Source organism: Streptomyces sp. NPDC001858, from assembly GCF_053594615.1.
In genome coordinates this window covers 1-54,623 of the sequence record NZ_JBSFEV010000029.1, presented here as the reverse complement: position 1 = coordinate 54,623, position 54,623 = coordinate 1, and the positions used below count along the sequence as shown (strand labels likewise).

General features: G+C 72.6%; 56 protein-coding genes (1 of these 56 running past the window's edge). 26 read left to right on the top strand and 30 right to left on the bottom strand.

Features of this window, described 5'->3' with window-relative positions; translation table 11 throughout:
- Positions 1-107: the 5' end (the start) of a hypothetical protein gene (locus ACWCPF_RS31925; RefSeq protein ID WP_451048579.1), read on the bottom strand. The gene continues 337 nt to the left of window position 1, outside the view; the window shows 107 of its 444 coding nt (coding positions 1-107); it begins with the start codon at positions 105-107; the stop codon falls past the left edge of the window.
- A gap of 225 nt (positions 108-332) precedes the next feature.
- On the opposite strand from ACWCPF_RS31925, the gene ACWCPF_RS31920 reads away from it, so the two are divergent.
- The gene (locus ACWCPF_RS31920) at positions 333-1,490 is read left to right on the top strand and encodes an ROK family transcriptional regulator (RefSeq protein ID WP_451048578.1); all 1,158 of its coding nucleotides are present in this window, start codon (positions 333-335) and stop codon (positions 1,488-1,490) included.
- Positions 1,491-1,645: 155 nt separating this feature from the next.
- Here the strand turns inward: ACWCPF_RS31920 and ACWCPF_RS31915 are convergent, their stop codons facing one another.
- The gene (locus tag ACWCPF_RS31915) at positions 1,646-2,407 is read right to left on the bottom strand and encodes a GntR family transcriptional regulator (protein WP_451048577.1); all 762 of its coding nucleotides are present in this window, start codon (positions 2,405-2,407) and stop codon (positions 1,646-1,648) included.
- 284 nt (positions 2,408-2,691) lie between these two features.
- On the opposite strand from ACWCPF_RS31915, the gene ACWCPF_RS31910 reads away from it, so the two are divergent.
- The 4 genes from ACWCPF_RS31910 (at position 2,692) to ACWCPF_RS31895 (ending at position 7,720) form a co-directional block, all read left to right on the top strand.
- Positions 2,692-3,345 carry an NADPH-dependent F420 reductase gene (locus ACWCPF_RS31910; protein ID WP_451048576.1) on the top strand — a complete coding sequence of 218 codons (654 nt, stop codon included), beginning with the start codon at positions 2,692-2,694 and terminating at the stop codon, positions 3,343-3,345.
- Between the two features lie 161 nt (positions 3,346-3,506).
- Positions 3,507-4,337: an alpha/beta fold hydrolase gene (locus ACWCPF_RS31905; RefSeq protein ID WP_451048575.1), complete on the top strand. Its 831-nt coding sequence runs from the start codon at positions 3,507-3,509 to the stop codon at positions 4,335-4,337.
- Between the two features lie 181 nt (positions 4,338-4,518).
- A complete protein-coding gene (locus tag ACWCPF_RS31900) occupies positions 4,519-6,105 on the top strand; it encodes an alkaline phosphatase D family protein (protein WP_451048574.1) in 1,587 nt (528 codons plus the stop codon).
- A gap of 244 nt (positions 6,106-6,349) precedes the next feature.
- Positions 6,350-7,720 carry an N-acetyltransferase family protein gene (locus ACWCPF_RS31895; protein ID WP_451048647.1) on the top strand — a complete coding sequence of 457 codons (1,371 nt, stop codon included), beginning with the start codon at positions 6,350-6,352 and terminating at the stop codon, positions 7,718-7,720.
- A gap of 54 nt (positions 7,721-7,774) precedes the next feature.
- On the opposite strand, the gene ACWCPF_RS31890 is transcribed toward ACWCPF_RS31895, so the two are convergent.
- Entirely contained in the window at positions 7,775-8,986 is a 1,212-nt protein-coding gene (locus ACWCPF_RS31890) for a trans-sulfuration enzyme family protein (RefSeq protein WP_451048573.1), read from the bottom strand.
- 60 nt (positions 8,987-9,046) lie between these two features.
- On the opposite strand from ACWCPF_RS31890, the gene ACWCPF_RS31885 reads away from it, so the two are divergent.
- Both ACWCPF_RS31885 and ACWCPF_RS31880 read left to right on the top strand, forming a co-directional pair.
- The gene (locus ACWCPF_RS31885) at positions 9,047-9,538 is read left to right on the top strand and encodes an Lrp/AsnC family transcriptional regulator (RefSeq protein ID WP_451048572.1); all 492 of its coding nucleotides are present in this window, start codon (positions 9,047-9,049) and stop codon (positions 9,536-9,538) included.
- Positions 9,539-9,571: 33 nt separating this feature from the next.
- Positions 9,572-11,278, top strand: a complete 1,707-nt coding sequence (locus ACWCPF_RS31880) for a DUF885 domain-containing protein (RefSeq protein ID WP_451048571.1) — start codon at positions 9,572-9,574, stop codon at positions 11,276-11,278.
- A 25-nt stretch (positions 11,279-11,303) separates the two neighbouring features.
- Here ACWCPF_RS31880 and ACWCPF_RS31875 read toward each other — a convergent pair whose 3' ends face one another.
- Entirely contained in the window at positions 11,304-11,819 is a 516-nt protein-coding gene (locus ACWCPF_RS31875) for a rhodanese-like domain-containing protein (RefSeq protein WP_451048570.1), read from the bottom strand.
- 122 nt (positions 11,820-11,941) lie between these two features.
- Here ACWCPF_RS31875 and ACWCPF_RS31870 point away from each other — a divergent pair, with 122 nt between their 5' ends.
- Positions 11,942-12,388 carry an Lrp/AsnC family transcriptional regulator gene (locus ACWCPF_RS31870; RefSeq protein ID WP_328483234.1) on the top strand — a complete coding sequence of 149 codons (447 nt, stop codon included), beginning with the start codon at positions 11,942-11,944 and terminating at the stop codon, positions 12,386-12,388.
- Here the strand turns inward: ACWCPF_RS31870 and ACWCPF_RS31865 are convergent.
- The 5 genes from ACWCPF_RS31865 to ACWCPF_RS31845 form a co-directional block, all read right to left on the bottom strand.
- Entirely contained in the window at positions 12,349-15,378 is a 3,030-nt protein-coding gene (locus ACWCPF_RS31865) for an AAA family ATPase (RefSeq protein WP_451048569.1), read from the bottom strand. The genes ACWCPF_RS31870 and ACWCPF_RS31865 overlap by 40 nt on opposite strands.
- Positions 15,375-16,538 (bottom strand): exonuclease SbcCD subunit D, encoded by a 1,164-nt coding sequence (locus ACWCPF_RS31860; RefSeq protein WP_451048568.1) that lies wholly within the window; start codon positions 16,536-16,538, stop codon positions 15,375-15,377. The genes ACWCPF_RS31865 and ACWCPF_RS31860 overlap by 4 nt, the downstream gene beginning before the upstream one ends.
- Before the next feature lie 382 nt (positions 16,539-16,920).
- Positions 16,921-17,547 (bottom strand): YigZ family protein, encoded by a 627-nt coding sequence (locus ACWCPF_RS31855; RefSeq protein ID WP_451048567.1) that lies wholly within the window; start codon positions 17,545-17,547, stop codon positions 16,921-16,923.
- A 62-nt stretch (positions 17,548-17,609) separates the two neighbouring features.
- The gene (locus ACWCPF_RS31850) at positions 17,610-18,167 is read right to left on the bottom strand and encodes a SixA phosphatase family protein (protein ID WP_451048566.1); all 558 of its coding nucleotides are present in this window, start codon (positions 18,165-18,167) and stop codon (positions 17,610-17,612) included.
- The gene (locus ACWCPF_RS31845; RefSeq protein WP_451048565.1) at positions 18,164-18,913 is read right to left on the bottom strand and encodes a hypothetical protein; all 750 of its coding nucleotides are present in this window, start codon (positions 18,911-18,913) and stop codon (positions 18,164-18,166) included. Before ACWCPF_RS31845 ends, ACWCPF_RS31850 begins: the two co-directional genes overlap by 4 nt.
- Before the next feature lie 206 nt (positions 18,914-19,119).
- On the opposite strand from ACWCPF_RS31845, the gene ACWCPF_RS31840 reads away from it, so the two are divergent.
- Complete coding sequence (locus tag ACWCPF_RS31840; RefSeq protein WP_451048564.1) at positions 19,120-19,527, top strand: CoA-binding protein; 408 nt, start codon at positions 19,120-19,122, stop codon at positions 19,525-19,527.
- Positions 19,528-19,573: 46 nt separating this feature from the next.
- Positions 19,574-20,782, top strand: coding sequence for a 4-hydroxybenzoate 3-monooxygenase (locus ACWCPF_RS31835; RefSeq protein WP_451048563.1), 1,209 nt, complete (start codon positions 19,574-19,576; stop codon positions 20,780-20,782).
- Positions 20,783-20,826: 44 nt separating this feature from the next.
- Here the strand turns inward: ACWCPF_RS31835 and ACWCPF_RS31830 are convergent, their stop codons facing one another.
- Positions 20,827-21,186, bottom strand: coding sequence for an ArsR/SmtB family transcription factor (locus ACWCPF_RS31830; RefSeq protein ID WP_451048562.1), 360 nt, complete (start codon positions 21,184-21,186; stop codon positions 20,827-20,829).
- A gap of 80 nt (positions 21,187-21,266) precedes the next feature.
- On the opposite strand from ACWCPF_RS31830, the gene ACWCPF_RS31825 reads away from it, so the two are divergent.
- Positions 21,267-22,406, top strand: a complete 1,140-nt coding sequence (locus ACWCPF_RS31825) for a cation diffusion facilitator family transporter (RefSeq protein WP_451048561.1) — start codon at positions 21,267-21,269, stop codon at positions 22,404-22,406.
- 2 nt (positions 22,407-22,408) lie between these two features.
- Here the strand turns inward: ACWCPF_RS31825 and ACWCPF_RS31820 are convergent, their stop codons facing one another.
- The 3 genes from ACWCPF_RS31820 to ACWCPF_RS31810 form a co-directional block, all read right to left on the bottom strand.
- A complete protein-coding gene (locus ACWCPF_RS31820; protein WP_451048560.1) occupies positions 22,409-22,966 on the bottom strand; it encodes a YbaK/EbsC family protein in 558 nt (185 codons plus the stop codon).
- 45 nt (positions 22,967-23,011) lie between these two features.
- A complete protein-coding gene (locus ACWCPF_RS31815) occupies positions 23,012-23,584 on the bottom strand; it encodes an XRE family transcriptional regulator (RefSeq protein WP_451048559.1) in 573 nt (190 codons plus the stop codon).
- 63 nt (positions 23,585-23,647) lie between these two features.
- Positions 23,648-24,445 carry an acyltransferase gene (locus tag ACWCPF_RS31810; RefSeq protein ID WP_451048558.1) on the bottom strand — a complete coding sequence of 266 codons (798 nt, stop codon included), beginning with the start codon at positions 24,443-24,445 and terminating at the stop codon, positions 23,648-23,650.
- 120 nt (positions 24,446-24,565) lie between these two features.
- Here ACWCPF_RS31810 and ACWCPF_RS31805 point away from each other — a divergent pair, with 120 nt between their 5' ends.
- Positions 24,566-25,093, top strand: a complete 528-nt coding sequence (locus ACWCPF_RS31805) for a gamma carbonic anhydrase family protein (protein ID WP_451048557.1) — start codon at positions 24,566-24,568, stop codon at positions 25,091-25,093.
- Between the two features lie 102 nt (positions 25,094-25,195).
- Here ACWCPF_RS31805 and ACWCPF_RS31800 read toward each other — a convergent pair whose 3' ends face one another.
- Positions 25,196-25,864, bottom strand: coding sequence for a DedA family protein (locus tag ACWCPF_RS31800; protein ID WP_451048556.1), 669 nt, complete (start codon positions 25,862-25,864; stop codon positions 25,196-25,198).
- A gap of 202 nt (positions 25,865-26,066) precedes the next feature.
- Between ACWCPF_RS31800 and ACWCPF_RS31795 the strand changes: the two genes are divergently transcribed.
- Complete coding sequence (locus ACWCPF_RS31795; RefSeq protein WP_451048555.1) at positions 26,067-26,483, top strand: hypothetical protein; 417 nt, start codon at positions 26,067-26,069, stop codon at positions 26,481-26,483.
- A gap of 72 nt (positions 26,484-26,555) precedes the next feature.
- On the opposite strand, the gene ACWCPF_RS31790 is transcribed toward ACWCPF_RS31795, so the two are convergent.
- Positions 26,556-28,514 (bottom strand): ricin-type beta-trefoil lectin domain protein, encoded by a 1,959-nt coding sequence (locus tag ACWCPF_RS31790; RefSeq protein ID WP_451048554.1) that lies wholly within the window; start codon positions 28,512-28,514, stop codon positions 26,556-26,558.
- A 434-nt stretch (positions 28,515-28,948) separates the two neighbouring features.
- Here ACWCPF_RS31790 and galU point away from each other — a divergent pair, with 434 nt between their 5' ends.
- Positions 28,949-29,887 (top strand): UTP--glucose-1-phosphate uridylyltransferase GalU, encoded by a 939-nt coding sequence (gene galU / locus ACWCPF_RS31785; RefSeq protein ID WP_451048553.1) that lies wholly within the window; start codon positions 28,949-28,951, stop codon positions 29,885-29,887.
- Positions 29,888-30,151: 264 nt separating this feature from the next.
- On the opposite strand, the gene ACWCPF_RS31780 is transcribed toward galU, so the two are convergent.
- Positions 30,152-30,592, bottom strand: a complete 441-nt coding sequence (locus ACWCPF_RS31780) for a DUF4442 domain-containing protein (protein ID WP_451048646.1) — start codon at positions 30,590-30,592, stop codon at positions 30,152-30,154.
- Between the two features lie 145 nt (positions 30,593-30,737).
- On the opposite strand from ACWCPF_RS31780, the gene ACWCPF_RS31775 reads away from it, so the two are divergent.
- On the top strand, positions 30,738-31,790 hold the full coding sequence (locus ACWCPF_RS31775; RefSeq protein ID WP_451048552.1) for a hypothetical protein: 1,053 nt from the start codon (positions 30,738-30,740) through the stop codon (positions 31,788-31,790).
- Positions 31,791-31,941: 151 nt separating this feature from the next.
- On the opposite strand, the gene ACWCPF_RS31770 is transcribed toward ACWCPF_RS31775, so the two are convergent.
- The 3 genes from ACWCPF_RS31770 to ACWCPF_RS31760 form a co-directional block, all read right to left on the bottom strand.
- Positions 31,942-32,733 (bottom strand): spermidine synthase, encoded by a 792-nt coding sequence (locus ACWCPF_RS31770; RefSeq protein ID WP_451048645.1) that lies wholly within the window; start codon positions 32,731-32,733, stop codon positions 31,942-31,944.
- A 128-nt stretch (positions 32,734-32,861) separates the two neighbouring features.
- Positions 32,862-34,031 carry an elongation factor Tu gene (gene tuf, locus ACWCPF_RS31765; RefSeq protein WP_451048551.1) on the bottom strand — a complete coding sequence of 390 codons (1,170 nt, stop codon included), beginning with the start codon at positions 34,029-34,031 and terminating at the stop codon, positions 32,862-32,864.
- A gap of 378 nt (positions 34,032-34,409) precedes the next feature.
- A complete protein-coding gene (locus ACWCPF_RS31760; protein ID WP_451048550.1) occupies positions 34,410-35,135 on the bottom strand; it encodes a DNA alkylation repair protein in 726 nt (241 codons plus the stop codon).
- 50 nt (positions 35,136-35,185) lie between these two features.
- Here ACWCPF_RS31760 and ACWCPF_RS31755 point away from each other — a divergent pair, with 50 nt between their 5' ends.
- Positions 35,186-35,971, top strand: a complete 786-nt coding sequence (locus tag ACWCPF_RS31755; protein WP_451048549.1) for a TVP38/TMEM64 family protein — start codon at positions 35,186-35,188, stop codon at positions 35,969-35,971.
- Positions 35,972-36,026: 55 nt separating this feature from the next.
- On the opposite strand, the gene ACWCPF_RS31750 is transcribed toward ACWCPF_RS31755, so the two are convergent.
- From ACWCPF_RS31750 to ACWCPF_RS31740, 3 genes are read right to left on the bottom strand one after another with little or no spacing between them, the layout of a single operon-like run.
- Positions 36,027-36,746, bottom strand: a complete 720-nt coding sequence (locus ACWCPF_RS31750; protein WP_451048644.1) for a cupin — start codon at positions 36,744-36,746, stop codon at positions 36,027-36,029.
- Positions 36,740-37,669, bottom strand: a complete 930-nt coding sequence (locus ACWCPF_RS31745; protein ID WP_451048548.1) for a DUF6807 domain-containing protein — start codon at positions 37,667-37,669, stop codon at positions 36,740-36,742. The genes ACWCPF_RS31750 and ACWCPF_RS31745 overlap by 7 nt, the downstream gene beginning before the upstream one ends.
- Positions 37,666-38,847, bottom strand: coding sequence for a Gfo/Idh/MocA family protein (locus tag ACWCPF_RS31740; protein ID WP_451048547.1), 1,182 nt, complete (start codon positions 38,845-38,847; stop codon positions 37,666-37,668). The genes ACWCPF_RS31745 and ACWCPF_RS31740 overlap by 4 nt, the downstream gene beginning before the upstream one ends.
- Before the next feature lie 350 nt (positions 38,848-39,197).
- Here ACWCPF_RS31740 and ACWCPF_RS31735 point away from each other — a divergent pair, with 350 nt between their 5' ends.
- Positions 39,198-40,073, top strand: a complete 876-nt coding sequence (locus ACWCPF_RS31735) for an undecaprenyl-diphosphate phosphatase (protein WP_358808117.1) — start codon at positions 39,198-39,200, stop codon at positions 40,071-40,073.
- A gap of 520 nt (positions 40,074-40,593) precedes the next feature.
- On the opposite strand, the gene ACWCPF_RS31730 is transcribed toward ACWCPF_RS31735, so the two are convergent.
- Complete coding sequence (locus tag ACWCPF_RS31730) at positions 40,594-40,917, bottom strand: hypothetical protein (RefSeq protein WP_451048546.1); 324 nt, start codon at positions 40,915-40,917, stop codon at positions 40,594-40,596.
- Between the two features lie 124 nt (positions 40,918-41,041).
- On the opposite strand from ACWCPF_RS31730, the gene ACWCPF_RS31725 reads away from it, so the two are divergent.
- From ACWCPF_RS31725 to ACWCPF_RS31705, 5 genes are all read left to right on the top strand, one after another.
- Entirely contained in the window at positions 41,042-42,256 is a 1,215-nt protein-coding gene (locus tag ACWCPF_RS31725) for a helix-turn-helix domain-containing protein (RefSeq protein ID WP_451048545.1), read from the top strand.
- Positions 42,253-42,795, top strand: coding sequence for a flavoprotein (locus ACWCPF_RS31720; RefSeq protein WP_451048544.1), 543 nt, complete (start codon positions 42,253-42,255; stop codon positions 42,793-42,795). Before ACWCPF_RS31725 ends, ACWCPF_RS31720 begins: the two co-directional genes overlap by 4 nt.
- Positions 42,796-42,968: 173 nt before the next feature.
- Positions 42,969-43,172 (top strand): hypothetical protein, encoded by a 204-nt coding sequence (locus tag ACWCPF_RS31715; protein ID WP_451048543.1) that lies wholly within the window; start codon positions 42,969-42,971, stop codon positions 43,170-43,172.
- Positions 43,173-43,265: 93 nt separating this feature from the next.
- Positions 43,266-43,658, top strand: coding sequence for a hypothetical protein (locus tag ACWCPF_RS31710; protein WP_451048542.1), 393 nt, complete (start codon positions 43,266-43,268; stop codon positions 43,656-43,658).
- Entirely contained in the window at positions 43,655-44,668 is a 1,014-nt protein-coding gene (locus ACWCPF_RS31705; RefSeq protein WP_451048541.1) for an LLM class flavin-dependent oxidoreductase, read from the top strand. The genes ACWCPF_RS31710 and ACWCPF_RS31705 overlap by 4 nt, the downstream gene beginning before the upstream one ends.
- 23 nt (positions 44,669-44,691) lie before the next feature.
- Here ACWCPF_RS31705 and ACWCPF_RS31700 read toward each other — a convergent pair whose 3' ends face one another.
- Both ACWCPF_RS31700 and ACWCPF_RS31695 read right to left on the bottom strand, forming a co-directional pair.
- The gene (locus ACWCPF_RS31700; protein WP_451048540.1) at positions 44,692-45,390 is read right to left on the bottom strand and encodes a DUF4389 domain-containing protein; all 699 of its coding nucleotides are present in this window, start codon (positions 45,388-45,390) and stop codon (positions 44,692-44,694) included.
- A 144-nt stretch (positions 45,391-45,534) separates the two neighbouring features.
- The gene (locus ACWCPF_RS31695; protein ID WP_451048539.1) at positions 45,535-46,110 is read right to left on the bottom strand and encodes an AMIN-like domain-containing (lipo)protein; all 576 of its coding nucleotides are present in this window, start codon (positions 46,108-46,110) and stop codon (positions 45,535-45,537) included.
- Positions 46,111-46,322: 212 nt separating this feature from the next.
- On the opposite strand from ACWCPF_RS31695, the gene ACWCPF_RS31690 reads away from it, so the two are divergent.
- Positions 46,323-46,793 (top strand): nuclear transport factor 2 family protein, encoded by a 471-nt coding sequence (locus tag ACWCPF_RS31690; protein WP_451048538.1) that lies wholly within the window; start codon positions 46,323-46,325, stop codon positions 46,791-46,793.
- Between the two features lie 70 nt (positions 46,794-46,863).
- Positions 46,864-48,447: an apolipoprotein N-acyltransferase gene (gene lnt, locus ACWCPF_RS31685; RefSeq protein WP_451048537.1), complete on the top strand. Its 1,584-nt coding sequence runs from the start codon at positions 46,864-46,866 to the stop codon at positions 48,445-48,447.
- Here lnt and ACWCPF_RS31680 read toward each other — a convergent pair.
- Positions 48,365-49,276, bottom strand: a complete 912-nt coding sequence (locus tag ACWCPF_RS31680) for a Gfo/Idh/MocA family protein (protein WP_451048536.1) — start codon at positions 49,274-49,276, stop codon at positions 48,365-48,367. The two genes, lnt and ACWCPF_RS31680, sit on opposite strands and share 83 nt — an antisense overlap.
- 96 nt (positions 49,277-49,372) lie before the next feature.
- Between ACWCPF_RS31680 and ACWCPF_RS31675 the strand changes: the two genes are divergently transcribed.
- A complete protein-coding gene (locus ACWCPF_RS31675; RefSeq protein ID WP_451048535.1) occupies positions 49,373-49,888 on the top strand; it encodes a DinB family protein in 516 nt (171 codons plus the stop codon).
- 120 nt (positions 49,889-50,008) lie between these two features.
- Positions 50,009-50,485, top strand: coding sequence for a hypothetical protein (locus ACWCPF_RS31670; protein WP_451048534.1), 477 nt, complete (start codon positions 50,009-50,011; stop codon positions 50,483-50,485).
- Between the two features lie 75 nt (positions 50,486-50,560).
- Here the strand turns inward: ACWCPF_RS31670 and ACWCPF_RS31665 are convergent, their stop codons facing one another.
- The 4 genes from ACWCPF_RS31665 to ACWCPF_RS31650 all read right to left on the bottom strand — a co-directional run bounded on the left by ACWCPF_RS31665 (position 50,561) and on the right by ACWCPF_RS31650 (position 54,495).
- On the bottom strand, positions 50,561-51,031 hold the full coding sequence (locus ACWCPF_RS31665; protein WP_451048533.1) for a hypothetical protein: 471 nt from the start codon (positions 51,029-51,031) through the stop codon (positions 50,561-50,563).
- Between the two features lie 91 nt (positions 51,032-51,122).
- Entirely contained in the window at positions 51,123-51,806 is a 684-nt protein-coding gene (gene ung / locus ACWCPF_RS31660) for a uracil-DNA glycosylase (protein ID WP_451048532.1), read from the bottom strand.
- A gap of 152 nt (positions 51,807-51,958) precedes the next feature.
- Positions 51,959-53,539, bottom strand: a complete 1,581-nt coding sequence (locus ACWCPF_RS31655) for an ABC transporter substrate-binding protein (RefSeq protein ID WP_451048531.1) — start codon at positions 53,537-53,539, stop codon at positions 51,959-51,961.
- Between the two features lie 194 nt (positions 53,540-53,733).
- Positions 53,734-54,495, bottom strand: coding sequence for an SDR family oxidoreductase (locus ACWCPF_RS31650; RefSeq protein WP_451048530.1), 762 nt, complete (start codon positions 54,493-54,495; stop codon positions 53,734-53,736).
- Positions 54,496-54,623 lie beyond the last annotated feature (128 nt).

Genomic DNA, 54,623 nt, shown 5'->3' with positions numbered 1-54,623 from the left:
ACGAGATATCCCGGGCCTCCCGGGCCCAGGTCCGTCCTGCCGTGCTCCTCGGGGAACTCCCGGGTGCACAGCAGGTCGACCGTGGCGAGGCAGCGCGCGATGTCCATGTGATCCAGTAAACCCGCCGCCACTGACAATTGGCGGTGAGTCAGTCGGCTGCCTCGCTCAGGCCCAACCGCCGCGTCGGCTTCGTCTCGCCCGGCTGAGCCGGCGGGCTGCGGGCTGCGGGCCTCGGGCGTCGGTCTGGATTCCGGTACGGATCTGTGCTCGCCCGGGTCCGTCCCGCCGAGTACGATCCGCCCAAACACGCGCACGAGCTGGGAGGACGGACGTTGGGTCGGCTGACCGGCGGGGATCCCTCGCTGCTGCGAAGGATCAACTCCGCGGTGGTGCTGCACGCGCTGCGTGCCGCGGACTGCGCGACGCTCACGGAGATCACCCGTCTGACGGGGCTGTCCCGGCCGACCGTCGAGGGGGTCGTCGAGGATCTGATCCAGGCGGGGCTCGTCGTCGAGCAGGCGGCCGACGACAGTGTCGCCCGGCGGCAGGGGCGGCCCGCGCGGCGGTTCCGGTTCCGGGCGGAGGCCGGGCATCTGCTGGGTCTTGAGATCGGCTCGCACCGGGTGGCCGCGCTGCTGGCCGACCTGGACGGGCGGGTGCTGGGCGCGCAGGCCAAGGACGTCGACGAGACGGCCCCGGCGGACGAGCGGCTGGACCGGCTGCGCACCGCGGTCGCCGAGCTGCTGCGCCGGGCCGGTGTCCCGCGCAGCTCGCTGCGGGCCGTGGGCGTCGGCACGCCGGGGATCGTCGAGGCGGACGGCACGATACGGCTGGGCACCGCGCTGCCCGAGTGGACGGGGCTGCGGCTCGGCGAGCGGCTGAGCCGGTCCTTCAAGTGCCCGGTACTGGTGGAGAACGACGCCAACGCGGCGGCCGTGGCCGAGCACTGGAAGGGCTCCGCGACCGAGTCCGACGACGTCGTGTTCGTGATGGCCGGGCTGAGTCCGGGCGCCGGCTCGCTGATCGGGGGGCGGCTGCACCGGGGGTACGGCGGTGCGGCCGGGGAGATCGGCGCGCTGCATCTGCTGGGCCGGGAGGTGACCCCGGAGACGCTGCTGTCCACGACGGACGAGCCGCTGCACCCGCTGGACGAGCATGCCGTCGCGAAGGTGTTCGCGCAGGCCCAAGGCGGTGACCAGCGGGCCCGGGCGGCGGTGGACCGGTTCCTCCAGCGGCTCGTCCACGACGTGGCCGCGCTGGTCCTGGCCCTCGATCCGGAACTGGTCGTGGTCGGCGGCTGGGCGGCCGGGCTCGACGGCGTGCTGGAGCCGTTGCGACAGGAGCTGGAGCGCTACTGTCTGCGGCCGCCGAAGGTGGTCCAGTCGCTGCTCGGCGAGGCGGCGGTGGCCACGGGGGCGCTGCGGCTCGCCCTCGATCATGTGGAGGAGCAGTTGTTCGCGGTGGAGGGCACGGTGACGGCCCGGCGGTGAGCCGCACGGCGCCCCGCGGCCGACATCGGCCGTTGTCCCGGATGAACGCGCCGCGCCCCGGAGAAGTTCCGGGGCGCGGTGGGCGGGTCCGCTCGGGCGGCCGGTGCAGGCCGTTCAGGGAGCCTGCCGGCGGCGGCCCGAGGCGGACGGGGCGTTCAGGAGGCCTGCTGCTCCGGACCGTGGTGTATCTCCACGCCGCCGGACGCGCCGAACGTCAGCCGGCAGGTGTCCGCGCGGTACGTCGCGACGGAGAGCGCCGCGGTGCGGCCCTCCGCGAAGAAGCGCGTGGTGACGACGAGGACGGGCGCGCCGGGGAGCCGGTCGAGCTCCTTGGCGTCGTCCGCGCGGGCCGAGCCCAGTTCCACGGCGCGGTCCTGGCCCTGCAGTTCCAGGCGCTGCAGCTCGCGCAGCACCGCACGCGCGCGTGCCGCCTCGGCCGGGGCGTCGATGGCACTCAGGTCGGGCACCGACGTCCGGGGGACGTAGAGCAGTTCCGCGGCGACGGGCTGACCGTGGGAGACCCGCGAGCGGCGCACGACGTGGACGGCCTGGCCGCGTGCCGTCTCCAGGGCCGTGGCGACGGCCGCGGGCGGAGCCGCGAGGGTGCAGTCGACGGCCTGCCAGGCGTCGTCGCCCGTGCCCGGCCAGACCTGCTGCTCGGTGCCGACGGCGACGCCCAGCCGCGGCGGCGCCACGGTGGTGCCGACGCCCCTGCGGCGCTGCAGCCGGCCTTCCAGTTCGAGCTGTTCGAGGGCCTGCCGGAGCGTCGCGCGGGCGACGCCGAAGCGGGCCGCGAGGTCGCGCTCGTTGGGCAGGATCTCGCCCACGGTGAATTCGGAGTCGAGTGCCTCGCTCAGCACGGTCTTGAGATGCCAGTACTTCGGTTCCGGTACCGATTCCAGTTGCGTGGTCCCCACCCTGTCCTCCGCAATCGCCGTGGTCCGGCGGCGTTTTTTCGCGCCCTTGTTTATTAAAGGTTGTTGTACTTCTCTGCGACCATAGGGCGGCCCCCACCCTTGGTCAAGACCAATCCTCGATCCCTCTGCAGGGCGACGGACGTCGGACGCGAGAACGTTCACGGGGCGTTCGTACAGGCGCGTTCCGGTGACACTCCGGCAAATCCCCGTTCGTGAAAGGCGGGCTGCGACGCCGGGGGGAATTACCGTGACGAAGGTCCGGTCCGGGGAAACGGGAGGTCGCTGTGCGGTACGCGGTGCTGGGTACGGGCGACGTCGGTCGCACGCTGGGCCGAAAGCTCGTGGAGCTGGGGCACACGGTGGTCCTGGGTTCACGCTCGAAGGACAATCCGGCGGCCCTGGAATGGGCGCGGGAAGCGGGCGAAAGGGCGAGCACCGGTACGTTCGCGGAGGCGGCGGCCGTCGGCGAGGTGGTGGTGAACGCGGTGGCCGGGCGGGCGTCGCTCGCCGCACTGGAGGCGGCCAGGGCGGCCAACCTCGACGGGAAGATCGTGGTGGACGTCTCCAACCCGCTGGCCTTCGAGGACGGCGAGATGCGGCTGTCCCCCGTGGAGTCGGACAGCGTCGGCGAGCAGATCCAGCGGGCGTTCCCGCACGCGCGCGTGGTGAAGTCCCTCAACACCGTCAACTGTCAGGTCATGGTGGATCCCGCGCGCGTGCCGGGCGAGCACCAGGTCTTCGTGTGCGGGGCGGACGCGGAGGCGAAGGAACAGGTCACCGCGCTGCTCGGGGAGTTCGGCTGGCCGGCGGACCGGGTGCTCGACCTGGGCGGCATCCGGGCGGCGCGCAGTGTGGAGATGTGGTTGCCGCTGTGGCTGGACCTGATGCGCGGCTTCGGTCACGCGGACTTCAACCTGGAGCTGCGCAGGGCGCGTTGAGCCGACCGGGTTCACCCTTCAGGAGCTACGGGATACCCGCCAGTAGCAATTGCTGACAAGCTGTCTACACAGTCCGTCGGCCGGCCATCCGCCGACGAGTCGTCCGTCGGCCAACCGTCCGCCGCCAGTCGTCCGCCGCCAGTTCAGACGAGGAGCTCCCCATGTCCGCCACCGTCTCCTTCACGGTTCCCTCCCCCAGTGGCCCGCTGCCCGTGACCGTGTCCTACGCGCGCGTGGGCAAGGGCGAGCCGCTGCTCCTGCTGCACGGCATCGGCCACCATCGGCAGGCCTGGGACCCGGTGGTGGACATCCTGGCCGCCGAGCGCGATGTGATCGCCGTGGATCTGCCGGGCTTCGGCGTGTCCCCCGCGCTGCCGGACGGCCTCGCCTACGACCTCCCCACGACGGCCGGTGTGTTCGGCGCGTTCTGCGACGCGCTGGAGCTGGACCGCCCTCATGTGGCGGGCAACTCGCTCGGCGGGCTGCTCGCGCTGGAGCTGGGCCGCGAGAAGCTCGTGCGGACCGTCACCGCGCTGTCCCCGGCCGGGTTCTGGTCGGAGGCCGAGCGGCGCTACGCCTTCGGCGTCCTGCTCACGATGCGGCAGATCTCGCGCCGGATGCCGCTGCCCCTCGTCGAGCGGCTGGCGAGCACGGCGGCCGGCCGGACCGCCCTGACCAGCACCATCTACGCCCGGCCGAGCCGTCGCTCGCCCGAGGCCGTGGTCGCCGAGACGCTGGCCCTGGCGCAGGCGACCGGGTTCGACCAGACCCTGCGGGCCGGCGCGACGGTCCGGTTCACCGACGCCCTGGCCGGCGTCCCGGTGACCGTCGGCTGGGGCACCCGTGACTGGCTGCTCGTGCGCCGTCAGGGCGTCCGCGTGAAGAAGATCATCCCGGCCGCGCGTCTGGTGCGGCTGCCGGGCTGCGGCCACTGCCCGATGAACGACGACCCGGCGCTCGTCGCGCGCGTGATCCTCGACGGCAGCCGCTGAGACGGACCCGAGACCCTCAAGACCCTGGGCGGAGCCGAAGGAGCCGGTTCGGACGGCCAGTTGTTCACTTGCGGTTTCCGTGAGCGCTGCGGCGCACCAGTAGTTGTGGCTGTGCACACCGGTGGCTCTGTACACCGGTGGCTGTGCACACCGGCTGGTTCCCGTCCCAGGAGGCCCTTCCATGTCACACCGTCCGTTCCCCGGGCGCCGCAGCGTCCTGCGCGGTTCGCTCGCCGCGTCCGCGGCCCTGACCCTGCCCGCCGCCGTCGGCGCGGCGCCCGCGTTCGCGCTGTCCGGGCGGCCCAAGGCGGGCTGGGGCGTGCAGACCGGGGACGTGACGTCCGACTCCGGGCTGGTGTGGGTGCGCTCCGACCGTCCGGCGCGGATGGTCGTCGAGACGGCGGCCACCGAGTCGTTCCGCGGCGCCCGCCGCTGGCACGGTCCGCTGCTGGGCGCGGGCAGCGACTTCACCGGCACGACCCGGCTGCACGGACTGCCGGCCGGCGAGCAGATCCACTACCGGGTGCTGCTCGCCGACCCGGACGACCCACGGCGCACCGGCGAGCCGGTGACCGGCACGTTCCGCACGGCGCCCGGCGGGCGTCGGCGCGGGGTGCGCTTCCTGTGGTCCGGGGACCTCGCGGGCCAGGGCTGGGGCATCAACCCGGAGCTCGGCGGCTACCGCATCTACGACGCGATGGCCAGGCTCGACCCCGACTTCTTCCTGTGCAGCGGGGACAACATCTACGCCGACGGCCCGATCTCGGCGACCCAGGCGCTGCCCGACGGCAGCCTCTGGCGCAACGTCACCACCGAGGAGAAGTCGAAGGTCGCCGAGACGCTCGCGGAGTTCCGCGGCAACTTCCGCTACAACCTGCTCGACGACAACCTGCGCCGGTTCAACGCCCAGGTGCCGTCGATCATCCAGTGGGACGACCACGAGGTCCGCAACAACTGGTACCCGGGCCAGGTGATCACCGACTCCGACCCCCGGTACACCGAGAAGAGCGTCGACGTGCTCGCGGCCCGCGCCCGGCGGGCGTTCGGCGAGTACTACCCGATCTCGACCCTGCGTCCGGGCGCGAAGGACGGCCGTGTCCACCGGGTCGTGCGCCACGGGCCGCTGCTCGACGTGTTCGTGCTGGACATGCGGACCTACCGCAATGCCAACTCGCCCGACGACCAGACCGTGGACCCGCAGGGCATCCTCGGCGCCGAGCAGCTGGAGTGGCTCAAGCGGGAGCTGTCGCGCTCGCGCGCCGTGTGGAAGGTGATAGCCGCCGACATGCCGCTCGGACTGGTCGTGCCGGACGCCACCGAGGGCAAGGCCGACATCGAGGCCGTGGCGCAGGGCGACCCGGGTGCGCCGCTGGGCCGTGAGCTGCAGTTCGCCGAGCTGCTGCGATACATCAAGCACCGGCGGATCACCGGCACGGTGTGGCTGACGGCCGATGTGCACCACACCTCGGCGCAGCACTACCAGCCGTCGCGGGCCGCGTTCACCGACTTCGAGCCGTTCTGGGAGTTCGTCTCCGGTCCGCTCAACGCGGGCGCCTTCCCGGCCAGTGCGCTGGACGGCACCTTCGGTCCGGAGCGGGTCTTCGTGAAGGCGCCGACCGCGTCGAACGTGTCGCCCGCCGGCGGCTACCAGTTCTTCGGCGAGGTCGACATCGACGGCGGCAGCGGCGAGTTGACGGTGCGTCTGCGCGAGCAGGACGGGACCGTGCTGTTCACGAAGGTGCTGCAGCCCGGACGCGTCGGGCAGTAGTCCGGCGTCCCGGTACCCTCGAACGCATGTGCCGCGCACCGGCGTCATCCCCCGGTGCGCGGTGCTGTCGTGACTCCTGGCATGGAGAGTGATCGTAGAAGAAGTGGAAGACTTAACAAAACGGGCATTAGTAGCCTTAACCCGTCAGTCACAAGGCGTTCGTGATCACGCAACACCGTTCGTCCACAGTGACCGCATGACTCGAGACATGTCTGATGTGACGCGCGCGAAGCGCGGACGCCCGGTGCACCACTGGCGGCGGGACGTGGTGGAACTCGCCGCGCTCTTCACGGCGGTGGCGGTGGCCGACGGCGTGGCGAACCTGGTGGGGCACGGACCCGACGGCCCGGCGCTGCTGTCGGTGTCCGCGGCCGTGCTCGTCGCCACGGCCGGGTTCCACACCTGGTGGGCACGCCGCCACGGGCACGCGCCGCCCACGGGCGATACCGACGCCCGACCGGGCTCCGAGGAGCCGCAGGCCGGGCCGTCGGAGCTGCCCACCGGGGAGGCCGTCGAGAGCGCCCTGTGGCGGATGCGGACGACCGTGAAGGACGCCCCGGGGTCGCTGGCGGCGCTGTGCGCGGCGCTGGCCGGCCACCGGGTGGACATCCTGAGCCTGCAGACGCATCCGCTCGGCGAGGAGACCGTGGACGAGTTCCTGCTGCGCGCCCCGGGCACGCTCGCGGCGGCCGAGATCACCCGGGCGGTGGCGCTGGCGGGCGGCCACAGCACCTGGATCGAGCGCGCCGACGCCCATGATCTGGTGGACGCGCCGACCCGGGTCCTGGGGCTGGCCGCCCGGACCGCCCTGGACGCGGCGGAACTGCCGCTGGCGCTGCGGCAGTTGCTGGGCCGGTGCACGATCCGCTCGCTGCCCGCCGCGGCGGGCAGGAGCGGCCGGGGCGCGCAGTCCGTGCCCGTGGAGGGCGTCCTGGAGGACACCGTGATGCGCCTGCGGGCGCCGGAAGGCGGAGTGATCACCGTGGAGCGGCCGTATCTGCCGTTCACCCCGACCGAGTTCGCACGCGCGCGTGCCCTGGTGGAGCTGGACGCCCGGCTGGGCCCGCGGGTCCCGGGCGGCCAGGACGTGCTGACGCTGCCCGAGGGCGACGACATCACCGTCCGCCGGGCCGACACCGGTGATCTGGAGGCGGCGAAGGCGATGCACGAGCGGTGCTCGACGCGCACCCTCGGGATGCGCTACCACGGGCCGGTCGGCGACGCGGACCGCTATCTCAACCACCTGCTCAGCCCGCGGTTCGGCCGCACCCTCGCGGTGCAGACGGCGTCGGGCCGCATCGTCGGCCTCGGCCATCTGCTGTGGGACGGCGACGAGACGGAGGTCGCGCTGCTCGTCGAGGACCAGTGGCAGCGGCGCGGCATCGGCGCCGAACTGCTCGGCCGGCTGGTGGCGATGGCCGAGGAGGCGCGCTGCGAGAGCGTGTACGCCGTGACGCAGTCCTCCAACACGGGCATGGTCGCCGCCATGCGCGGACTCGGGCTGCCCCTCGACTACCAGATCGAGGAGGGGACGCTCGTGATCACCGCGCGCCTGGAGAAGAGCGCGGCGCAGGAGGCGTCCCGGCGGCACGGGGAGCGCGTCCGGCGCGACTGACCCGGAACGCCTGATGCGAGAGGGCCCGGCGGTCGGTGCACCGCCGGGCCTTCTTCACGCGGTGGCGGAGGCCTTCGACGCCCCCAGAGCTCCCGAAGCCCCCAACGCCCCTGCGAGATCCCGCCACAGATCGTCGACGTCCTCCAGCCCGACCGACAGTCTCAGCAGCCGGTCGCTGACGCCCGCGCTGCGGCGCTCCGCCTCGCCCACGATGCGGTGGCTGATGGAGGCCGGGTGCTGGATGAGCGTATCCACGCTGCCGAGGCTCACCGCCGGAGTGATGAGGCGGACGCCCGCGATCACCTCGTGCGGGTCGCCGTGGACCTCGAAGGCGATCATCGCGCCGCCGATGCGCGGATAGCGGACGCGGGCCACGCGCGGGTCCGCGGCCAGCCGCCGGGCCAGTTCGGCGGCGGTCGCGGAGGCTGCCCGCACCCGCACCGGAAGGGTCGAGAGGCCGCGGAGCAGCAGATAGCCGGCCAGCGGATGCAGCACGCCACCGGTGGCGAACCGTATCTGCCGCAGCCGCCCGGCGAACTCCTCGTCACAGGCGACCACGCCCGCCAGCACGTCCCCGTGGCCGCCCAGGTACTTGGTGGCGCTGTGCAGGACGAGCCGTGCGCCCTGCTCGACGGGGCGCTGGAGCACGGGTGTGGCGAAGGTGTTGTCGGCGAGCAGCGGGACCGAGCCGCAGGCGTGGGCGACGGCCCGCAGGTCGACCTCGGAGAGAGTCGGGTTGGCCGGTGACTCGACCATGACCAGCCCGGTGTCGGGGCGCAGCGCGTCCGCGATCCCGGCGGGGTCGGTCCAGGTGACCTCCGAGCCGAGCAGTCCCGCCGTCAGCAGGTGGTCGCTGCAGCCGTAGAGGGGGCGGACGGCGACGACGTGCCGCAGGCCCGTCGCGGCGCGCGCGAGCAGCACCGCGGTGAGCGCCGCCATCCCGCTGGCGAAGGCGACCGCGCTCTCGGCGCCTTCGAGGCGGGCCAGGGCGGTCTCGAAGCGGGCGACCGTCGGGTTGCCGAGTCTGCCGTAGACGGGCGGGCCGTCCGGCTCCGCGCCGGTCGCGGCGAACGCGTCGATGCGGGCGGCCTCGGCGCGGCTGTCGTAGGACGGGTAGGTGGTGGACAGGTCGATGGGCGGGGCGTGCAGGCCCTGCCGGGCCAGGTCGTCCCGTCCGGCGTGCACGGCCTCGGTGGCCAGTGCGCGGGGCGCTCCAGACGTGCGTACGCCGGCGTACGCGTGCGTGCTCGCAGCGGTTGAGTCCATGCATCGCAGGGTGAACACCGGACGGGTGTAGCGAACAGATGTCCGTGCTACGTTCGATCGATGGCCGAATCCGTCGTACTGGACGCGGTCGATCTGCAGCTGTTGCGGCTGCTGCAGAACGACGCCCGGACCACCTACCGTGATCTCGCCGCGCAGGTCGGCGTCGCGCCGTCGACGTGCCTGGACCGGGTGACGCGGCTGCGCCGCTCGGGCGTGATCCTCGGGCATCAGCTGCGGCTGGATCCGGCCAAGCTCGGGCGCGGGCTGCAGGCGCTGCTGTCCGTGCAGGTCAGGCCGCACCGGCGGGAGTTGGTGGGGCCGTTCGTGGAGCGGATCCGGGCGCTGCCCGAGGCCCTGACCGTCTTCCACCTGACGGGGCCCGACGACTATCTCGTCCATGTCGCCGTCGCGGACATGGCGGATCTGCAGCGGCTCGTCCTCGACGAGTTCACCGCCCGGCGGGAGGTCGCCCGCGTCGAGACCCGGCTGATCTTCCAGCAGTGGGCGTGCGGACCGCTGCTGCCACCGACGACATCGGGACAAACGCCGTGACGTGAGGCTCCGCCGCGTACCAGGATGGGGCCCATGTCACAGACCACCAACAGCCCGCTGCCCCGCGAGGTCGCCGACGCCTACGTCGACGACCTCATCGCCCTCGACCCGGTGACCGGCACCTACCTCGGTGTGCAGGACAGTTCGAGCCGTCTGCCCGACTACTCGCCCACGGGCCAGGAGGCACTCGCGCGGCTCGCGCGGGACACCCTGGCGAAACTCGACGAGGCGGAGCGCAGGCCCGGCGCGGACAGTGACATCGAGCGCCGGTGCGCACGCCTGCTGCGTGAGCGCCTGACCGCGGAACTCGCGGTGCACGAGGCCGACGAAGGCCTGCGCGCCCTCGGCAACATGGCCACGCCGGCGCACCATGTGCGCGAGGTGTTCGCTTTGACGCCCAACCGGACCGAGGAGGACTGGACCGCGATCGCCGAGCGGCTGCGCGCGGTGCCGACGGCGCTCGCCGGGTACCGGGAGTCCCTGGCGCTCGGTCTGGAACGCAAGCTGTACGCGGCTCCGCGGCCGACCGCCACGTTCGTCGAGCAGCTCACCGAGTGGTCGGACACGGACGGCGCGGGCCGCGGCTGGTTCGAGGACTTCGTGGCCACCGGCTCGGAGGCGCTGCCGGAGGCGCTGCGCGCCGAACTGGACGAGGCGGCCCGGTCCGCGACGGCGGCGGTCGTGGAGCTGCGGGACTGGGTGCGCGAGGTGTACGCGCCGACGGCCGAGGACGCGCCGAACACCGTCGGCCGGGAGCGGTACGCCCGCTGGTCCCGCTACTACAACGGCACCGACCTCGACCTGGACGAGGCGTACGCGTACGGCTGGGCGGAGTACCACCGGCTGCTCGGCGAGATGAAGAAGGAGGCCGAGAAGATCCTGCCGGGCGCGGCCACGCCCTGGGCAGCGCTGGCCCACCTCGACGAGCACGGCCGGCACATCGAGGGCGTCGACGAGATCCGCGACTGGCTGCAGGGTCTGATGGACCAGGCGATCGACGCGCTGGACGGCACCCACTTCGCACTCGCCGAGCGGGTACGGAAGGTGGAGTCGCGGATCGCGCCGCCCGGCAGCGCGGCCGCCCCCTACTACACGGCCCCGTCGGAGGACTTCTCGCGGCCGGGCCGCACCTGGCTGCCGACCATGGGAGCGACCCGCTTCCCGGTCTACGACCTCGTCTCGACCTGGTACCACGAGGGCGTCCCCGGCCACCATCTCCAGCTCGCGCAGTGGGCGCACGTCGCCGGGGACCTCTCCCGCTACCAGGCCTCGGTCGGCCAGGTCAGCGCCAACGCCGAGGGCTGGGCGCTGTACGCGGAGCGGCTGATGGACGAACTGGGGTTCCTCACCGACGCGGAGGAGCGGCTCGGCTATCTGGACGCGCAGATGATGCGGGCGGTGCGGGTCATCGTCGACATCGGCATGCACCTGGAGCTGGAGATCCCGGCGGACTCCCCGTTCCACCCGGGTGAGCGCTGGACGCCCGAGCTGGCGCAGGAGTTCTTCGGCGCGCACAGCAGCCGCCCGGCGGAGTTCGTCGAGAGCGAGCTGACCCGCTATCTGACGATCCCCGGCCAGGCGATCGGCTACAAGCTCGGCGAACGGGCCTGGCTGCTGGGCCGGGAGAAGGCCCGCGAACGCCATGGCGACGCGTTCGACCTCAAGTCCTGGCACATGGCGGCCCTTTCGCAGGGTTCGCTGGGGCTGGACGACCTGGTGGACGAGCTGGCCGGGCTCTGAGCCGTGCCATAAGGGCGGAGGGCTGTCAGCAGCCGCAGTCCTCCGCGTCCACGGGGGCCGATGGGGGTGCCCCCGCGCGAGTCCTGTTCGAGCGTGGGGGAGGGTCGGCGTCGCGCCGCTCGCGGCCCTCCCAGGTCTCGAACTCGAAGCCCTCGCGGGCCCAGTACTCGAAGCCGCCGAGCATCTCCTTGACCTGGTAGCCGAGTTCGGCGAGCGCGAGCGCCGCGCGGGTCGCGCCGTTGCAGCCGGGACCCCAGCAGTACGTCACGACCGGCACGCTGCGGTCGAGGAGCTGTGCGGCCTGCTCGGGGATGAGCGCGGTGGGCAGATGGACGGCGCCCGGGATGTGGCCCTGGTCCCAGGATTCCGTGGAACGGGAGTCCAGGACGACGAAGCCGGGGCCGCCGTCGGCGGCGAGGGCAGCGGCCACATCGGAGACGTCGGCGTGGAAGACGAGACTGGCCCGGAAGTAGGCGGCGGCCTCGGCCGGGGCCGCGGGGGCGACGCGCAGAACGGGGTCGAGGGGGGTCGTGGCGGTCATCGGGGGCCTTTCTCCGGTGGTGTCCGACACCCAGAAATCTACGGCCGATGATCATCTCCCTGAAGGGGCGATCCACGGTGTGGACCTTGCTCCGCCGGGGATTCCCCTGCTATCTGTCGTCCATGACCGCGTATTCCCCGGACGCCACGGACTGGCGCATCCTCGAGGTCCTCCAGCGCGAGGGCCGGGCCAGCTTCGCCGACCTGGCGCGTGCCGTGGCGATGTCGCCGAGCGCCGTCACCGAGCGGGTGCGGCGGCTGGAGGAGGCGGGCGTGATCCAGGGGTACGCCGCCGTCGTGGACCCCGAGCGGCTCGGGCTGCCGATCCTGGCCTTCGTCCGGCTGCGCTACCCCAACGGCAACTACAAGCCGTTCCACGACCTGGTGGCCGTCACGCCCGAGATCCTGGAGGCGCACCATGTGACGGGCGACGACTGCTTCGTCATCAAGGTCACCGCGCGTTCCATGCGGCACCTGGAGGAGGTGTCGGGCAAGATCGGCGCGCTGGGATCGGTCACGACCAGCGTCGTCTACTCCTCACCGCTCCCCCGCCGCCCGCTCGGCCGGTAGCCGCGCTGGCGCACGGCCGAGCCCGATCTGCCCTTGACGATCTCCAGCTGTGCGTGGATCCGCCGTCGCAGGTCGGCGACATGGCTGACGATGCCGACGCTGCGGTCGCGTTCGCGCAGGGAGTCGAGGACGTCGAGGACCTCGTCGAGAGTCTGGTCGTCGAGGCTGCCGAACCCCTCGTCGATGAAGAGGGTGTCGAGCCGGACCCCGCCCGCCTCGTCGGTGACGACGTCGGCGAGGCCGAGGGCCAGGGCCAGCGAGGCGAAGAACGTCTCGCCGCCCGACAGCGTGGCCGTGTCCCGCTCGCGCCCGGTCCAGGCGTCGACGACATGCAGCCCGAGCCCGCTGCGCCCGCGGCCGGCCCGGTCGTCGGAGTGGACGAGGGTGTAGCGCCCTGAGGACATGCGCTGGAGCCGTACGGTCGCGGCGGCGGCCACCTGTTCGAGACGGGCCGCCAGGACGTACGCCTCCAGCCGCATCTTGCGCTCGTTGTCGGCGGAGGTGCCGGCGGTCAGCCCGGCCAGGCGGGCCACGCGGTCGTACTCGTCGCGCAGCGGCGCGAGCCGGCGGACACCGCTCTCCGCGCGCGCGGAGAGCTGGTCGAGTTCGGTGCAGCGGCGGGCGGCGGCGTCCTGCGCGGAGGCGGCCGCGCGCAGACGTTCGGCCGCGGCGGCCGCCGACCGTTCGGCCGCCGTGACGTCGGCGGGCGGCCGCTGGGCCGCCGCCACGGTGTCCGGTTCGGCGAGGACGGCGCGTACTGCGGTCTCCTCGGACTGCCAGGCGTCCAGCCGCCGTTGCAGTTCGCGGTGGGCGGTGTCGTCGAGCAGCGCGTCGGCCGCGGCCTGCGGGGTGTCGAAGCCGGCCCGGAACGCGGCCTCGTCGAGGCGTCCGTCGGCGGCCTTGAGGCGACCGGCGCTCTCGTCGGCGACGCGGGCGGTGTCGGCCGCGTCGGTGAGCCGTGCGGCGCGCTGCTCCAGCTGGGCCGCGCGCGCGGCGACGCTCTCCGCCTCGCCCCGGGCCCGTGTCAACTCCTCCTCCAGCGTGGCGCGTTCGACCTCCAGGCGCTCCCGGTGCCCCACCCGGGACGCGGCCCGCACCTCGGCTTCGCGCTGTGCGGCGGTGCGGCGTTCGTGCTCCTGCTCGGCCTGGCGCAGCTCCTCGCGCGCGGGGTGCAGCGCGGAGGCGGCCCGGCGGGCCTGCGCGTAGGCCTGCTCCAGCTCCTGGGCCTCGGCGGCGAGCCGGTCCGTCGGGGTGTCGCCCGCCTCGGCGGTGGCCGCCGCCAGCTCTTCGCGCACCGCGCCGAGGGCGCGTTCGTCCTGCGCGTGCCGCTCGTCGGCCTGCCGGGAGGCGGCGAGGGCCTGTTCCTCGGTCTCGCGGTCGATGTGCCCGGCGTCCTTGCGGGCCGGGGCCGGATGCTCGACGGCTCCGCAGACGGCGCAGGCCTCGCCGTCCCGCAGCGTCGCGGCCAGCTCGGCGGCGATGCCGTTCAGACGCTGTTCCTTGAGGTCGAGCCAGTGCGCGCGGGCGGTCTGCGCCTGCTCGCCGGAGGTGAGGGCGGTGTCCCGGGACGCCTCCAGGTCCCGGGTCAGCGCGTCGCGCCGCCGGGCGGCCGCGAGCCGCTTCTGTGCGGGCTCGCGCCGGCCGTCGAGCTGTTCGGCGTGGGCGGCGGCCTCCTGGGCGGACTCGATCCGGGCCCGCAGCGCGGCGCGGGTCGCGTCCCAGTCGGCGAGCCAGCCCGCGCTGTCCGCGAGGACCTGCTCGTCGTCGCGTTCCTGCCGGTCGAGCCCGGTGCGCTCGGCGGCCAGCTCGGTCAGGCGCCGCTCGCCCCGGCGGGCCGACTCCAGCCCGCCGAGCTCCTCCGCGGCCCGGCGCGCGGCGGTGGCGAGCCCGGCGGCCGAGGAGTCCGCGAACCGCTCCGGGAGCAGGGCACGCGCGTGTGCCGCGCGTGCGGACGCCCTGGTGTGCTCGGCGTCGGCGGCCTCGCGCAGTTCCAGCGCCGGCGCCACCGCCTCCGCCTTGCGCCCCCGCTCCATCCGCGCCTGCGCGTCCCGATGCGCGTCGGCCTGCTCCTGGAGCAGCCGGGCCCGCTCCTGCGCCTGCCCGAACCTCCCCTGCAACCGGTCGAGTTCGCGGACGTCGGTCAGGGCGCGCTCCGCCGCTGCCTGCGCGGACTCGGCGGCGAGCCGGCCGCAGTGGGCGTGCGTCAGCAGCTCGCGGGTGGTGCTGCGGGCTACGGCGGCCGCGGCCAGCACCGCTTCGGCCAGGCCCGGTTCGCCCGGGGCGAGTTCGGGCAGCTCCATGGCGTCCCCGGCCACCTGCTGCATCCGGTGCGCGTCGGCGAGCAGCGCGGAGTCGCCCTCGCGCACGCGTGCCTCGGTGGTGCGGCGGCGTTCGGCGAGCCGCTTCTCGACGTCGGCGAACCGCTGGGTGTCGAACAGCCGGCCCAGGAGCCGGCCGCGCGCCTCGGCGTCGGCGCGCAGGAAACGCGCGAAGTCGCCCTGCGGCAGCAGCACGACCTGGCAGAACTGCTCGCGGCTCATGCCGAGCAGCTGGGTGATCTCCTCGCCGATCTCCTGGTGCGAGCGGCTGAGGTCCTTCCAGGCGCCGGCGACCGCGTCGTACTCGCGCAGTCCGCTCGTGGCCTTCTCGACCATCGTTCCGATGCGGCCGCGCTTCTTGGGGCGCTCGTAGGGCGGCTGCCGGGTGATCTCCAACCGGCGTTCCGCGACGGTGAGTTCGAGGACGACCTCGGTGCGGGCGCCGGTCGCGGCGTGGTCGCTGCGCAGGTTGATGCCCTGGCCGGCGCTCTGCCGGGCGCCGGGCACGGAGCCGTACAGCGCGTAGCACACGGCGTCCAGGACCGAGGTCTTTCCGGCGCCCGTCGGCCCGTGCAGCAGGAAGAGCCCGGCGGCGGAGAGCTCGTCGAAGTCGACGCTCTGGGAGCCGCCGAAGGGGCCGAAGGCCGTCAGATCGAGCCGGTGCAGCCTCATCGCGCCACCTCCCGTACCGCGTCGTCCGTGCGGACCGCGTCGAAGGCGTCCCGCAGCACGCCCTGCTCGCGGGCGTCGGGTCCGGCGCCGCGCACATGGGCCACGAAGTCCTCGGCGATCTGCTGGTCGCTGCGGTCGGCGAGGCGGCGGGCGTAGGAGACGTCCGGGTCGTCGGGGGCGCGTTCGGGGGCGAAGACGAGGCTGAGCGTGTGCGGGAAGCGCTCGGTGAGGCGGGCCATGGGGTCGGCCGGGCGGACGGCGTCGGTGAGCGTCGCCTCGACCCACGCCTGCTCGTGGCGCGCGAGCGCGGGGTCGGCGAGCAGTTCCTCCAGGGTCCCCCGGACGCGGGCCAGCGCGCGCGGGACCGGGCAGTCGACGCGCTCGGCGGCGATCTCCCCGGCGGCCCCGAGGTCGACCAGCCACATGGTCTTGCGGTGGGCGCTCTCCGAGAAGGAGTACGGCAGCGGGGAGCCGGAGTAGCGCACCCGCTCGGTGAGGGCCTGGCAGCCGTGCAGATGCCCGAGCGCCGTGTAGTCGGCGCCGTCGAAGACCCCGGCGGGCACGGAGGCGACCCCGCCGACGGTGATGTCGCGCTCGCTGTCGCTGGGCTCGCCGCCGGTGACGAAGGCGTGGGCGAGGACGACCGAGCGGGTGCCGGGCGCGCGGGCGGCGAGGTCGGCGCGGACGCGTTCCATGGCGGCGGCGAGCACGGCCTCGTGGCCGGCCTTCTCCACGCCGAACTCGTCCTTCACCAGGGCGGGTTCGAGATAGGGCAGGCCGTAGAAGGCGACGTCGCCGTGCGCGTCGGCGAGGACCACGGGGGTTCCGGCCGCGCTCGGGTCCGTCCGCAGATGGATGCCCGCGCGGTCGATGAGCCCGGCGCCGACGCCGAGCCGGCGGGCCGAGTCGTGGTTGCCGGAGATCATCACGGTGGGCACGCCGAGGTCGGCGAGGCGGTGCAGGGCGTCGTCGAAGAGTTCGACCGCGGCGAGCGGGGGCACCGCGCGGTCGTACACGTCTCCCGACACGACCACCGCGTCCACCTCGCGTTCGCGCACGGTCGTGACGAGGTGGGTGATGAAGTCGGCCTGGGCGCCGAGCATGCTCACCCGGTGGAACGCCCGGCCCAGATGCCAGTCTGAAGTGTGCAGTATTCTCATGAATTCCCCCTGAACTGCACGTTTTGCCCCTACTCCGTCTCTGGAACCGGCACGAACCCGTACGGCTCGTCGTCAACACCCACCACGCTAGCTCCTCCCGACACCGGCGAAGGCCCGACCGGAGCGTCACCGACGTCCGATGGGGCCTTCGCGGGTGGCGGTCCCGGCTCCATGAACGGGAACTCCGCCAGGCGGCGACCGCCCGGAGGACCTGGCCGAGGTCGTCGGTCGCTTCGGACTCCCAGGTGACCCCGGACTCGTGGATGTCCTCGGACATATCGAGGTCGGGGTAGTGCACCGAGGCCGTGCCGACGTCAGCCTCCATGGATACCGCGAGGCCGCCGACGGGTTCCGCCAAAGGGGTCTGCCCTACCGGCACGCGTCACGCGTCGCCGTACGCCTCTCCGCCGAGCTCGAACACCGCGGTCCCCGCCGTCGCGTCCGCGAGCCAGGCCCGGAAGGCGTCCACGTCGGCGTCCGGGAGGCCGATCTCGAGGGTGACTGCCTCGCCGTAGCGCACGTCCCGCACCTCGCGGCCGGTCGAGCGCAGGTCGTTGTGGAGCTTGCCGGCCCGCTGGTGGTCGACGGTCACCGTGGCGAGCCGGAAGCGGCGGCGCGTGAGGGTGCCGAGAGCGTCGACGGCCTCGCCGACCGCGCCGCCGTAGGCCCGGATGAGCCCTCCCGCGCCGAGCTTGACGCCGCCGTAGTAGCGGGTGACGACGGCGACGACGTACCGCATGTCCCGGCGCAGCAGCATCTGGAGCATCGGGACGCCCGCGGTGCCGCCGGGCTCGCCGTCGTCACTGGCCTTCTGCACGGAGGCGTCGGCGCCGATGACGTACGCCCAGCAGTTGTGGGTGGCGTCGGCGTGCTCCTTGCGGACGGACGCGATGAAGTCCTGGGCCTCCTGCTCGGTGGCCGCCGGGGCGAGGGCGCACAGGAAGCGCGAGCGGTTGACCTCGGTCTCGTGCACGCCCGCGTGGGCGACGGTGCGGTACTCGTCCTGCATCCGGCCAGCGTATGCGGTGCTCGCCGGTACGCCGATTCGCCTGCCAGCCGGTACGCCGTCGGTCAGCCCTCGTGCCGGTGCGGCTTCTCGCCTCTCGGCACGGTGATCGACGTCAGCAGGGCCGTGCCGGGGGTCAGGGCGCGCCAGTCGGGCCCGTACCAGGCCAGGACCGCGACGGCCGAGGTCGGGAACTTCAGCCGTACCTCGTCCAGGGCGTCGTCCAGGCCGCCCCCGGCCAGGTCGAGGACCAGTTCCTCCAGGCCGGGGTTGTGCCCGACCAGCAGCAGCGTCCCGACGTCGGCCGGCGTCTCGTGGACGACGTCCAGGATCTCGGGCACGTCGGCCCCGTAGAGCCGCGGGTCGAAGCGCACCGGGGGCGGGGCGTCCCACTCGGCGGCGGCCAGCTCCCAGGTCCGGCGGGCGCGGACGGCGGTGGAGCACAGGGCCAGGTCCGGGACGCAGCCGGTCTCGGCGAGCACCCGGCCCGCGACGGGCGCGTCCCGGCGACCGCGCGGGGCCAGCGGCCGCTCGTGGTCGGGGACGTCGTCCGGCCAGGCCGACTTGGCGTGCCGCAGCACCACCAGCCGACGCGGCGGTGTCCCGCCGCCGGGCCCCGTCACGCCGGGGCTCCCACTTCGCGGGTGAGTTCGAGGCCGAGCAGCCGGTCGGCGTAGGCGTACGTCTCGAAGCGGGCGCCGTCCGGCAGTTCGGGTCCGGCGTCCTCCACCCAGCGCAGTACGCGCAGTACCTCGGGCACGTCCAGATCGTCCTCCCATGCGGTGCGCAGCCGCCCGCGCAGGTCGTCGGGAACCGGCCGCGACGGCCGTCGCGCCCAGTCGGCGACGGCCCTCCTCCAGCGTACGAGGGTGTCGCGGGCCTCGCCCAGGGCGACGGCGTCGAGCCGGAGGGGCTCCGTGCGCGGCCTGGTGAGGAGGGCGAGGCGCAGGGCGGCGGGGTCGGCGTCCGGCGCCGCGCCCGTCACGGGTCCCGCGGGCAGGGTCCCCGCCACCGGGGCGACGGCGACGCTCACCTCGTCCGGGGCCCGGCCCTCCTCGCCCACCACGTGCAGCACCTGTGCCTCGCCGAAGCCCGCTCCGGCGCCGAGGTCGCGGCCGCCCTCGAAGGGATGCATGCCGAGGGCGGTGGCCCCCGCCCGGAGCTCCGCCTGGTCCCGCTCTCCGGTCAGCAGGGACCGAACGGGCGTACCGCCGAGTTCCAGCGCGCGGACGAGCAGGTCGGCGACGAGCAGGACCCGGAGCGATCCGGCCCCGTACCCCGAGGCATGCGCCTCCACACGGGTCAGGCCCCGCCGGACGGGGGTGGCGACGACGGCTTCGCCCGTTCGGGCGTCGATGATGCGCAGCACAGGGCGAGCCTATGGCCTGTGGGGCCGGTCAAGTCGCAGAACAGCGACCGTGCCCCATAGGTGCCGGGGAGCGGGCACGGGTTCGCGGGCGGGAGCCGGAATCGGGGGCCGGAATCAGGGCCGGAATCGAGGGGGCCGGAATCGGGGGCCGCCGCAGACTGTTCAGAGGGAGGGAACCGTTCCTGCCCGAACGCAAGGAGGCCGCCGTGTACGGCGACGAGGCAACGATCCGCAGGATTCTGACCGGACTCGGCGACACCTGGGCCGTGGTGGGCCTGTCGACGAACCGTGGGCGTGCGGCCTACGGCGTCGCCGAGGTGCTGCGGCGCTTCGGCAAGCGGGTCGTGCCCGTCCACCCGAAGGCGGAGACGGTCCACGGGGAACAGGGGTACGCCTCTCTCGCGGACATCCCCTTCGAGGTGGACGTCGTCGACGTCTTCGTCAACAGCGACCTCGCGGGCGCCGTCGCCGACGAGGCGGTGGCCAAGGGGGCGAAGGCGGTCTGGTTCCAGCTCGACGTCGTCGACGAGGCGGCCTACGAGCGCACCCGGGCCGCGGGGCTGGAGATGGTCATGGACCGCTGCCCGGCGATCGAGATCCCCCGGCTGGGCTGACCCGCCGACCGGCTTCCCGCGCCTCCCCCGCGCCCATAATGTGCGGGTGACCACCAACTCCCCTTCCCCCCACCGCACCCCGGTCGTCATCGTGGGCGCGGGGCCCGCGGGTCTCACCGTCGGCAACATCCTGCGGGCCGCGTCCGTCGACTGTGTCGTACTGGAGACGGAGAGCCGTGCGTTCATCGAGCGCCGGCCGCGCGCCGGCGTCATCGAGGAGTGGGCCGTCCGCGGGCTCCAGCAACGAGGCCTGGCCGGGCACCTGTTGGAGCGCGCCCAGCGGCACTCGGCCTGCGAGTTCCGCTTCGGCGGCGAGCGGTACCGCTTCTCCTACACCGATCTGACGGGACATCACCACTGGGTGTATCCGCAGCCGTTGCTGGTGACGGACCTCGTCCAGGAGTACGTGGACGTGCGCGGCGGCGACGCCCGCTTCTCGGTGGCCGACGTCGAGCTGCACGATCTCGACACGGCCCGGCCCTCGGTGTCGTACACCTGCCCGGACACGGGTGAACGGCGGCTGCTGAGCTGCGACTTCGTCGTCGGCGCGGATGGTGCGCGCGGGGTGAGCCGGGCCGCGCTGCCGGCCCGGCACGCGCGGGTCGCGCGGCACGACTACGGCATCGGCTGGCTGGCGCTGCTCGCGCAGGCGCCCGCGTCCTCCGACTGCGTCCTGTTCGGCGTCCACCGCAACGGGTTCGCCGGGCACATGGCCCGCAGCCCCGAGGTGACCCGGTACTACCTCCAGTGCCCGCCCGGCGACGACCCGGAGAACTGGTCCCACGACCGCGTCTGGTCCGAACTGCACCAGCGGCTCGCCGGCGCGGACGCCCCGCCGCTCACCGAGGGGCCGCTGATCGAGAAGCGCGTCCTGGACATGCACGACTACGTGGTCGAGCCGATGACGTACGGGCGGCTCTTCCTGGCCGGGGACTCGGCCCACCTCGTCGCGCCCATCGCCGCCAAGGGCATGAACCTCGCGCTGCACGACGCTTTCCTGCTGGGCGACGCGCTGGTCGCGCACCTGGACGGCGGCGACGACGCCGGGCTGGACGGCTACTCGCAGGCGTGTCTGCGCCGGGTGTGGGACTACCAGGAGTTCTCCCACTGGCTGTCCGAGGTCTACCACGGGCCCGCGGCCGGCGACTCGTTCCGCGCGGGCACCACCTTCGCCCGGTTGCGCCGCCTGTTCACGTCGCCCGCCGCCGCGGCCGCCTTCGCGGAGCAGTACCTCGGGACGGCCGAGCGCTACTGAGTCGCACGCCCGGTCAGTCGCGCGCCCGCTCAGTCGTGCACCGGTCAGTCGTGCACCGGCTGGTCGCCGAGCCGGTGGTCGGCAACGTTCAGCGCCTCGTCCAGCAGCCGGCGCAGATGGCCGTCGGAGAGGGTGTAGATCACCCGTCTGCCCTCCTTTCGGGTGTTCACCAGCCCGGCCAGCCGCAGCCGCGCCAGATGCTGGCTGACGGCCGGCCGGGCCGCCCCGCACCCTTCCGTCAACGTCGTCACGTCGGCCTCGCCCGAGGTCAGCGCGTGCAGCAGGGTGAGGCGGGTGCGGTCGCCGAGCAGGGCGAGCAGCTCGGCGGCGAGGGCGAACTGCTCCTCGCCGGGGGTGCGCGGATGCGCATGGTGTGCAGGTGACAGGTGCATGCGTGCGCTCATACGCACATAATGGCCTCGTGGGCACACGCGCGTCCACCTCGGCGTACGACCGGAGCCGCCGGAACCGGAAGGGGATCGACGTGAGCGAGCCGCACGACCACGAACACGACCACGAACACGGGCACGGCCACGACCGCGAGCACGGCCACGGGCATGACCACGAGCACGGGCAGGACCGCGAGCACGGTCACGGTCACGGGCAGGGCTCCGCAGACGAGCACCCGCGTCACCGCCCCTCCCTCGGCCACCGCCTCGCGCACCTCCTCACCCCCCACTCCCACGAGAGCGCCGACAAGCTGGACTCGGCGCTGGAGTCCTCGGCCCGGGGCCTGCGCGCGCTCTGGATCTCGCTCGCCGTGCTGGGCGTGACGGCCGTCGCGCAGGCCGTGGTGGTCGTGCTGTCCGGGTCGGTGGCGCTGCTCGGCGACACCGTGCACAACGCGGCGGACGCGCTGACGGCCGTGCCGCTGGGCATCGCCTTCGTCCTGGGCCGGCGGGCGGCCACCCGCCGCTTCACCTACGGCTACGGCCGGGCGGAGGACCTGGCGGGCATCGCGATCGTGCTGACGATCGCCGCGAGCGCGGCCTTCGCGGGGTGGGCGGCGATCGACCGGCTGCTGGATCCGCGGCCCGTCACGCACGTCCCGGCGGTCGCGGTGGCCGCGCTCGTCGGCTTCGCGGGCAACGAGTGGGTGGCCCGCTACCGGATCCGGGTGGGCAGGGACATCGGTTCGGCCGCGCTGGTCGCGGACGGCCTGCACGCCCGCACCGACGGATTCACCTCGCTGGCCGTGCTGTTGGGCGCGGGCGGCTCGGCCCTCGGCTGGCAACTCGCCGACCCGATCGTGGGGTTGGCGATCACCGCGGCGATCGCCCTGGTGCTGCGGGACGCGGCGCGCGAGGTGTTCCGGCGGGTGCTGGACGCCGTCGATCCGGCCCTGGTGGACCGGGCCGAGCGGGCCCTGCGGGAGGTCGAAGGGGTGCGTGCGGTGGGCGAGTTGAGGCTGCGCTGGATCGGGCACCGGCTGCGCGCGGAGGTGGCGGTAGTCGTGGACGGCGAGGTGACGGTACGTCAGGCGCATGCGATCGCCGTGGACGCCGAACACGCCCTGCTGCACGCCGTGCCGCGGCTCACGGCGGCCCTGGTGCACGCGGATCCGGCGCCGGTGCCGGGCGAGGCGGACCCGCACGACCCCCTCGCCCACCACATGGCGGCCTGAGGTCAGGCGACGCCGAGCCCCTCCAGGACCACCGCGCCGGGCAGTTCGGCGAACGCCTTGCCCGGCACCAGCAGCTTCCCGCGCCGACGCCCGCTGCCCACCAGCACGTACGGCAGGTCGACGACGGCGGAGTCGACCAACAGCGGCCAGGCGGCGGGCAGTCCGATCGGGGTGATGCCGCCGTACTCCATGCCGGTCTCCCCCACCGCCGTGTCCATCGCGGCGAACGAGGCCTTGCGGGCGCCGAGTTGGCGGCGGACCACGCCGTTGACGTCGACCCGGGTGGTGGACAGCACGAGGCAGGCGGCGAGGGTCGTCTCGCCGCCCCGCTTGCCGGCCACCACCACACAGTTCGCGGACTGCTCCAGCAGCTCGCGACCGTAGTGCTCCACGAAGACGGCCGTGTCGGCCCACTGCGGATCGGTGTCGACGTAGACGAGCTGATCGGCGGGCACGGAGCCGCTCCAGTCGCGTACGGCGTCGGCGACCGGGGCCGGCAGCTCGTCCAGGGCGTCTGGGGCGGGGAGGGCGGTGTCGAAATGACCGATGGGTGCGCGCATGACCGCACGCTAACAGCCGCGCCCTCGGCCCCCCGTACGGGTGTCTCAGGGCACGGGCGGGACCGAGACGGCCATCATCATCTCCATCGGCGCCTCGCCCTGATTGCCGTAGATGTGCGGGGCGTTGGCCTCGAAGGAGACGCTCGAACCGGCCGGGACGCGATACTCGACGCCGTCCACGGTGAGCGTCAGCTCACCCGCCGTGACATGCAGGAGCTCGACCGTGCCGAGGGGATGCGGATCGGACGGGCTGTTCTCGCCGGGCATCAGCCGCCAGTCCCACATCTCCAGCGGGCCCGGCGCCTCGGTGCCGGCCAGCAGCCGGTTGTAGCTGCCGCCGTCCGTGTGCCACAGCCGCACGGCCTGATCGGCCGGGACGATCCGGACCTTGGGGCCCTGACCGTAGTCGAGCAGGGTGGTGATGCTGATGCCGAGCGCGTCGCCGATCTTGACGACGGTCCCGATGCTGGGGTTGGTGCGGGCCTGCTCGATCTGGATCAGCATGCCGCGGCTGACGCCCGCGCGGGCGGCGAGCACATCGAGGGTGAAGCCCCGCACCGCGCGCCAGTGCTTGACGTTGCGCGCCAAGGACTGGGTCAGCAGGTCGAGGTCCGACACGTTTCACTTCCCTGGAATACGGTGTGGTGCACCCGATCGTGCACCGAACTGTACTGCGTGGTGTCAGCTCTCCGGTTTCAGCCGGGCGAGGTGGGCCGCGGTCGCGTCGTCGAGTTCCGCCAGGCGCGCCGCCGTCTCCTCGTCCAGCTCCGAGAGGGCGACCAGTTGGTCCGAGGTGACGCCGTCCGGTATCGGGACCGGGGGCGGGGTGCGCAGCGGGGGCTGCCAGCCCTCGGCGGGGGTCCAGCGTCGGACGACCTTCGCGGGCGCGCCCGCCACCACCGAGTGGTCGGGGACCGTGCCGCGCACCACCGCCCCGGCCGCGACGACGACGTTCCGGCCGATCCGCGCACCCGGCAGGATCACCGCCCCCGTGCCGATCCAGCACCCCGGGCCGATCTCCACGGGCTCCATGCGGGGCCACTGCTTGCCGATGGGCTCGTGCGGGTCGTCGTAGGAGTGGTTCGTGGACGTGACGTACACATACGGGCCGAAGTAGCAGTCGCTGCCGATGGTGACCGTCGTGTCGGCGATGACATGGCTGCCCCGGCCGAGGACCACGCCGTCGCCGAGGCGCAGGATCGGATCGGGACCGAGGTCGAGGTCGGGCATCAGACCCGCGGTCAGGGTGACCTGCTCGCCGACGATGCAGTGCGCGCCGACGTGGATCCACGGCTCCCCGAACACCGTGCCGAGGGGGAAGGCGAGCCGGGTGCCCTCGCCCATCGACCCGAAGCGGAAGCGTCCGGGGTGCTCGGCGGTGACGGAGCCCGTGCGCTGCACCCAGGCCCAGCCCGCGTGGACGGCCCGCTGCCCCAGGCGACGCGGCCATGATGAGAACGTGTTCCTGCGCTTCGGCACCCGCTCACCGTACTCAGCACGCGCTGCCGCCAAGGGACAGGAGCCCTGTGATCTTCGCCCTACGCGGTGGCGTACGGTGCCGGGAGACCACCGGCACGAGGTGACGTGAAGGAGACGGTGATGACGCACAAGGCGCTGATCGTGGGCATCGGCGGCAGGGAACCCGAGGTCGACGCGGAGGCGTTCGTGGCGCCGACCGCCTCGGTCATCGGGGACGTGACGCTGGAGGCGGGGGCGAGCGTCTGGTACGGGGCCGTCGTACGGGGTGACGTGGAGCGGATCACCGTCCGCCGGGACGCCAACATCCAGGACAACGTGACGCTGCACGCCGACCCGGGTTTCCCGGTGACCATCGGCGAGCGGGTCTCCGTCGGCCACAACGCCGTGGTGCACGGGGCGACGGTCGGGGACGACTCCCTGATCGGCATGGGGGCGACCGTACTCAACGGGGCGGTGATCGGGGCGGGTTCGCTGGTCGCCGCGCAGGCGCTCGTGCCCCAGGGGATGGAGGTCCCGCCGGGGTCACTGGTGGCGGGCGTGCCGGCCAAGGTCAAGCGGGAGCTGACGGAGGAGGAGCGTCAGGGGGTCACGCTGAACGGGACCCTGTACGCGGACCTGGCCAAGGCCCACAGGAAGATCCACGAGTAGTCACGCTGATCACGAGAGCGACGCGGGCCACGCGCACGGGCATTCGCACGACTGCTCGCGGGGGCTGCTCGCACGACGGCTCGCACGGGCTGCTCGTGCGGGCTACTCGGCAGCCGCGACGGGCGCCGCCTCCGCCTCGCGCGAGGCGCCGGGCGCATGCGCCTCCGTCTGCGCCTTCTTGGCCTTGCGCTTGACGACCAGGAACGAGGCCACGCCGATCAGCACCGCCAGGACCAGCCCCAGCCACGAGAACCTCTTCAGCCAGGCCTCGGCCACGACGCCCACGTAGTAGATGACGGCCGTCGTGCCGCCCGCCCACACGATGCCGCCGAGCACGTTGGCGATGAGGAACTTCCAGTAGGGCATGTGCAGGACGCCCGCGAGCGGGCCGGCGAAGATGCGGAGCAGGGCGATGAACCGGCCGAAGAAGACGGCCCACATGCCCCACTTCTCGAAGGACCGCTCGGCGGTGGCGATATGCCCCTCGCTGAAGTGCTTGGGGAACTTCTGGCCGAGCCAGGCCAGCAGTGGGCGTCCGCCCCTGCGGCCGATGGCGTAGCCGATGGAGTCGCCGATCACCGCGCCCGCGGTGGCGCACGCGCCGAGGACGACGGGGTCGATCCCGGTGTGCCGGGAGGACAGCAGCGCGGCCGAGACCAGGATGATCTCCCCGGGCAGCGGGATGCCGAGGCTCTCGAAGCCGATGACCAGGCCGACCACGGCATAGACGGCGACCGCGGGCACTGTGTCGAGCCATTCCTGCACGTGCACCGCGGGTTCCTCCCGTTTGACGTCCCTGGGCAGCCTTGCGTTGCGGGAAGCCTACCGGGTCGGCCGGGGCCCGTAAGTCCCGTGGTGTAGCGCGCTACACCACGGATCCGGGGGTGCGGTCCCTCGTGACGGCGGCTCGGCCACGTGATCGTGGAGGACGAAGAAGCCACCCTCTGCGCACCGTCCCGAAAGGACACCTCCCATGGCCGTGAACCGCCGACGCGGACGCCGTACTGCCGTCATCGCCACCGCCGCGGCAGCCCTCGCGCTGACCGCCGGCCTCCTCACCGGCTGCGAGTTCGACGACTCGATCGACTGCCTCTCGAACGCCGACGACATCACGGACAGCATCACGGCGATCAACAGGGCCGGTGCGGACGCGATCGAGGATCCGACGAAGACCGATGACTCCATAGACACCATCGAGAAGAACCTGGACAAGATCAACGACAAGAACGACGAGTCGGACGACAGCGACGGCAGCAAGGTCGACAAGGCCGTCGACGACCTCCGGCAGGCGATCGAGGACTACAACCAGGACATCCTCAACGGCGAGCGGCCGGACTCCGGCGACATCGACAAGGCGGCGGCCGAGCTGAAGGACGTCTGCACGTCGTAGCACCCGGCCGGCCGCCGGCAGGAAGAAGGAGGAGCCGCTCCCCTCGTGCGGCCCCTCCTTCGGTCTCGTGGTTCAGCGGCCGAGGGACTTGATCACGGTCCCCACGACTTCGCTCAGCACATCGGACACCCGGGGTAGCTGGGGTAGCTGGGGTAGCTGGGGTAGCTGGGGCACGGCGGGTATCCCGGCCGGGTCGGGGGGCGTGTCGTGGGACGTGCCGGGCGAGGTGTCGCAGCAGCCCACCTGGACGGCCCTCGTCCCGAACTCCGGTGTGGACGGGGCGGGTTGGGCGGGTCCGGGGGCGGTGCCGGGCGCGAGCGGCGGGGCGCTGCGCGGGATCGGTCCCGGTATCGGCGGCGTTTTCCCCTCCGGGGCGCCCGGGACGTCGGGGGCGTCCGGACCCGGCGGCTCCGCCGGCTTCCGTGCCTCCGGGCCGGGTTCGCCCGCCGCCGCGACGGCCGCGTCGAACACCCACCGCTGACCGGCGGAGCCGTCCCGCTCGGTGACCACGACGGCCTTCCCCGGGCCGCCGGCGCCGCGGGCGACGACCAGATTCCCGTCCCGGCGCAGCAGCAGTTCGCCGCGGACGGTCAGGTCGAAGAAGGTCTCGCCGGAGTGCACGAGGCACCACCCCAGGGCGGTCGTGCGGCGGTCGGGGTCGGCGGCCAGACAGAGCGTCGGGTCGGCGGCGCTGCGCAGCAGACCGTCGTCCTGGTAGGACCACTGCTGGGACGCCGCCCGCGAGCACGGCGCCGAGATGATCGCCGCACCGGCTTCGACCCGTCCGCGGGGCACGTCGAGGCAGAGCCCCGTGTCCGGGCCGCGCAGCCTTCCGTGCGCGGCCTCGGCCTCCCGGGAGGCCAGGGCGGCCGACGGGGATCCGGCGGACGACGGATCGTCGGAGCCGCCGGGGACGCCCCGCCCGCCGACGGTCGGGGCGTTGGGCCCGCCGACGGGCGCGCCCCAGGTGGCCCCGGGAACCGGGACGCCGTTGTCGTCGGACCAGCCCTTGGCCACGAAGACGGTCGCGACCAGCGCGAGGGAGGTCAGCCCCACGCCCACGAGCACGGCATTGGGCCGTCTGGCCGGCAGGTCGAGCAGACCGGCCGAGGTGGTGCGATGACGGCCGCCCCCGGCCGGCGGACGCGCTCCGGCGAGCGGACGCACCCCCGCGGGCCGGGTCGGCGCGTCGGCGGCGGCCGCCCGTCCGGGGCGTGAGTCGAGATAGCGGCGGGCGCCCCAGCCGAGCACGGTCTCGGCGAGCAGCACGTCCAACGCGCCGTCGAAATGGCTGAGTTGTTCGGCGGCGTGCCGGCAGAAGCGGCAGTGCCCGAGATGCTGCCGGACATCGGGCAGCAGGCTGCCGCCGCGCCGCAGGGGAATGTCGAGGAGGCGGTTGTAGAAGCGGCATTCGCTCGTCGGCGCGAGTTCGCGGTGGGCGCGTACACAGCCCGCCCGGAATTGTTCACGCGCCTGTTCCAGTACGGCCGCCGCGGTGTTGTCGTCCACGCCCGACAGACCGGCCGGTACGGATATGGGTTCCGCCTCCACCTCCGTGTGCCACAGCAGACATTGGGAGGCGCTCGGGAGCAACTGGAAAGCGCGCTCGGCGAGTTGACGCCTTTCGGCGGTCCCCGGTCGGGCCGCGCGCAGGCCACGGCCGCCGACGGTTTTCCTGAGCTCCGGGAGAACGGCCGCGACCCGTTCGGCGCCGGCCCATTCGCGGACCGTCTCCCTTACGGCGACGAGGAGTTGGGGACGCAGGGCGCCCTCGGTGCGTCGGCCCGTCAGCCTGCCGAGCACCTCGTGGAACGCGGCGGCGGCCACGAGCCGCGCCGTGTCCTCGGTGCCGGCCAGGCAGACGGTCGCGTAGTCGTGGGTGGCTCGCCAGTGCCGGGCGAAGAGCAGGGCGATCGCGCGGGCCCGTCCGTCGTCCTCGGACAGTCGGGCGGCGAGTTCGGGGTCGGAATCCCCGGGGGGCCGGCCGGGGCGGGGCGGGTGGGGCGGGCGTGGGGGGTTCGGGGAATGCACTAAACCATTTCCTTCCAAGCCGACGAACGGCACGGAGGAACGCGTCGTCGGAAAGCAGGTGCCTGATTGGTGCGTACCTTTGGCCTGACCAGGCATGTTGGCCCGATCCGACCCATCCGTAAGGGGAGGCTCACTTTCGCACACGCGCCTCACAGGAAACAAGGAGTTCGAGTGACCCAAGTTCAAAGCGCAGAAATTTCAGATAAGTTACCGGCGGTATCCGCACCCGCATTCGAAAATTGCCGGACCGCCCGACTCAACTTGTGTACGAGGAAAGCCGGATGGCACACGGAATCTCCAACTTCCGGCGCGGCGGCTCGGCGCCCTTACGGCCCAATGACCAGACGACCTGGCGACCTGGCGACCCGACGACCTGGCGGCGCACAGGAATCTCAGAGAGGACTCTCTGCGTACTCCCATCCCCGTGCAGCACCATGATCCGCATGAGCGCCCCCCACTCCGCACCCAGTGTTCGCAAGGCAGTCGTCCCGGCCGCCGGTCTCGGCACCCGTTTCCTCCCCGCCACCAAGGCGACCCCGAAGGAGATGCTGCCGGTCGTCGACAAGCCGGCCATCCAGTACGTGGTCGAGGAGGCGGCCGCCGCCGGCCTGGACGACGTCCTGATGGTCACCGGCCGGCACAAGCGGGCCATCGAGGACCACTTCGACCACGCCTTCGAGCTGGAGCAGGCGCTCGCCGCCAAGGGCGACACCGTGCGGCTGGACGCCGTGCGCGACCCGGCTCGGCTCGCCGACATCCACCACATCCGGCAGGGCGATCCGCTCGGCCTCGGCCACGCGGTGCTGTGCGCCCGCAACCACGTCGGCGACCAGCCGTTCGCCGTGCTGCTCGGCGACGACCTCATCGACCCGCGCGAGACCCTGCTCAGCAGGATGCTGGACGTCCGCGAGCGCTACGCGGGCAGTGTGGTCGCGCTCATGGAGGTACCGCCGGAGCAGGTCCACCTCTACGGCTGCGCGGCCGTGGAGCCGTCCGGCGAGGACGGGGTCGTGCGCGTCACGGGCCTGGTGGAGAAGCCCGCGCGCGAGGACGCGCCGAGCCGGTACGCGGTCATCGGGCGCTACGTCCTGGACCCGGCCGTCTTCGGCGTCCTGGAGCGCACCGAGCCCGGCCGCGGCGGCGAGATCCAGCTGACCGACGCCTTGCAGGAACTCGCGGCGGGCGGCACGGTCCATGGAGTGATCTTCTCGGGCCGCCGGTACGACACCGGGGACAAGGCGGACTACCTGCGCACGGTCGTCCGGCTGGCCTGCGACCGGCCCGACCTGGGACCGGAGTTCGTGGCCTGGCTCAAGGAGTTCGTGGCGGGCCTGGAGGACGGCCGCCCGGAGCAGGGGCAGTTGGCGGCCTGACCACAGGTCCGCACGGCCCCACCGCCGCACGGCCGCACGGCCCCACCGCCGCACGGCCGCACGGCCCCACCGCCGCACGGCCGCACGGCCCCACCGCGGCACCGCCGCACCGCCGCACCGCCGCACCGCCGCACCGCCGCACCGCCGCACCGCCGCACCGGCATCGATACCGGCCCAAGTGCCCAGGCGGCGGCGCACGCCACGACCGGGGCACCGTCAGCTCATCGACACCCGTCGGCTCTCGACGTCTCGCGCGAACGCCGCTCAGCCGTTGTTGGGGCGCAGCGTCCAGATCACCGTCATCTCGCCGGTGACGGCCCCGTCGGCGCGCCGGATCTCGATCGCGACCGGGAACTCGGGGCGCTCTCCCGCGTCGAGCTGCGCGACGACCTCGGCGGCCGGGCGGCCCAGCGTGGCGGTCGCGGTGACGGCGCCCATCGCCAGCTTCCGGTAGGCGATCTCGGCGCGGACGGCGAGCGGCACGGCCCGGGAGAGCTGCTCGCCGAACGCGGCGAGGACGATCGCGCCGCTGGCGGACTCGCCGAGCGTGAACATCGCGCCGGCGTGCGGCCCGCCCACGTGGTTGTGGAACTCGCCCTGGTCCGGCAGGGCGACCACGGCCTTCTCCGGACCGGCCTCCAGGAACTGGAGGTTGAGGGTCCGGGCCATGGGCACGGTGGCGGCGAGCATCTCGCCGATGGACATCTGGTCTGCGCTCATGCCAGCGATGTTACCTATGAGTAGCTTCCGCTGGCCAGACCGGTCGCGATGATCGATCGCCGGATTCGGTACGTCCCTGACAAGGACCGGTGACCGAACCGTGTCCCGAACGGCACTAGTGTTTCTGGCCATGTGGCCAGGACAGCAGCCGCCCGGGGGAGAGCAGAACCCGCAGGCGCAGAACAATCCGTACCAGCAGCCGGGATACCAGCAGCCGAATCCGTATCAGCAACCCGGCTACCAGCAGCAGCCGAACCCCTATGCGCAGCAACCGCAGTGGGGCGCCCAGTCGCCCCCGGGCGCACCGACGCCGCCGCCCGTCGGGCCCGGCGGCAGCGGTGCGGGCGGCGGTGCCGGCGGTGGCGGTGGCAACCGGACGAAGTTGGTGGCGATCGTCGCCGCCTCGGCCGTCGTCGTGGCCGCCGCGGTCACCGGGTTCCTGGTGCTGGGCGGCGATGACGACGACCCGGCCGACGTGGCCAAGGGCAGCGCGAGTCCGACGGCATCCGCGTCCGCCTCGGCGTCCGGCTCGTCCGGCACGGACGACAACCCGCGCAGCAGCGAGACCGAGAAGGCGACGGTCGCCGGCTGGAAGGTCGTCGTGAACCCCAAGTGGGGCATCGCCTTCGACGTGCCGGCCGACTGGGAGGTCCAGAAGCCGGGGCTCAGCCAGGGCTTCGAGTGGGAGGACAAGACCAAGACCGACGGCTACGACCGGATCCTGATGGGCGGCACGGCCGAGTTCAAGTCGAAGTGGTGCTCCACGGACGCCGACAAGGACGGCAAGACCGACGACACCCCGCTGGCCATGGTCGGCAGCAAGGGCGCCGAAGGGGCCAAGACCACCGACGAGATCGCGGTGAACGGGCCCGCGTGGTGGGTGTTCGGCGGCTACACCGAGCCGGACAGGAAGAGCATCACCTTCGACAAGAAGGCCACCGCGTTCACGACCGCCTCCGGCATCGTGGGCAGTTACGCCTGGGCGCAGTCGACGAACACGCCCCAGAAGGGCAAGTGCGACAGCGACGGCAAGGCGATCACGTTCGGCTTCAAGAACTCCAACGGCGACTACGTGTCGTGGAACCTGTACGCCGCCAAGGGCGTGAAGGAAGAGCTCCCCAAGGCCACGATCATGCAGATCCTCAGCACCGTGCGCCTGAACGGAACGCCGACGGAACGCTGAGCGGCAGCGCCCCGAAGGGGCGCGGGGAACTGCGCGACCAGCCCCGACGGCGCCGCAGCGCAACGACGGCACATCGTGGCACGTCCAGCGGAGCGCCCGAGCGGAGCCGGCCGGCTCGGACCGCCGCCGGGCCGGCCGACGCCCGGCCGGTTCAGCCGATGCCGAACGCGCCCTCGGGCGGCTCGGGCGACGGCACGGCGTCCTCGTCCCGTACGGGTCGCGCGTCGCCGATGAACCGGCGCAGGCCGGGCCCGTGCTCCACCCGGGCCGGGAACGCGTCGGAGGCGGTACGCCGGGCCAGGGCGGGCACGTCGAGTGGATGGTGCGCGGCGGCGAGCACCGCGTTGCCGAACCGGCGTCCGCGCAGCACGCCCGGCTCGGCGATCAGCACCAGCTCCTCGAACACCGCGGCGAGATTGGCCAGTTGGGACCGCAGGAAGTCGAAGGGCGCCGAGTCCGCGAGGTTCGCGAGATAGACGCCGTCGGCGCGCAGGACCCGTCCGGCCTGCTGGGCGTAGGCGAGGGACGTCAGCTGGGCGGGGACGCGCGAGCCGCCGAAGACATCGGCGACGAGCACGTCGGCCGAGTCGTCCGGAGCCGCCTCCAGCCAGGCCCGCGCGTCGGCGGCGTGCAGCGCGATGCCGGACCCGGCCGGGACGGGAAGGTGCTCCGCGACCAGCTCCAGCAGGCCGCGGTCGAACTCGACGACGTCCTGCCGGGTGCCCGGCCGGGTCGCGGCCAGGTACCGGGGCAGGGTGAGCGCGCCGCCGCCGAGATGCGCCGCGTCCAGGGGCCGGCCCGGCTCGGCGACGATGTCCAGGACGTGCCCCAGCCGCCGTGCGTACTCGAACTCCAGGTAGGTGGGGTCGTCGAGGTCGACGTACGACTGCGGCGCGCCGTCGACCGTCAGCAGCCAGGCCCGCTCCCGGTCGACGTCGGGCATCAGCTTGGCGGTGCCGTGGTCGACGGCGCGGGTGACGGGTATGGGCTCGTCGTTCACCGCTTCATTGTGCCCGTGGGACACCGCCCTCCGGGACGCACGGCGGTGTCAGCCCTTCACCCGCACAGCCCTCACAGCACGGCCGTCACGGTCCCCGCCCCCACGGTGCGACCGCCCTCCCGGATCGCGAAGCCCAGGCCCGGCTCCAGCGGCACCTCGCGCCCCAGCTCGACGGTCATGGCCACCCGCTCCCCGGGCCGCGCCACCGCCGCCTCCCCCAGGTCCACATCCCCCACGACGTCCGCCGTGCGGATGTAGAACTGCGGCCGGTACCCGGTGGAGACGGGCGTCGTACGACCCCCCTCCCGCGCCGACAGCACATACACCTGGGCGGTGAACCGACGGCTCGGACTCACGCTCCCCGGCGCCGTGACCACGTGCCCGCGCCGGACGGCGTCCCGCGGCACCCCGCGCAGCAGCAGCGCCACGTTGTCCCCGGCCTGGGCCTCGTCCATCGGCTTCCCGAAGGTCTCCAGGCCGGTGACGACGGTCTCCAGCCCCGCGCCGAGCACGTCGATCCGGTCGCCCACCCGGACCCTGCCCCGCTCCACGGCCCCGGTGACGACGGTCCCCCGGCCGGTGATGGTGAGCACGTTCTCCACGGGCAGCAGGAACGGCGCGTCGAGGTACCGCTCGGGCATGGGGACGTAGGTGTCCACGGCGTCGAGCAGCGCGTCGATCGAGGCCGTCCAGCGGGGGTCGCCGGCCAGGGCCCGCAGCCCCGACACCCGTACGACGGGCGTGGCGTCGCCGCCGTAGCCGTGCTCGGTGAGCAGGTCGCGGACCTCCAGTTCGACGAGGTCCATGAGCTCCTCGTCCCCGGAGTCGGCCTTGTTGAGCGCGACGACGACGTGGTCCACCCCCACCTGCCGGGCGAGCAGCACGTGTTCGGCGGTCTGCGGCATGATCCCGTCGAGCGCGGAGACGACGAGGATCGCCCCGTCGAGCTGCGCGGCGCCGGTGACCATGTTCTTGACGTAGTCGGCGTGCCCCGGCATGTCCACGTGCGCGTAGTGCCGGGTGTCGGTCTCGTACTCGACGTGCGCGATGTTGATGGTGATGCCGCGCGCGGCCTCCTCCGGAGCGCGGTCGATCCGGTCGAACGGCACGAACGTGCCGGCCCCGCGGTCGGCGAGGACCTTGGTGATGGCGGCGGTCAGGGTGGTCTTGCCGTGGTCGACGTGACCCATGGTGCCGATGTTCAGGTGCGGCTTGGTCCGCACGTAAGCGGTCTTGGGCATGGCTGTACCTCGAAGCGTGTCCGTAGGAAGTGGGGACCCCGAGGTACTCGCCGACCCTCCCCCTGCGGGGTCCGCCGGACAATCCGGAGAGGGTCAGCTTCGGGCGCCGTCGACAGCGGCCGCGAGGGGCGGAACGGCAGCCTTCGGAGCATCCGCGACGGCGGATGCTGCGAGAACGAAGGCGAACCGGAACATGGACCCGATCATCGCGGACGGTTCGTACGACGTCGAATGGTTTTCCACGCATGGAAACGCACGGGTCAGGCGAAGTCGGCAGCGCCCTGAAAGGGGCGCGGGGAACTGCGCGACCAGCCACGACGGCGCCGCACCGGAACGACAGCGCATGGGCGGCACATGGCGGCACGTCCAACGGGACGCTCAGCCGTCCCCGATGTTCTTCAGGGCCTCGCGGGCCGACAGTGGTGCGAGGCGGGTCCGTTCCCGGGTGACGAAGGCGCGGACGGCCTCCGGGTCGGTCTTGGCGTACTCGCGCAGCGACCAGCCGATGGCCTTGCGGACGAAGAAGTCCGGGTGGCCGGACTGACGCAGGCAGTAGGCGAACAGCCGGTCGGCGTCCGTGCGGTCCTTGTAGCGGAGCTGGTGGAGCAGCGCGGTGCGGGCGACCCACAGGTCCTCGTCGGCGATCCAGACGTCCATGTCGGCGGCGAGCCGGCGGTCGGCCTCGACCAGGGCGCCGACCACATGGGCGGCGAGCAGGTCGACCGTGTCCCACCAGGACGTCGTGGCGACGAGCCGGCGGGCGACGGGCAGGAACCCCGACGACAGCCGTCCCGTGTGCCGACGCAGGTAGTCGACGGCGAAGTAGTGGTACTCGCGGTGCGGCAGGGCCCAGCAGCGCAGGGCGATCGCCGTGCAGTCGGCCTCGTCGGGGCGGGGCGTGCCCGCGAGGACGGTGCGGGACAGGGCGCGGCGGTCGGCGGTGGGCAGCCCGAGGAAGGGGGCGACGTCCTTCATGTAGGCCTGCATGGCCGCCGCCCGCTCCGGGTCGACCGCGCCGCCGTACGCGGACGTCAGCCGCGCCAGCACAGCGTCGGCGAGAACGCTGTCCGGCACGCCGATCGTTTGCGCACCTGTCACGGTCATGAGACGAACCATACGGCGATCACACATGTCCGTCGGTTAGTGTCGCGGTCATGCTCGATGCCACCACCCGCTCTGGTGACACCGCCACGGCCTTTCCCCCGGCCACCGCCTCGGACCTCGTCGTTCCGGTGCGCGTCGTCACCGCCCCCGCAGCCCCCGCCGGTCTTCTCGCGCGCTGCGGCAGAGTGCTGCTGTCGCCGTGGTCCCGTTTCGCGCTGCTGGTCGCGCTGCTGGCGACGGCCGGTGCGAGCGTGCTGCTCTTCGAGCCGCAGAAGCTCCTCGCGGACGGCTGGCCGCCGCAGTTGGGCGGCCCCACGGCGGCCGTGGTGTTCGCGGTGGCCTACGGGCTGTGCACCGTGGCGTTCGTGCCGAGACCGCTGCTGAACCTGGCCGCGGGCGCGCTGTTCGGCTCCGCGGTGGGTCTGGGCACCTCGCTGGCGGGCACCGTGCTGGGCGCCGGGCTCGCCTTCGGCCTCGGCCGCGTGCTGGGCCAGGACGCCCTGCGGCCCCTGCTGCGCGGACGGCTGCTGACGGCGGCGGACGGCCAGTTGAGCCGGCACGGGATGCGCTCGATGCTGGCGGCGCGGCTGTTCCCCGGGCTGCCGTTCTGGGGCGTGAACTACTGCGCGGCCGTCTCCCGGATGCGCTGGACGCCCTTCCTGGTGGCGACCGCGCTGGGCTCGATCCCCAACACGGCCGCCTACGTCGTGGCCGGCGCCCGCGCCTCGGCGCCGACCTCGCCGGCCTTCCTGATCGCCCTGGCCGCCATCGCGCTGCCGACGGTGGCGGGCGCGGTGATGGCCTGGCGCAAACGCCACCACCTGCGCAAGCCCTGACCCCGGAAGAAGCCTCAGCCGCCCCGGGTCTCCGCCTTCCGGACGTTCCGGACGGCTACTCGGGCCCCCGGTACACGTCCAGCCGTCCGCACATCCCGAACTTCCCGTACGCCGACGGCTCCTCGGCCCTGACGACCGCCTCGGCGAGGTGGGAGACATCGCCGGCCGCGAGCCGGTCGAGCTGCTCCCCGGTGGCTTCCGCGGCCGCCCGCGCCCCGCGCAGCCAGCGTTCGCGCCACTCGGCGAGCCGGGGCCGGACGAGCGCGGCGGCGGCCCGGTGGAAGTCGGCCAGGGCCGCCGGAACGTCCGGCGCCTCGCGCAGCGCCCGGTAGCCCTCCAGCGCGAGATCGCGCCGGGCGCGGGCGATCCGGGCCTGCTGCTCCTCCGGGGCGTCGGCGGGGATCACGGTCGCGGCGGCGTACGTCTCGGGGTCGGTGAGGTACTCCGGGGGCAGGGTGAGCACCGCGTCGCCCGCCTCCGGCAGCCCGCTGTTCTGCATCAGGACGGCGATGCGCAGGTCGTCCTCGTTGACCAGCCGGTGGACGGTGCCCGGTGTGAACCAGGCGACGGTGCCGGGCGCGAGGGGCGTGACCTCGTACCCGGACGCCGTCAGGGTCTGCACCGAGCCGCGCCCGCCGGTCACGACGTACCCCTCCGAACAGGTCAGATGCAGGTGCGGAGTTCCGCCGTGCAGGCCGTCGGCGGCGGGCCAGTCGTACACGCACAGGTGCGAGACGGCGACCCCGCCGGGCAGTCCCGCGTACTCGCTCACCAGGGGTGCGCCTTCAGGTACGCGTCGATCGCGTCCCGCTCCCAGGCGCTGTCGGCGACGATCACCCGGTAGCGGCGGGTGAGCGTGTCGCCGGGGGCGAGCTCCAGTTCGTCGAAGAACGCCCAGGACGGGGCGATGCCCGCGAAGGGCTCGTTGCGGACGAACCAGTGGGCCGGGTGGGTCCCCGCGGCGCCGGAGTGGTCGTTCTCGGGGGCGTGCGCGAAGACGACCGTGGCGTGGCCGTCGGCGCCGTCGTGCTCGCCGGACAGGGCGAGCCAGGGGCTCTGCGAGGCCATCAGCTCCGGGCCCTCGCCCTCGGGGCCGATGATCCGGCCGTCCCGGAAGGCGCGCGGACCGCGCCAGAACAGGCCCGTGTAGCCGGCCAGCTCCCGCCCGGCGGTGGTCGGGCTGCCGAAGCGCAGCGGCTCGTCGCGACGGTTGGTGACGGCGCTGGTCCAGGTCAGCGCCCAGGAACCGGCGTCCGGGTCGACGTCGTGCACCTCGATCCGGCGAATCTCGTCGGCCCACAGCTCGCCGCTGTGCGGATGCCAGGTCAGCCGCTCGGCGATGACGACCCGGCCCGCGTCGGCCGCGACCTCGTCGAAGCCGACGTGCGCCATCGAGCCGACCCGCTCGGGCAGTTCGAGATACCCCTCGCCGTGGACGTACGAGTTCCCGCCCCACAGGTTGGCGCCCGAGAGGTGCGAGGCGGTCAGCGACAGCCCCTTGTGCCAGCGGTGGTCGTTGGGCCGGTAGTCCGTGACGACGTCGCCGGCGAGGGTGCGCAGCGGGTGGATGTACGGCCGCGGCGCCTCCCAGGCCGCCTCGGGCCGGTAGACGTAGGCGAGCAGTTCGACGCCGGTGGCCGGGTCGGTCACCGTGATGCGGTCGCCGTGGGCGTGGACGAGACGCAGGTCCCCGCTCATGCCGGCACCTCCGCGCCCACCGGGGCCGTGCCCACCGCGGTCGTGCCCGGCGCCCAGCCCGGGGCGCCGCCGTGCAGGGCCGTGTAGTACGGGTCGCCGGGGCCGATCTCGCCCCGCCGCACCGTGGTGTCCGTGAACGCCGACTTGTACAGCGCGGAGATCAGCTCCAGGCTGGTCCGCCCGTCCGGGCCGCTGCTGCGCGGCCGCTGCCCGGCGCGCATGCTGGCGACCAGCTCGCGCAGCTGCGCGACATGCGAACTCGGGACGTCGGGGCCGAAGTCCTGCCAGGCCGCCGCCTCGTCGCCCGGGACGCCCGGGGCCGGGGTGACGGTCCAGTCGGCGTTGGAGTGGCCGTAGAGGTGGGTGAGCTCGACGGTGGCGCGCTCGCAGTCGATCCGGATGCGGCTGACCTCGTCGGGGCTCAGGACGCTGTTGACGACGGTGGCCATGGCCCCGCTCTCGAAGCGGACCAGGGCGGTGGAGACGTCCTCCGTCTCCACGTCGTGCACGAGCCGGCCGGCCATGGCCCGCACCTCGCGCCACGGGCCGAGGAGGTCGAGCAGCAGGTCCATCTGGTGGATGCCGTGGCCCATCGCCGGGCCGCCGCCCTCGGTCTGCCAGCGACCCCGCCAGGGCACCGCGTAGTAGGCGGTGTCGCGGTACCAGGTGGTCTGACAGTGCGCGACGAGCGGCCGTCCGAGGGCCTGCTCGTCGAGCAGCCGCCGCACGTGCCGCGTCCCGGACCCGAAGCGGTGCTGGAACACGATCGAGGAGTACGGCCCCGACTTCTCGCCCTCCTCCGCCTCGACGGCGTCGTAGTCGGCCAGGGTCGGCACGGGCGGCTTCTCGCACCACACCCAGGCGCCGGCCCGCAGCGCGGCCACGCTCTGCTCGCGATGCAGGGTCGGCGGGGTGCAGATGGTCACCAGATCCGGGCGCTGCTCAGCGAGCATCAGTTCGAGATCGGTATAGGCGTGCGGGACGCCGCCCTCCGCGCAGAACGCCTCGACGGCACTGGCATCGATGTCAACGGCCGCCACCACCTCGGTCTCGCCCTCGGCGGCGAGCTCCTGGAGCGCCGACAGATGGGAGCCGCGCCCGATGGCGCCGGTGCCGATGACGGCGGCCCGGATGGGGCGGCCGTCGAGGGGGACAGGCAGCGGAGTGGATGGGGACATGGGCGTGATCAGCACTCCTCCGACGAACGGCCGTACGGCCGACGAGCCAGCAACCGAGCAGGAAGCGTGCGGCACGCACGCACAGCAAGCGCTTTCCCCTCGGAGGCAACGTATGCGGCGGCCGGGTGACCGGTCAACCATCCGGAGCTTCGAGCCTGCGACGGACCAATGCCGCAGCTCACGCGCGGTCGAACGGGGCAACTGACCTTGCCCTTCAAACCCCTGTGGCGAACCTGTCACACGGGACCGCTACGCTTCCTTTGCACACTCTTGATCACCGGACCTCACCGGACGCGGCGGCCTGCCGTCGCGGTCGCCCCTTCCGATCGGCGCTTGGACTTCCTGACCTCATGTCTTGGTTCGAATCTCTCATCCTCGGACTCGTCCAGGGGCTGACCGAGTTCCTCCCCGTCTCCTCCAGTGCGCATCTGCGGCTGACCGCGGCGTTCTCCGGCTGGGAGGACCCCGGCGCCGCCTTCACGGCGATCACGCAGATCGGCACGGAAGCGGCGGTGCTGATCTACTTCCGCAAGGACATCGGCCGGATCATCGCGGCCTGGAGCCGGTCGCTCTTCGACAAGACGATGCGCAAGGACCACGACGCCCAGATGGGCTGGCTGGTGATCGTCGGCTCGATCCCGATCGGGCTGCTGGGCGTCACCCTCAAGGACCAGATCGAGGGGCCGTTCCGCGATCTGCGGATCACCGCGACCATGCTCGTCGTGGTCGGCATCGTGATCGGCATCGCCGACCGGCTCGCGGCCCGGGACGAGGCGGGCGCGAAGCACCGCGCGCCCAAGCAGCGCAAGAGCCTGGAGAACCTCGGGGTCAAGGACGGCCTGATCTTCGGCCTCTGCCAGGCCTGCGCCCTCATCCCCGGCGTCTCGCGCTCCGGCGCCACCATCAGCGGCGGCCTGTTCATGGGCTACAAGCGCGAGGCCGCGGCCCGCTACTCCTTCCTGCTGGCCATTCCGGCCGTCCTCGCCTCGGGCGTCTTCGAGACGAAGGACGCGCTGGAGGGCGGCCATGTGGCCTGGGGTCCGACCATGTTCGCGACGGTCATCGCCTTCGTCACCGGCTACGCGGTCATCGCATGGTTCATGAAGTTCATCAGCACGAAGTCCTTCATGCCGTTCGTCTACTACCGCGTCGTCCTGGGCATCGTGCTGATCGTCCTGGTCAGCATGGGCGTCCTGAGCCCGCACGCGGCGGAGTCGGCCGGCTGACCGGGCACCCGAACAGCTACTTTTCGCCAGCTGAACCCATAGCGAATTGGCCGGGACCAGGGAACTCTGGGACGGTTCCCGACATGATCATCTCCCAGTCGCCTCCCACTCTCCCGCCCTCCGGCAGCAACGAAGACCCCCGCGTTCAGGTCGCGGGGGTTTTCCGTGTGCCGTCGCCGGCGGCGGGGTGGAGCAGGACGAGGGCTACGGCCCTGGTGTCGTGACCAACGAGGGTCGCTCGAGGAGCGCCACGGTCACTCGATCGGACGAGTTCGGGTGCGATTCGGCCGGAAGCGGCAGGGGCTGCCCTCGCCCTACTTGCCCGACGGCCTACGACGTACCGGCGGGACGGAACCGAGGGGGTCGGACAGCACCACCGGCATGCGGTCGGGTGTCCGCTGCTGCCGCGACGACGGGCACGATCCGGGATGGAAGTGAAGCGTGATGCCGGGGCCCGACGCGGCCATGTGGTCGTAGACGTCGGGCTCGCCGACGATCCGGGAACCACAGCGGTCGCACATCATCGCCGCGCACCCACCTTGATCACGCGGACGAGGGCCCGCCCGGTGTCGCAGATCGGCGCGGCCTGACAATCGGGGCAGGCGTTCGGACCGGCGGCATGGCGGTACAGGGCGGCCTGCGCAGCACGGGTCACGCAGCCGCGGGAGGCACGCGCGCACACGAGACGCCCGCCCTGCTCACGCCTCCCGAGGTCCACCGCCGTCTCGGGGGTGAGGGTCTCGTTGTCGTACACGCACACACGGCCGTCCATCTGCGGGACGGAAAGCCCCGCCGGGACGGGCAGCAGTGCAAGTGCCTCAGGGGTGGGAATGCCAGTGGTCACGGCGGGTTCCGATGCCGTCATCACGCCTCCACAGTCACGGTGATCGGTCTCACACCCGTGACCGTAAGACGCGGTACAACAGTGGAGGGCACGCAAAGTGCGTGCCTTGGTTCGGGGGCACGCAATGGACACTTCTGACATCGGCCGCCGCATCGCCTACTGGCGCGACAGGAGAGGCTTCACCCAGACCGACTTCGGCCAGCTCATGGGCCAGACGAAGCGGTGGGTGCAGGACATCGAAGGCGGGAAACGCCAGCAGGATCCGCGCCTGTCGGTACTCGTGCGGGCGTCCGAGGTTCTGCGTGTGTCCCTCGAGCAACTCTTGTCCGACAGCCCGCCCGCGCCAGCTGCGGGAAGCACCCCGCCTGGCGACGCCCTCGGCGTCATCGACGCCCTGTATGCCCCCGCCGCCGACACGGACATGCCCACGCCAGTGGTATTGCGGAGGCGGCTCGTCTACTGCTGCGAGGCCTTCCAGGCCTGTCACTACGCCACGCTCGCTCGCGAGCTGCCCATCCTGATCGCCGCTGCCAGGCAGGCGGCACACAGCGCCCCCGTCGGAGCGCAGGCCGAAACTCAGGGCGTGCTCTCCCGGGTCTACCAGCTGGTGACGTCGTACCTGCACAAGTACGGGCAGTCGACAGCCATCCAGGCTGCGCTCGCCGCAGACCGGGCGCTCGTCGCTGCGGAGCGGTCCGGCGACCCGGTCCAGATCGGGGCCGCGGCCCGGCGGGTGGCGAAGAGCCTCGTCCACCAGCAGCGGCCGCAGACCGCGGTGGAGTTCGCGACTGCCGCCGCCCGACGACTCGAAGGCGGGCTCGTCGAGCAAGGACCGCTCGGCCTGTCCACTCTCGGCATGCTGTATTTGGCCGCCTCGTTTGCCGCGTCCTCGCAGGAGCGCACAACTGCCCGGGTGCGCGCGGCCACCGACTACGTCGACGCGGCCGGTGACGTGGCTGCCCGGCAAGGCGGGGACCGGAACGAGGACTGGACGATGTTCGGTCCAACCAACGTTGGGCTGCACCGGGTGGACATGCTGATCCGGTTCGAGGACGGCTGGTCGGCGCTCGAAGCCGCTGACGGCCTCGACCGGGAGGCACTCGCCAGGATGAGCCGGGAGCGGCAGGCCGGACACCATGTCGCGATGGCACGCGCTTCGCTCTTGACGCGGCGAAAGGACGATGCGGCGAAGGCGCTCCTGGAAGCCGACAAGCTGACCCCTGAGGAAGTACGGGGCACGCCAGCCACGGTAAACCTGGTCAAGGACGTGGTCTGCGCGACAGCCACCCCAGAGCCTCAGTTGCGTGCGCTGGCCGAACGCTGTGGACTCCGGGGATGACCACTCCCGTGCTGTACCTGATCGCCTGCGCCGCAGGGCCCACCCAGTACATCGACGACGGCGTGCGCGTCGCCCAGCGCGATGGGTGGGATGTGTGCCTGATCCTGACTCCGTCCGCAGCGACTTGGTGGGAGCCCCGCATGCAGGAACTCGTCGACCTGACCGGGCATCCGGTGCGGTCGCGGTACAAGCTGCCGTGGGAGAAGGATGCGTTGCCGAAGGCGGCTGCGATGCTGGTGGCGCCTTTGTCGAGCACCACGCTGAACAAGTGGGGTGCTGGGATCGCGGACACCTTGGCGATCGGCATCCCCTCGGAGGCTGTGCATATGGGCGTGCCGGTCGCAACGATGCCGTACTTCAACCAGGCGCAGGGCTCGCAGCCTGCGGTGGCGAAGTCGATTGCCACGCTGCGCGGGCAGGGTGTGCTGGTGCTCGATGGGCCGGAGGGTTATGAGCCACACCCTCCGAAGCAGGGAGACCCTAAGTCGTTCCCGTGGGCGCAGGCACTCGTCGGCGTGCGGCGTCTAGTTGGCATGTAAAGGGCGGCAGCCAAGCACAACGAGGCCCCCTCCCGCCCGGCTTGTCAGGGGGCGCGGCGGAGTCGGCCGGCTGACCCTCCGACGGCGATGATCGATCAACCGTGACCAAGCCCATATCGGTGTCCGTAGCCGTCCCGTAGCGCAGTGTCAGTGCATGCGCCTAGGCTTGCCGCATGTCCCCCGATTCTGTCGCCCCTGGTTCCGTGCGGTCCGCTGCCGAGTTAAACGAGCGGATCCGGGCCCTCTGGCTGCGTGCCGGCGGGTCGCTGTCGGCCCAGGAGCGGGCCGAGTACGAACTGCTGGTGGTCGAGTGGGCCGCGGCGATCCGCAGTGACGTGGTCACGGCAATCCAGGGTGACGTGGTCACGGCGGCCTGAGCCCCGGCCGCCGGGCACACCGCCGCCCTGGACGCCTGGTTCGCCGCCGAGGCCGGTGCGGACGCCTGAGCGCTCCGCTGGAAGTGCGGCGATGTGCCGTTGTTCCGCTGCGGCGGCATCGCGGCCGACCGCGCCCGCGCGGCGGAGCCGCAGATGTCAGTGCCCGGCGCCCCTTCAGGGCGCTGCCGAACCGCAGCCGACCTCGCCCGCCCCGCTCAGGCCGGTGCGGACGCGGAGCACCGGCGTCGCGCGGACCTCGCCGCGCGGACCTCGTCGCACGGGTCCGGTGAGGCCGCCGACGGCACCCGCCGCTGGAACGACGCCGACGGGTCGGCCCCGGATCCCCGGGTCCAGGACGGTCCTGGCGAGCGGGTCGAGCAGCTGCGCGCGGCCGTGGGGCCGCGCCCGCCGCCGCCCCACGGCCCGACCGGCCTTGCGCCGGCGCCGCTCGGACAGGGCCCGGCCCTCCCTAGACTGATCGCATGATCACCCTGCCGTTCAGCGCGTTGGAAGTGGCCATGGTCCAGTCGGGCTCCCCGGCCGCGGACACGTTACGAGACACCGCCGAGTTCGCCCGGCGCATCGAGGACCTCGGCTACCTGCGGCTCTGGTATGCCGAGCACCACCATTCCCCGGCCATCGGCGCGTTCCCTCCCGTCGTCCTGATCGCGCACGCGGCGGCCTCCACCTCGTCCGTACGCCTCGGCTCCGGCGGTGTCCTCGCTCCGAACCACGCCCCGCTCATGCTGGCGGAGCAGTTCGGCACGCTGGCCGCGCTGCACCCGGACCGGATCGACCTCGGCATCGGCCGCGGCCCGGGCACCTTCGACGAGCCGACGGCACGGGCGCTGCGGCGCGGTGCGGGCCCCACGACCGACGACGAGTACCGCGCCGATGTGGCGGCGACCCTGCGGCTCCTGGTGGACGAGGTCGCGCTCGACCCGCTCCCGGAGCCCTGGCTGCTCTCCTCCAGCACGGCCGGCGCCGCGCTCGCCGCGGACCTCGGTCTGCCGATCGCCTTCGCCCATCACATCCGTCCCGACAACACCCTCGCCGCGCTCGCGCACTACCGCGCCCATTTCTCGCCGTCGCGCTGGTGTGCGCGCCCGCGCGTGCTGGTCTGCGTGGAGACGGTGTGCGCCGAGACGCAGGAGGAGGCGGCCCGACTCGCCGGCCCCATGGACGTCGTCAAGGCCGGCCTGCTCAAGGGACGAGGGGACTTCCCCTTCCCGACGCCCGCGGACGCGGCCGCGCACGCGTTCACCGCGGAGGAGACGCAGGCGCTGGCGGGCTTCCGCGCACAGCAGGCGGTCGGCTCGCCCGAGACCGTGGCGAAGCGCCTGACGGACCTGGTGGCGGCGACCCACGCGGACGAGTTGATGCTGGTCACGCCCGTCTACTCGTTGGCCGACCGGTTGCGGTCGTACGAACTCGTCCGACGGCACGTCATGGCGCCGACCGCGGCCACCGTACCGACGGCCTCCGTCCCGCAGTAGGCCCGCAGCAGGCCGCTGCGGCCTCACCGTCCGGGACCGCCCTCCGGCGTCGCCGACGCTGTCGTCGGCGGTTCGGAGCGGCCGCCCATGTCGAGCCGGAACGGCGGGTACGCGTCGGTCATCAGCGCGGCGTACGCGATCACCCGCGCGGACCAGCGGACCAGGCCCAGCAGCAGATCGAAGAGGTGGACCGGATAGCGGGCGGTGAACGCCAGGACGACCACGGCGACGAAGGAGAGGAAGGGGATCAGGCCGACACCGCGCCAGCCGCCGTCTCCCGCCCACCCCCAGCCCCACCCGCCGGTGAAGATCCCGACGACGATGTACTGCGGGATCGCCAGCAGCCACCACTTGACCAGGACCAGTCCGCGCGAGAGCCGCTCGGGATAGGCCACGTCCAGACGCGCCGGGTAGTCGGGGACGTCCGCGAGGGTGAACGGCGGGTACCGGTCGGTGCCGAGCGCGGCGTGGGCGTAGTAGCCGACCCGCCAGTTCCAGCGCAGCACTCCGACATTGAAGGTGAACAGGGACTGCGGGTACCGGCCGGTGAACAGGATCGCGAAGAACGCGACGATCGTCACGAGGACGAACGCGATCCAGAGGAAGAACAGCACGATGTAGTGCGGGACGGCCAGGAGCCACTTGACCAGCCAGAGCCATCGGGAGAGCCGGGGATCGAGAAAGGCCTCGATCCGCACAGGCGACGCGGTGACAGGATTCATGGGGCGCCTCCGATCAAGAGTCCCCACCAAAAGTCCCCACCCGGCGGCCACCCGTCCGCAGTCCCAGGCTCGCACGCGCCGTGGACGGCCGCGACCCGGGCGGATCATCCCGGGCGGGCCCCTCCCCAGGCTCCTGGCCGCAGCTCAGGCGGTGGCGTTCCAGGAGTGCGCGACGTCGATGATCAGGTGGTCGCCCGACTGCGTCACGCGGAACGGCAGCCGCGCCCGCACCCCGAGCCCGAGCACGACGGCGTCTTCGGGCGCGTCGACATAGCGCGTGTCCTGGAAGGTCTGGTAGCCGGTGACGTCCACTCCGGGCAGCGGTTGCCCGTGCGTGCCCGGGTAGGAGTCCGTGCCGGTGTCCGGGTCGTGGTTCGGCGTCACGGCGATCTGCAGGATCGCTCCGCCGGAGATGGGGATCTCCCCCGTGCCGACCGAGATCAGCTTGTCGACGTACTTCACGCGGTAGCCGATGTCACCGGTCCCCGAGCCGCCCTTGTAGTCGATGACCATCCGGTCGAAACACTCGTGCCGGCCGGTCCTGACGTTCGTCAGCGGAGGCCGGTAGTCCTCCGCCGGGCTGACCCGCTTCTCCAGGCTCCCCCAGCCGGTCTCGCACACCGTCGCCGTGGCGGTCTCGGCCTGCGCCGTCACCGCCGTCCCCGCGATGCCGGCTCCCGCCAGCGCACATGCCGCCAACGCGGTTCCCAGTCGTCGCATGTCTGCTCCCCAATAAATCGAATACACGGTCACGGCGCCAGGCCGTGTGCGTCCACGCTGGGCTCGGCATGTGACCGGACCAGGCCCGGACGATCACGAAACGGCAACGCCCGATCATGGAAGGCCGAGGTTCGGGGGCCGCGGACGCCGTACGTGGGATCGACACCCGCACAGACCTTGGCTGATCAGCTCCCATGCCGAAGACTCGGGCCATGACGCAGCGTGTGGAGCTCGCCACCGTGATGGACCGACTGGCCGTCGACGGGTTGATCACCGACTACGCCGTGGCGGTGGACGACGGAGACTGGACGGCGTACCGGGAATTGTTCACATCGGACGGACGGGCGGACTACCGTTCCGCCGGCGGTATCGAGGGGGAGGCCGGGAACGTCGCCGCCTGGCTCGCGGAGAGCATGCGGGTGTTCGCGATGCGACAGCACCTCATCGTCAACCGCCGGGTGCGCTTCGGGGTCCTGGAGCAGGACACCGGCGACACCGCCCGGGTGCAGGCCGACTACGTCAACCCGATGCGGTTGACCGCCGACGCCCCCGAGGACTCCCCGGCCGGCGCGCCCGACTTCGTCTGCGGCGGCCGGTACGCCTTCGGTCTGCTGCGGACGCCCGACGGCTGGCGGGTGCGCGAGGTGGTCGTCCGGGAGAAATGGCGGCGGCTGCCCGGCTGAGCCGAAACGCGCCCCCGCCGAGCCGAAAAGCACTCTGTCGGAGATCGTCCGCGGCGCGCACACTGGAGGCATGCAGGCGCTCACGCAGGGGTTCGGACACTGGCTCACCTCCCCCTGGCGGCGTTCGGCCGTCGCGGCTCTCGCGGGCGCGCTGCCCGTGCTCGCGTTCCCGGCGCCGGCCCTGTGGTGGTGGGCGTACCTCGCGCTCGTCCCGTGGATCCTGCTCGCCCGCTGCGCGCCGACGGCGCGGCGGGCGGCGTACGACGGCTGGTGCGGCGGCTTCGGCTTCATGCTGGCGATGCATCACTGGCTGCTGCCGTCCCTGCATGTGTTCACGCTGCTCATCGCCGCGCTGCTGGGCGCGCTGTGGGCGCCGTGGGGGTGGCTGGTGCGCCGGTTCCTCGCGGCGGACGCGATGCCGTCGCGCGGACGGGTGGCGGCCGCGCTGCTCGTTCTGCCCTCGGCCTGGCTGGCGGTCGAACTCGTCCGCTCCTGGCAGGGGCTGGGCGGGCCCTGGGGCATGCTCGGGGCCAGTCAGTGGCAGGTGCAGCCCGCGTTGCGGCTCGCCTCCGTCGGCGGGGTCTGGCTGCTGAGCCTGCTGGTGGTGGCGGTCAACGTGGCGGTCGCCGTCCTCGTCGCGCTCCCCGCGTCCCGGGCGCCGGCGCTCGCCGGGCTGGTCGCCACCGCGGCCACGGCCTCGGCGGCCTGGGTGTGGGCGCCGCGCCCCGACGGCTACGGACAGGCCCGGATCGCCGTGGTCCAGCCGGGGGTGATCGACGGGCCCGACCGACGCTTCGACCGCGAGGAGCAGCTGACCCGGCGGCTGGTCGGCCAGGACGTCGATCTGATCGTCTGGGGCGAGAGCAGCGTCGGATACGACCTCGCCGAGCGGCCCGATCTGGCCGATCGCCTGGCGCGGCTGTCCCGCGCGACCGGCGCGGACATCCTCGTCAACGTCGACGCCCGCCGCTCCGACCGGCCCGGCATCTACAAGAGCTCGATCCTCGTCGGCCCCGACGGTCCGACCGGCGACCGGTACGACAAGATGCGGCTCGTGCCGTTCGGCGAGTACATACCGGCCCGTTCGCTGCTCGGCTGGGCCACCTCCGTCGGCAAGGCGGCCGGCGAGGACCGGCGGCGCGGCGCCGGGCAGGTCGTGATGGACGCCGCGCCGGGCCTGCGCATCGGGCCGATGGTGTGCTTCGAGACCGCCTTCCCCGACATGAGCCGGCATCTCGCCGAGGACGGCAGCGACGTGCTGGTCGCCCAGTCGTCGACCTCCACCTTCCAGCACAGTTGGGCGCCCGCGGAGCACGCGTCGCTGGGCGCGCTGCGCGCCGCGGAGACCGGGCGGCCGTTCGTCCACGCCACCCTCACCGGCGTCTCCGCCGTGTACGACGCGAGCGGCCGGCGCATCGGCTCATGGCTGGGGACGCAGTCGAGCACGACGGCCGTCTACGAGGTCCCGCTCGCCGACGGCGTCACCCCGTACGTCCGCTACGGCGACTGGCCGGTCCATCTGGCCCTGCTGACGCTCGTGGCCCTCGGGCTCACCGAGGGGAGCCGGGCGGTCAGGCTGCGGCGGACCGGTCCCGCACCGCTCGGACCACCCGCTCGCACAGCTCGTGAGTGGCCAGCGCGTCCCGGGCGCTGAGCACCTTTCCGGCGCGGACGGCGTCCAGGAAGGCGAGGACCGCCTGCTCGATGCCGCGCTGCCGGGCCACCGGGACCCAGTCGCCGCGCCGCCGCACGGTCGGCTGGCCCTTGTGGTCGATGACCTCGGCGAGGTTGACGACCTGCCGCTTGGTGTCCTGCCCGGACACCTCCAGGATCTCCTCGTTCGAGCCGCTGAGCCGGTTCATCACACCGAGTGCGGTGAAGCCGTCCCCGCTGAGCTGGAGGACTATGTGGTGCAGCAGCCCCTTCTCGACGCGGGCGCGCACGGTGACGTCGTCCACCGGGCCCGGCGCCAGGAAGCGCAGGGTGTCGACGACGTGGATGAAGTCGTCCAGGACCATCCGGCGCGGTTCCTCGGGCAGTCCGATCCGGTTCTTCTGCATGATGATCAGCTCGCGCGGATGGTCGGCGCACTGCGCGTACCCGGGCGCGAAACGCCGGTTGAAACCGACGGCGAGGGACGTGTCGCGCGCCTGCGCGAGCGCCACCAGCCGTTCGGAGTCGGCGAGTTCGTAGGCGAGCGGCTTGTCGACATACGTCGGGACGCCCGCTTCGAGCAGCCGGGCGACGATCTCGGGGTGGGCGGCGGTGGGCGCGTGCACGAACGCCGCGTCCAGGCCGACGGCGAGCAGCGCGTCGAGGTCGCGGTGGCGCTGCTCGCGGGGCAGCCGCAGGCTGTCGGCGACCCGGTCCAGGGTGGCCGGGGTGCGGGTCTGCAGCTGCAGTTCGACCCCGGGCAACGCGCCGAGCACGGGCAGATACGCCTTCTGCGCGATGTCGCCGAGTCCGATGCAGCCGACCTTCACGGGGTGCTCCCTCAACTCTCGCCTGTCTCCCGGGCAGCATACGGCGCACCGGAAAACCCGTGGTGGGCGCGGGCGCCTCGGGGTCACCATGCGGGGATGACTTCTACGCAGCGCAGCGAACCCGCCCAGAACGCCGACGAACGCACCATGCTGGAAGGCTGGCTGGACTACCACCGGCAGACCCTGGCCATGAAGTGCGCGGGCCTCACCGACGAGCAGCTCCGGACCGCCTCGGCGCCGCCCTCCGAACTCTCGCTGATGGGCCTGGTGCGGCACATGGCGGAGGTGGAACGCAGCTGGTTCCGCAGGGTACTCGTGGGCGACGGCGCGGAGCCGCTCTACTACAGCGACGAGGACCGGGACGGCGAGTTCCACCTCACCGAGCAGGACACCTGGGCGCAGGCCCACGCCACCTGGCAGGCCGAGATCGAGGTCGCCCGGCGGTACGCGGCCGGCTTCGCCCTGGAGGAACTCTCGCGCGGCAAGAGCAGGTACACCGACGAACCGTTCAGCCTGCGCTGGATCTACACCCACATGATCGAGGAATACGCCCGCCACAACGGCCACGCGGATCTGCTCCGCGAACGCATCGACGGCGCAACTGGGGACTGAGGCTCCGCGCCCCTTCAGGGCGCTGCCGCTCCCTTCTTACGGGGTACGGGATCACCCGTATGGGTCAACCTCGGGTGGTCCGCTGTTGCTCGGGCGGTCACAGCCGCCAGAGTTGCGCGGGTGCAGCGAACCACCACCACCGCCACGCTCCTGGTCACCGTGGCCTTCTCGACCCTCTCCGGATGCATGACCGTCCCGCGTCCGCCCGCGCCGGATCCGGCCGCGGCTGCGTCCCGGCCGCCCGTGCCGCGGCCGGAGGGGCGGGCCGAGACGCAGGTCGTACAGGCGCCGGCCCGTGAGGCGCTGGAGATGATCGCGCCGTCCCGGAAGCCGGAACCGACGGCGCCGGCCACCCCGGCACAGCGGCGGCAGCGGGCGGCGGCGCCGGCCGAGCAGCCGCCCGCGCCCCGTTCGCGTCCGCACGTCCGGCCGCCCCGCCCGGAGCCGCGTCGGCCCGCACTGCCGCGGGTGGAGATTCCGGAGGTGGCGGCGGAGGTGCGCCGGAACACCGATGTGTGCGCGCTCGGCAGGAAGTACGGCGGGTGGCAGCGGGACAGCCAGGAAGCGGAGATCTGCGAACAGGCCTACGGCCGCTGAGGATTCACGCCTCCCCGTCCACCCGGACCGGTTCGCCCGCCCCGTTTTCCCGCCCCGTTTCTCCCGCCCGCCGGATCATCCCTCGCGCCGCCACTCCCCCTCCCCCAGTCTCAGCTCCATCCTGCTGATCGCCGCCCGTACGCCGTCCCCGTAGCTGTCGTCGCCCAGCGCCGCGGCCGCCCTGCGCGCCCTGCGGACATGGGTCCGGGCGGCCTCGGCGCGGTCGAGCTTCACGTAGTCCGCCGCGAGGTTGAGGTGCAGGGAGGGATAGAGCGCCCGCGCCTCCACCGACCCCTCGTGCTCCTGCGCCGCCGTCAGCGCCCGCAGGTCCCAGGCCAGTTCGTCCGCAGGGTCGTCGTGGGTGTCGGCCAGGTAGTGGGCGAGGGTGCAGCGGTGCAGCGGGTCGCCGTCCTCGCCGACCTCCGTCCACAGGTCGAGGAGGCGGTGCCGGGCCTCCTCGCGGTCTCCCCCGTGGTGCAGCATCACGACCTGCCCGATCCGCGTGAGCAGCGCCTCCGACGCCGTCCGACCCTGTCTCTTCGCCACCCAGGCCTCCCTTGCGTCGATGCGTCGACGCTAGCCGCACGCACCGGCGATCGGGGTCAGGCGGCACCGGGACCGGACGCTCCAGGTTCGGTCAGGTCAGGTTCGGGATCGTCCAGTCGATCGGCTCGTGGCCCTGCTGCGCCACCGCCGCGTCGATCTGCGTGAACGGACGGGAGCCGAAGAACTTCTTCGCCGACAGCGGCGAGGGGTGCGCGCCCTTGACCACGATGTGCCGGCTCTCGTCGATCAGCGGCAGCTTCTTCTGCGCGTAGTTGCCCCACAGCACGAAGACGGCCGGGTCGGGCCGGTCGGCCACGGCGCGGATCACCGCGTCCGTGAACTTCTCCCAGCCCTTGCCCTTGTGCGAGTTCGCCTCGCCGGAGCGGACCGTGAGGACCGCGTTGAGCAGCAGGACGCCCTGCTGGGCCCACGGCATCAGATAGCCGTTGTCCGGGATCGGGGTGCCCAGCTCCTCGTGCATCTCCTTGTAGATGTTGCGCAGCGAGGGCGGGATCTTCACTCCCGGCCGCACCGAGAAGCACAGGCCGTGCCCCTGGCCCTCGCCGTGGTACGGGTCCTGGCCGAGGACGAGCACCTTCACCCGGTCGTACGGCGTCGCGTCGAGTGCGGCGAACACCTCCTCGCGGGGAGGGTAGACGGGCCCCTTGGCCCGCTCCTCCTCGACGAACTCCGTCAGCTCCTTGAAGTAGGGCTGCTGCAGCTCGTCGCCCAGAACCCCGTGCCAGGACTCGGGCAGCATGGCGATGTCGGTCACGTCAACGTCCTCCGTTGTGCGGTCACTTCCAGACCACAGAACCTACAGGCGACCACTGACAACCGGCCCCGCCGACCGCGGAACGACCGCCGACCGACCGCCGGACGGCCACCGAACGGCCACCGAACGACCACCGAACGGCCACCGAACGACTACCAGCTGGTCTTCCGTGACAGTTCCCAGACCATCATGATCGTCGACGGGTCCAGGGCGCGCTCCCCGCCGGAAACCTCCTCCGACGAGGCGATGTACTGCTTGCCCTGCCACAGCGGCAGCAGCCGGGCGTCGTCGACCAGGATCTGCTGGGCCGCCTCGAAGTCCTTGACCACGTTGGCGCGGTCGCTCTCCTCGCGGGAGCGCGGCAGCAGCACCTGGGTGATCTCCTTCGCCGGGTAGGGCGTGCCGAGCGCGTTCTGGTCGCCGACGAACGGGGCGATGAAGTTGTCGGCGTCCGGGAAGTCCGGGGCCCAGCCGCGCCCGAACACCGGGTACTCGCCGTTCTCGTAGCCGCGCACATAGGTGTTCCAGGGGCGGCTCTTGAGGGTGACGGAGAACAGGCCGGAGGCGTCCAGCTGCCTCTTGATCTCCTTGAACTCCAGGGCGGTGTCGGAGCCGTAGCGGTCGGAGGTGTACCAGAGGGTGAGCGGGACGGTCTCGGTGATCCCGTCGTCGGCGAGGATCGAGCGGGCCTTGGCGGTGCTGGGGTCGCCGAAGGAGTCGAAGAAACCGGTGGTGTGGCCGGTCAGACCGCTCGGCACCATGGAGTAGAGCGGGTCGACGGTGTCCTTGTAGACCTTGTGGGCGATCGCCTTGCGGTCGATGACCTGGGCGACGGCCCGGCGCACGGAGACCTTGTTCGACCAGGTGTCCTTGGGGTTGAACACCAGGTAGTTGATGTTGCTGCCGGCGGCCTCGACGAGCTGCAGCTCGTCGGCGGCGCCCTTGCTCTCCAGGGCGACGATGTCGTCGGCGGCGAGACCCTGGTAGGTGATGTCGATGTCCTTGGCGCGCAGGGCCTTGACCATCTCGCCGGAGTCCTGGAAGTAGCGGATGGTCACCGCGTCGTTCTTGCGTTCGGCGAAGCCCTTGTAGTTGTCGTTGCGCACCAGCACGGCCTGCTTGCCCTCTTCGTAGGACTTCAGCCGGTACGGCCCGGAGCCGACGATGCTGTCGTCCTTGCGCAGGGACTTCGCGGGGTAGTCGTCGGGGTCGACGAGGGACATGCCGGGGGTGGCGAGCACGAACGGGAAGGTGGCGTCCGCCTTGTTGAGGCGGAAGAGCACCACGTTGTCGCCCTTGGTCTCGACGCTGTCCAGGCTGCCCAGGAGCCCGTTGGGACCGGTGGGCGCGTCGATCGCCCTGATCCGGTCGATCGAGTGCTTCACGGCCTTCGCGTCGATCGTGTCGCCGTTGGAGAACTTGAGGCCGTCGCGCAGTTCGCACTGGTACGTGCGGCTCGAAGTGTCCGTGAACTCACAGGACTCGGCCGCGTCGGGCTGCGGCTCCGTCGCCCCGTTGGGGTAGCTCAGCAGCGTCTGGTAGATGTTGCGGAACAGCTCCCAGGAGCCGTCCCAGGCCGCGGCGGGGTCCAGCGTGCTGGGCGCACTGGTGGTGCCCACGACGATCGGTCCGGCGTCGTCGTAGCTCTCCTCCCCCAGGAGGCTGCACCCGGCCACCAGGGATATGGACACGATCGCAGCCACCTGCTGCAAGGATCGGTTCCGGTTGAACACGTGCACGCTCCTCGATCTGCCATGCCAAGGGTTGGCAGACCATACCGCAGCGCCGCACGGCCTGAAGCGGCGGCAGTGCGGGAGTCTTGATCACTTTTTGTCTGACGACGTTGTCATCGCCATATATGACGTGCGGGCGACGACAAGGCGCCGTTTCCGTCGAGGAAACGGCGCCCGGTCGCACGCGTCGGGGCTCAGCCCACGCCGGCGTTGAGGAAGATGCCGCCGTCGACGACGAGCGTCTGGCCGGTGATCCAGTCCGACTGCTCCGAGGTCAGGAACGCGGCGGTGCCGCCGATGTCGGAGGGCACGCCGAGCCGGGCCAGCGGGTAGGCGGCGGCCGCCTCCGCCTCGCGGCCCTCGTACAGGGCGGCGGCGAACTTGGTCTTCACCACGGCCGGGGCGATCGCGTTGACCCGCACGCGCGGCGCGAACTCGTGCGCCAACTGCTGGGTCAGGTTGATCATCGCGGCCTTGCTGATGCCGTACGCGCCGATGAACGGCGAGGCCGACAGGCCCGCGACGGAGGAGATGTTGACGATCGCGCCGCCGTTGTCCTTCTGCCAGGCGTGCCAGGTCTTCTGCGCGAAGCCGAGCGCGGAGACCACGTTGGTCTCGAAGACCTTGCGGGCCACCTCCAGGTCGAGGTCGGCGATGGGCCCGAACACCGGGTTCGTACCGGCGTTGTTGACCAGGAAGTCGACGCGGCCGAAGGCCTCCATGGTGCGCTCGACGGCGGCGGCCTGGTGCGCGAGGTCGTGCGCCTTGCCGGCGACGCCGATGACCCGGTCGGCGCCGAGCTGTTCGACGGCCTCCTTGAGGGCGTCCTCGCCCCGGCCGGTGATGCAGACCCGGTCGCCGCGGGCGACGAGCGCCTCGGCGACGCCGTAGCCGATGCCCCGGCTCGCGCCGGTGACGAGGGCGACCTTGCCGGAGAGTGCGGGCAGTTCAGTCATGTCGGTGATCCTCAGTCGTCCCTTGTGGCCGTCAGGGCGTGTTTCGAAAGTAGCGTCGTCCGCCCGGAGGGCGGGCCCGGCGGCGTCTGGTGCGTGCGATCGCAAGGCGGAGGGTCGCCCCGATACTG

What these genes read in the sequence shown, in the direction of transcription:
- ACWCPF_RS31905 (WP_451048575.1), top strand. Translation starts at nt 3,507, where the DNA reads ATGTCCGCCACCGTCTCCTTCACGGTTCCCTCCCCCAGTGGCCCGCTG.
- ACWCPF_RS31900 (WP_451048574.1), top strand. Translation starts at nt 4,519, where the DNA reads ATGTCACACCGTCCGTTCCCCGGGCGCCGCAGCGTCCTGCGCGGTTCG.
- ACWCPF_RS31890 (WP_451048573.1), bottom strand. Translation starts at nt 8,986, where the DNA reads ATGGACTCAACCGCTGCGAGCACGCACGCGTACGCCGGCGTACGCACG.
- ACWCPF_RS31885 (WP_451048572.1), top strand. Translation starts at nt 9,047, where the DNA reads ATGGCCGAATCCGTCGTACTGGACGCGGTCGATCTGCAGCTGTTGCGG.
- ACWCPF_RS31880 (WP_451048571.1), top strand. Translation starts at nt 9,572, where the DNA reads ATGTCACAGACCACCAACAGCCCGCTGCCCCGCGAGGTCGCCGACGCC.
- ACWCPF_RS31875 (WP_451048570.1), bottom strand. Translation starts at nt 11,819, where the DNA reads ATGACCGCCACGACCCCCCTCGACCCCGTTCTGCGCGTCGCCCCCGCG.
- ACWCPF_RS31870 (WP_328483234.1), top strand. Translation starts at nt 11,942, where the DNA reads ATGACCGCGTATTCCCCGGACGCCACGGACTGGCGCATCCTCGAGGTC.
- ACWCPF_RS31865 (WP_451048569.1), bottom strand. Translation starts at nt 15,378, where the DNA reads ATGAGGCTGCACCGGCTCGATCTGACGGCCTTCGGCCCCTTCGGCGGC.
- ACWCPF_RS31860 (WP_451048568.1), bottom strand. Translation starts at nt 16,538, where the DNA reads ATGAGAATACTGCACACTTCAGACTGGCATCTGGGCCGGGCGTTCCAC.
- ACWCPF_RS31855 (WP_451048567.1), bottom strand. Translation starts at nt 17,547, where the DNA reads ATGCAGGACGAGTACCGCACCGTCGCCCACGCGGGCGTGCACGAGACC.
- ACWCPF_RS31830 (WP_451048562.1), bottom strand. Translation starts at nt 21,186, where the DNA reads ATGAGCGCACGCATGCACCTGTCACCTGCACACCATGCGCATCCGCGC.
- ACWCPF_RS31820 (WP_451048560.1), bottom strand. Translation starts at nt 22,966, where the DNA reads ATGCGCGCACCCATCGGTCATTTCGACACCGCCCTCCCCGCCCCAGAC.
- ACWCPF_RS31805 (WP_451048557.1), top strand. Translation starts at nt 24,566, where the DNA reads ATGACGCACAAGGCGCTGATCGTGGGCATCGGCGGCAGGGAACCCGAG.
- ACWCPF_RS31795 (WP_451048555.1), top strand. Translation starts at nt 26,067, where the DNA reads ATGGCCGTGAACCGCCGACGCGGACGCCGTACTGCCGTCATCGCCACC.
- galU (WP_451048553.1), top strand. Translation starts at nt 28,949, where the DNA reads ATGATCCGCATGAGCGCCCCCCACTCCGCACCCAGTGTTCGCAAGGCA.
- ACWCPF_RS31780 (WP_451048646.1), bottom strand. Translation starts at nt 30,592, where the DNA reads ATGTCCATCGGCGAGATGCTCGCCGCCACCGTGCCCATGGCCCGGACC.
- ACWCPF_RS31775 (WP_451048552.1), top strand. Translation starts at nt 30,738, where the DNA reads ATGTGGCCAGGACAGCAGCCGCCCGGGGGAGAGCAGAACCCGCAGGCG.
- ACWCPF_RS31770 (WP_451048645.1), bottom strand. Translation starts at nt 32,733, where the DNA reads ATGCCCGACGTCGACCGGGAGCGGGCCTGGCTGCTGACGGTCGACGGC.
- tuf (WP_451048551.1), bottom strand. Translation starts at nt 34,031, where the DNA reads ATGCCCAAGACCGCTTACGTGCGGACCAAGCCGCACCTGAACATCGGC.
- ACWCPF_RS31760 (WP_451048550.1), bottom strand. Translation starts at nt 35,135, where the DNA reads ATGACCGTGACAGGTGCGCAAACGATCGGCGTGCCGGACAGCGTTCTC.
- ACWCPF_RS31755 (WP_451048549.1), top strand. Translation starts at nt 35,186, where the DNA reads ATGCTCGATGCCACCACCCGCTCTGGTGACACCGCCACGGCCTTTCCC.
- ACWCPF_RS31745 (WP_451048548.1), bottom strand. Translation starts at nt 37,669, where the DNA reads ATGAGCGGGGACCTGCGTCTCGTCCACGCCCACGGCGACCGCATCACG.
- ACWCPF_RS31740 (WP_451048547.1), bottom strand. Translation starts at nt 38,847, where the DNA reads ATGTCCCCATCCACTCCGCTGCCTGTCCCCCTCGACGGCCGCCCCATC.
- ACWCPF_RS31735 (WP_358808117.1), top strand. Translation starts at nt 39,198, where the DNA reads ATGTCTTGGTTCGAATCTCTCATCCTCGGACTCGTCCAGGGGCTGACC.
- ACWCPF_RS31725 (WP_451048545.1), top strand. Translation starts at nt 41,042, where the DNA reads ATGGACACTTCTGACATCGGCCGCCGCATCGCCTACTGGCGCGACAGG.
- ACWCPF_RS31720 (WP_451048544.1), top strand. Translation starts at nt 42,253, where the DNA reads ATGACCACTCCCGTGCTGTACCTGATCGCCTGCGCCGCAGGGCCCACC.
- ACWCPF_RS31715 (WP_451048543.1), top strand. Translation starts at nt 42,969, where the DNA reads ATGTCCCCCGATTCTGTCGCCCCTGGTTCCGTGCGGTCCGCTGCCGAG.
- ACWCPF_RS31705 (WP_451048541.1), top strand. Translation starts at nt 43,655, where the DNA reads ATGATCACCCTGCCGTTCAGCGCGTTGGAAGTGGCCATGGTCCAGTCG.
- ACWCPF_RS31700 (WP_451048540.1), bottom strand. Translation starts at nt 45,390, where the DNA reads ATGAATCCTGTCACCGCGTCGCCTGTGCGGATCGAGGCCTTTCTCGAT.
- ACWCPF_RS31695 (WP_451048539.1), bottom strand. Translation starts at nt 46,110, where the DNA reads ATGCGACGACTGGGAACCGCGTTGGCGGCATGTGCGCTGGCGGGAGCC.
- ACWCPF_RS31690 (WP_451048538.1), top strand. Translation starts at nt 46,323, where the DNA reads ATGACGCAGCGTGTGGAGCTCGCCACCGTGATGGACCGACTGGCCGTC.
- lnt (WP_451048537.1), top strand. Translation starts at nt 46,864, where the DNA reads ATGCAGGCGCTCACGCAGGGGTTCGGACACTGGCTCACCTCCCCCTGG.
- ACWCPF_RS31675 (WP_451048535.1), top strand. Translation starts at nt 49,373, where the DNA reads ATGACTTCTACGCAGCGCAGCGAACCCGCCCAGAACGCCGACGAACGC.
- ACWCPF_RS31650 (WP_451048530.1), bottom strand. Translation starts at nt 54,495, where the DNA reads ATGACTGAACTGCCCGCACTCTCCGGCAAGGTCGCCCTCGTCACCGGC.